54 protein-coding genes (1 of these 54 only partly in view) are annotated in these 55,756 nt (G+C 73.2%); 26 read left to right on the top strand and 28 right to left on the bottom strand.

Annotated features, from left to right (window positions below; all coding sequences use genetic code 11):
• Positions 1–1,355: the 5' portion of a restriction endonuclease gene (locus F7Q99_RS01000; RefSeq protein WP_326846120.1), read on the bottom strand. 784 nt of this gene lie to the left of the window's left edge; only the first 1,355 of its 2,139 coding nucleotides appear in the window; the start codon lies at positions 1,353–1,355; its stop codon lies off the left edge, out of view.
• Positions 1,356–1,640: 285 nt separating this feature from the next.
• Between F7Q99_RS01000 and F7Q99_RS00995 the strand changes: the two genes are divergently transcribed.
• Complete coding sequence (locus tag F7Q99_RS00995) at positions 1,641–3,029, top strand: MBL fold metallo-hydrolase (RefSeq protein ID WP_326846119.1); 1,389 nt, start codon at positions 1,641–1,643, stop codon at positions 3,027–3,029.
• 149 nt (positions 3,030–3,178) lie between these two features.
• The gene (locus F7Q99_RS00990) at positions 3,179–4,114 is read left to right on the top strand and encodes a DUF2797 domain-containing protein (RefSeq protein WP_195910966.1); all 936 of its coding nucleotides are present in this window, start codon (positions 3,179–3,181) and stop codon (positions 4,112–4,114) included.
• An 8-nt stretch (positions 4,115–4,122) separates the two neighbouring features.
• Here the strand turns inward: F7Q99_RS00990 and F7Q99_RS00985 are convergent, their stop codons facing one another.
• From F7Q99_RS00985 to F7Q99_RS00970, 4 genes are all read right to left on the bottom strand, one after another.
• Entirely contained in the window at positions 4,123–4,425 is a 303-nt protein-coding gene (locus F7Q99_RS00985) for a hypothetical protein (RefSeq protein ID WP_153459636.1), read from the bottom strand.
• 364 nt (positions 4,426–4,789) lie between these two features.
• On the bottom strand, positions 4,790–5,530 hold the full coding sequence (locus F7Q99_RS00980) for a succinate dehydrogenase/fumarate reductase iron-sulfur subunit (protein ID WP_153459635.1): 741 nt from the start codon (positions 5,528–5,530) through the stop codon (positions 4,790–4,792).
• Positions 5,527–7,473: a fumarate reductase/succinate dehydrogenase flavoprotein subunit gene (locus tag F7Q99_RS00975; RefSeq protein WP_326846118.1), complete on the bottom strand. Its 1,947-nt coding sequence runs from the start codon at positions 7,471–7,473 to the stop codon at positions 5,527–5,529. The genes F7Q99_RS00980 and F7Q99_RS00975 overlap by 4 nt, the downstream gene beginning before the upstream one ends.
• Complete coding sequence (locus F7Q99_RS00970; RefSeq protein WP_153459634.1) at positions 7,470–8,174, bottom strand: succinate dehydrogenase cytochrome b subunit; 705 nt, start codon at positions 8,172–8,174, stop codon at positions 7,470–7,472. The genes F7Q99_RS00975 and F7Q99_RS00970 overlap by 4 nt, the downstream gene beginning before the upstream one ends.
• Before the next feature lie 96 nt (positions 8,175–8,270).
• Here F7Q99_RS00970 and F7Q99_RS00965 point away from each other — a divergent pair, with 96 nt between their 5' ends.
• Entirely contained in the window at positions 8,271–9,191 is a 921-nt protein-coding gene (locus tag F7Q99_RS00965; RefSeq protein WP_153459633.1) for a LysR family transcriptional regulator, read from the top strand.
• Between the two features lie 46 nt (positions 9,192–9,237).
• Here F7Q99_RS00965 and F7Q99_RS00960 read toward each other — a convergent pair whose 3' ends face one another.
• Positions 9,238–9,726, bottom strand: coding sequence for a glutathione peroxidase (locus F7Q99_RS00960; RefSeq protein WP_326846117.1), 489 nt, complete (start codon positions 9,724–9,726; stop codon positions 9,238–9,240).
• Positions 9,727–9,868: 142 nt separating this feature from the next.
• Positions 9,869–11,650, bottom strand: coding sequence for a glyoxylate carboligase (gene gcl, locus F7Q99_RS00955; protein ID WP_153459631.1), 1,782 nt, complete (start codon positions 11,648–11,650; stop codon positions 9,869–9,871).
• A gap of 699 nt (positions 11,651–12,349) precedes the next feature.
• On the opposite strand from gcl, the gene F7Q99_RS00950 reads away from it, so the two are divergent.
• From F7Q99_RS00950 to F7Q99_RS00935, 4 genes are all read left to right on the top strand, one after another.
• On the top strand, positions 12,350–13,903 hold the full coding sequence (locus F7Q99_RS00950; RefSeq protein ID WP_326846116.1) for a SulP family inorganic anion transporter: 1,554 nt from the start codon (positions 12,350–12,352) through the stop codon (positions 13,901–13,903).
• Between the two features lie 216 nt (positions 13,904–14,119).
• A complete protein-coding gene (locus tag F7Q99_RS00945) occupies positions 14,120–15,040 on the top strand; it encodes a carbohydrate ABC transporter permease (RefSeq protein WP_153459629.1) in 921 nt (306 codons plus the stop codon).
• Positions 15,037–15,918: a carbohydrate ABC transporter permease gene (locus F7Q99_RS00940; RefSeq protein ID WP_230210125.1), complete on the top strand. Its 882-nt coding sequence runs from the start codon at positions 15,037–15,039 to the stop codon at positions 15,916–15,918. The genes F7Q99_RS00945 and F7Q99_RS00940 overlap by 4 nt, the downstream gene beginning before the upstream one ends.
• A 45-nt stretch (positions 15,919–15,963) precedes the next feature.
• Complete coding sequence (locus tag F7Q99_RS00935) at positions 15,964–17,358, top strand: ABC transporter substrate-binding protein (RefSeq protein WP_326846115.1); 1,395 nt, start codon at positions 15,964–15,966, stop codon at positions 17,356–17,358.
• A gap of 53 nt (positions 17,359–17,411) precedes the next feature.
• Here F7Q99_RS00935 and F7Q99_RS00930 read toward each other — a convergent pair whose 3' ends face one another.
• Positions 17,412–17,681 (bottom strand): helix-turn-helix domain-containing protein, encoded by a 270-nt coding sequence (locus F7Q99_RS00930; protein WP_153459628.1) that lies wholly within the window; start codon positions 17,679–17,681, stop codon positions 17,412–17,414.
• 153 nt (positions 17,682–17,834) lie between these two features.
• The gene (locus tag F7Q99_RS00925) at positions 17,835–19,208 is read right to left on the bottom strand and encodes an FAD-dependent oxidoreductase (protein ID WP_326846114.1); all 1,374 of its coding nucleotides are present in this window, start codon (positions 19,206–19,208) and stop codon (positions 17,835–17,837) included.
• A gap of 242 nt (positions 19,209–19,450) precedes the next feature.
• Here F7Q99_RS00925 and map point away from each other — a divergent pair, with 242 nt between their 5' ends.
• The 3 genes from map to F7Q99_RS00910 all read left to right on the top strand — a co-directional run bounded on the left by map (position 19,451) and on the right by F7Q99_RS00910 (position 24,338).
• Positions 19,451–20,218 (top strand): type I methionyl aminopeptidase, encoded by a 768-nt coding sequence (gene map, locus F7Q99_RS00920; RefSeq protein WP_153459626.1) that lies wholly within the window; start codon positions 19,451–19,453, stop codon positions 20,216–20,218.
• Between the two features lie 174 nt (positions 20,219–20,392).
• Positions 20,393–21,877, top strand: coding sequence for an alpha/beta hydrolase (locus tag F7Q99_RS00915; protein ID WP_153459625.1), 1,485 nt, complete (start codon positions 20,393–20,395; stop codon positions 21,875–21,877).
• A 166-nt stretch (positions 21,878–22,043) separates the two neighbouring features.
• Positions 22,044–24,338, top strand: a complete 2,295-nt coding sequence (locus tag F7Q99_RS00910; protein ID WP_230210123.1) for a transglycosylase domain-containing protein — start codon at positions 22,044–22,046, stop codon at positions 24,336–24,338.
• 75 nt (positions 24,339–24,413) lie between these two features.
• On the opposite strand, the gene F7Q99_RS00905 is transcribed toward F7Q99_RS00910, so the two are convergent.
• Positions 24,414–24,998, bottom strand: a complete 585-nt coding sequence (locus F7Q99_RS00905) for a hypothetical protein (protein ID WP_153459624.1) — start codon at positions 24,996–24,998, stop codon at positions 24,414–24,416.
• A gap of 90 nt (positions 24,999–25,088) precedes the next feature.
• On the bottom strand, positions 25,089–25,637 hold the full coding sequence (locus F7Q99_RS00900) for an RBBP9/YdeN family alpha/beta hydrolase (RefSeq protein ID WP_153459623.1): 549 nt from the start codon (positions 25,635–25,637) through the stop codon (positions 25,089–25,091).
• 243 nt (positions 25,638–25,880) lie between these two features.
• On the opposite strand from F7Q99_RS00900, the gene F7Q99_RS00895 reads away from it, so the two are divergent.
• The 6 genes from F7Q99_RS00895 to F7Q99_RS00870 all read left to right on the top strand — a co-directional run bounded on the left by F7Q99_RS00895 (position 25,881) and on the right by F7Q99_RS00870 (position 29,172).
• Positions 25,881–26,447: a DJ-1/PfpI family protein gene (locus F7Q99_RS00895; protein WP_153459622.1), complete on the top strand. Its 567-nt coding sequence runs from the start codon at positions 25,881–25,883 to the stop codon at positions 26,445–26,447.
• An 87-nt stretch (positions 26,448–26,534) separates the two neighbouring features.
• Positions 26,535–27,065, top strand: coding sequence for a gamma carbonic anhydrase family protein (locus F7Q99_RS00890; RefSeq protein WP_153459621.1), 531 nt, complete (start codon positions 26,535–26,537; stop codon positions 27,063–27,065).
• Between the two features lie 209 nt (positions 27,066–27,274).
• Positions 27,275–27,511, top strand: a complete 237-nt coding sequence (locus tag F7Q99_RS00885) for a DUF2277 domain-containing protein (protein ID WP_153459620.1) — start codon at positions 27,275–27,277, stop codon at positions 27,509–27,511.
• Positions 27,512–27,559: 48 nt separating this feature from the next.
• Positions 27,560–27,796 carry a DUF6296 family protein gene (locus F7Q99_RS00880; protein WP_153459619.1) on the top strand — a complete coding sequence of 79 codons (237 nt, stop codon included), beginning with the start codon at positions 27,560–27,562 and terminating at the stop codon, positions 27,794–27,796.
• Between the two features lie 58 nt (positions 27,797–27,854).
• Complete coding sequence (locus F7Q99_RS00875) at positions 27,855–28,154, top strand: DUF427 domain-containing protein (protein WP_153459618.1); 300 nt, start codon at positions 27,855–27,857, stop codon at positions 28,152–28,154.
• A 40-nt stretch (positions 28,155–28,194) separates the two neighbouring features.
• Positions 28,195–29,172 carry a hypothetical protein gene (locus F7Q99_RS00870; RefSeq protein ID WP_195910965.1) on the top strand — a complete coding sequence of 326 codons (978 nt, stop codon included), beginning with the start codon at positions 28,195–28,197 and terminating at the stop codon, positions 29,170–29,172.
• Here the strand turns inward: F7Q99_RS00870 and F7Q99_RS00865 are convergent.
• The 5 genes from F7Q99_RS00865 to F7Q99_RS00845 all read right to left on the bottom strand — a co-directional run bounded on the left by F7Q99_RS00865 (position 29,129) and on the right by F7Q99_RS00845 (position 33,085).
• Positions 29,129–29,464 (bottom strand): hypothetical protein, encoded by a 336-nt coding sequence (locus tag F7Q99_RS00865; RefSeq protein ID WP_153459617.1) that lies wholly within the window; start codon positions 29,462–29,464, stop codon positions 29,129–29,131. The two genes, F7Q99_RS00870 and F7Q99_RS00865, sit on opposite strands and share 44 nt — an antisense overlap.
• A gap of 101 nt (positions 29,465–29,565) precedes the next feature.
• Positions 29,566–29,730, bottom strand: coding sequence for a hypothetical protein (locus tag F7Q99_RS00860; protein ID WP_153459616.1), 165 nt, complete (start codon positions 29,728–29,730; stop codon positions 29,566–29,568).
• 134 nt (positions 29,731–29,864) lie between these two features.
• Positions 29,865–31,079 (bottom strand): cytochrome P450, encoded by a 1,215-nt coding sequence (locus F7Q99_RS00855; protein WP_407697725.1) that lies wholly within the window; start codon positions 31,077–31,079, stop codon positions 29,865–29,867.
• 21 nt (positions 31,080–31,100) lie between these two features.
• Positions 31,101–31,337 carry a ferredoxin gene (locus F7Q99_RS00850; RefSeq protein WP_153459615.1) on the bottom strand — a complete coding sequence of 79 codons (237 nt, stop codon included), beginning with the start codon at positions 31,335–31,337 and terminating at the stop codon, positions 31,101–31,103.
• A gap of 197 nt (positions 31,338–31,534) precedes the next feature.
• On the bottom strand, positions 31,535–33,085 hold the full coding sequence (locus F7Q99_RS00845; RefSeq protein WP_153459614.1) for an ATP-dependent DNA ligase: 1,551 nt from the start codon (positions 33,083–33,085) through the stop codon (positions 31,535–31,537).
• Positions 33,086–33,295: 210 nt separating this feature from the next.
• On the opposite strand from F7Q99_RS00845, the gene F7Q99_RS00840 reads away from it, so the two are divergent.
• From F7Q99_RS00840 to F7Q99_RS00830, 3 genes are all read left to right on the top strand, one after another.
• Complete coding sequence (locus tag F7Q99_RS00840) at positions 33,296–33,763, top strand: GNAT family N-acetyltransferase (RefSeq protein WP_230210122.1); 468 nt, start codon at positions 33,296–33,298, stop codon at positions 33,761–33,763.
• Positions 33,764–34,075: 312 nt separating this feature from the next.
• Entirely contained in the window at positions 34,076–34,891 is an 816-nt protein-coding gene (locus F7Q99_RS42415; protein ID WP_153459613.1) for a CAP domain-containing protein, read from the top strand.
• 123 nt (positions 34,892–35,014) lie between these two features.
• Positions 35,015–36,724 carry a sigma-70 family RNA polymerase sigma factor gene (locus tag F7Q99_RS00830; RefSeq protein ID WP_153459612.1) on the top strand — a complete coding sequence of 570 codons (1,710 nt, stop codon included), beginning with the start codon at positions 35,015–35,017 and terminating at the stop codon, positions 36,722–36,724.
• Between the two features lie 20 nt (positions 36,725–36,744).
• Here the strand turns inward: F7Q99_RS00830 and F7Q99_RS00825 are convergent, their stop codons facing one another.
• Positions 36,745–36,981: a hypothetical protein gene (locus tag F7Q99_RS00825; RefSeq protein WP_153459611.1), complete on the bottom strand. Its 237-nt coding sequence runs from the start codon at positions 36,979–36,981 to the stop codon at positions 36,745–36,747.
• A 204-nt stretch (positions 36,982–37,185) separates the two neighbouring features.
• On the opposite strand from F7Q99_RS00825, the gene F7Q99_RS00820 reads away from it, so the two are divergent.
• Positions 37,186–38,286 carry a baeRF3 domain-containing protein gene (locus F7Q99_RS00820; protein WP_153459610.1) on the top strand — a complete coding sequence of 367 codons (1,101 nt, stop codon included), beginning with the start codon at positions 37,186–37,188 and terminating at the stop codon, positions 38,284–38,286.
• 42 nt (positions 38,287–38,328) lie between these two features.
• Here F7Q99_RS00820 and F7Q99_RS00815 read toward each other — a convergent pair whose 3' ends face one another.
• The gene (locus F7Q99_RS00815) at positions 38,329–38,766 is read right to left on the bottom strand and encodes a nuclear transport factor 2 family protein (protein WP_230210121.1); all 438 of its coding nucleotides are present in this window, start codon (positions 38,764–38,766) and stop codon (positions 38,329–38,331) included.
• Positions 38,767–39,055: 289 nt separating this feature from the next.
• Positions 39,056–40,576 carry a M1 family metallopeptidase gene (locus F7Q99_RS00810; protein WP_326846113.1) on the bottom strand — a complete coding sequence of 507 codons (1,521 nt, stop codon included), beginning with the start codon at positions 40,574–40,576 and terminating at the stop codon, positions 39,056–39,058.
• A 292-nt stretch (positions 40,577–40,868) separates the two neighbouring features.
• Here F7Q99_RS00810 and F7Q99_RS00805 point away from each other — a divergent pair, with 292 nt between their 5' ends.
• Positions 40,869–41,753 carry a carbohydrate kinase family protein gene (locus tag F7Q99_RS00805; protein ID WP_326846112.1) on the top strand — a complete coding sequence of 295 codons (885 nt, stop codon included), beginning with the start codon at positions 40,869–40,871 and terminating at the stop codon, positions 41,751–41,753.
• A gap of 40 nt (positions 41,754–41,793) precedes the next feature.
• Here the strand turns inward: F7Q99_RS00805 and F7Q99_RS00800 are convergent, their stop codons facing one another.
• Complete coding sequence (locus F7Q99_RS00800) at positions 41,794–42,324, bottom strand: GNAT family N-acetyltransferase (protein ID WP_153459606.1); 531 nt, start codon at positions 42,322–42,324, stop codon at positions 41,794–41,796.
• Positions 42,325–42,532: 208 nt separating this feature from the next.
• On the opposite strand from F7Q99_RS00800, the gene F7Q99_RS00795 reads away from it, so the two are divergent.
• Entirely contained in the window at positions 42,533–43,501 is a 969-nt protein-coding gene (locus tag F7Q99_RS00795) for a polysaccharide deacetylase family protein (RefSeq protein ID WP_230210120.1), read from the top strand.
• A gap of 34 nt (positions 43,502–43,535) precedes the next feature.
• On the opposite strand, the gene F7Q99_RS00790 is transcribed toward F7Q99_RS00795, so the two are convergent.
• From F7Q99_RS00790 to F7Q99_RS00760, 7 genes are all read right to left on the bottom strand, one after another.
• Positions 43,536–43,973 (bottom strand): YchJ family protein, encoded by a 438-nt coding sequence (locus F7Q99_RS00790; RefSeq protein WP_153459604.1) that lies wholly within the window; start codon positions 43,971–43,973, stop codon positions 43,536–43,538.
• Positions 43,974–44,048: 75 nt separating this feature from the next.
• The gene (locus F7Q99_RS00785; protein ID WP_326846111.1) at positions 44,049–44,705 is read right to left on the bottom strand and encodes an NADPH-dependent F420 reductase; all 657 of its coding nucleotides are present in this window, start codon (positions 44,703–44,705) and stop codon (positions 44,049–44,051) included.
• Positions 44,706–44,799: 94 nt separating this feature from the next.
• Complete coding sequence (locus F7Q99_RS00780; protein WP_153459603.1) at positions 44,800–45,150, bottom strand: hypothetical protein; 351 nt, start codon at positions 45,148–45,150, stop codon at positions 44,800–44,802.
• Positions 45,151–45,199: 49 nt separating this feature from the next.
• Positions 45,200–46,768 carry an FAD-dependent monooxygenase gene (locus F7Q99_RS00775; protein WP_153459602.1) on the bottom strand — a complete coding sequence of 523 codons (1,569 nt, stop codon included), beginning with the start codon at positions 46,766–46,768 and terminating at the stop codon, positions 45,200–45,202.
• A gap of 27 nt (positions 46,769–46,795) precedes the next feature.
• The gene (locus tag F7Q99_RS00770) at positions 46,796–47,413 is read right to left on the bottom strand and encodes an acyl-CoA-like ligand-binding transcription factor (protein ID WP_153459601.1); all 618 of its coding nucleotides are present in this window, start codon (positions 47,411–47,413) and stop codon (positions 46,796–46,798) included.
• Positions 47,414–47,613: 200 nt separating this feature from the next.
• On the bottom strand, positions 47,614–48,687 hold the full coding sequence (locus F7Q99_RS00765; RefSeq protein ID WP_326846110.1) for a polyprenyl synthetase family protein: 1,074 nt from the start codon (positions 48,685–48,687) through the stop codon (positions 47,614–47,616).
• Positions 48,684–49,097, bottom strand: a complete 414-nt coding sequence (locus F7Q99_RS00760; RefSeq protein WP_153459600.1) for a hypothetical protein — start codon at positions 49,095–49,097, stop codon at positions 48,684–48,686. Before F7Q99_RS00760 ends, F7Q99_RS00765 begins: the two co-directional genes overlap by 4 nt.
• 214 nt (positions 49,098–49,311) lie before the next feature.
• Here F7Q99_RS00760 and F7Q99_RS40280 point away from each other — a divergent pair, with 214 nt between their 5' ends.
• Entirely contained in the window at positions 49,312–49,713 is a 402-nt protein-coding gene (locus F7Q99_RS40280; RefSeq protein WP_195910964.1) for a hypothetical protein, read from the top strand.
• A gap of 56 nt (positions 49,714–49,769) precedes the next feature.
• Here F7Q99_RS40280 and qcrB read toward each other — a convergent pair whose 3' ends face one another.
• Positions 49,770–51,395 (bottom strand): cytochrome bc1 complex cytochrome b subunit, encoded by a 1,626-nt coding sequence (gene qcrB / locus F7Q99_RS00750; RefSeq protein ID WP_326847168.1) that lies wholly within the window; start codon positions 51,393–51,395, stop codon positions 49,770–49,772.
• Positions 51,396–51,789: 394 nt separating this feature from the next.
• Between qcrB and F7Q99_RS00745 the strand changes: the two genes are divergently transcribed.
• The 3 genes from F7Q99_RS00745 to efeB all read left to right on the top strand — a co-directional run bounded on the left by F7Q99_RS00745 (position 51,790) and on the right by efeB (position 55,721).
• Entirely contained in the window at positions 51,790–52,110 is a 321-nt protein-coding gene (locus F7Q99_RS00745; protein WP_153459599.1) for a hypothetical protein, read from the top strand.
• 192 nt (positions 52,111–52,302) lie between these two features.
• The gene (gene efeU, locus F7Q99_RS00740; RefSeq protein WP_326846109.1) at positions 52,303–54,351 is read left to right on the top strand and encodes an iron uptake transporter permease EfeU; all 2,049 of its coding nucleotides are present in this window, start codon (positions 52,303–52,305) and stop codon (positions 54,349–54,351) included.
• Positions 54,351–55,721: an iron uptake transporter deferrochelatase/peroxidase subunit gene (gene efeB / locus F7Q99_RS00735; protein WP_153459598.1), complete on the top strand. Its 1,371-nt coding sequence runs from the start codon at positions 54,351–54,353 to the stop codon at positions 55,719–55,721. The genes efeU and efeB overlap by 1 nt, the downstream gene beginning before the upstream one ends.
• Positions 55,722–55,756: the final 35 nt, after the last annotated feature.

Genomic DNA, 55,756 nt, shown 5'->3' with positions numbered 1-55,756 from the left:
ATCACGATCTTCCCGCCGGTCACCGGATCCAGGTCCTCGGCGATCACGTCCACCCCGACGTCGCCGCTGCGGGCCGTCGTCATCACCCGGAAGCCGCGCAGCCGGAACAGCTCCGCGATCAGGTTCTCGAAGTCGATCGGGTCCATCTCGAACAGGTCCGGGTCGTCCTCGCCGCCGTGCCCGGCCACGCTCCCGCCCACCGTCTCCGGCAGTCGTCCCGGCTTCACCTCGTCCAGCCGCTCCGGCCGCGCCGACAGCGTGCCGCCGAGGCCCTGGAAGCACTCCACCGGCGCGACCCGGTCCAGCGCCAGCCCGGCGAAGTCCGCGCGCGAGGCGGTCAGCGTGGACAGGAAGCGCTCCGACTCGCGGCCGGTGGCCGGGTCGATGCCGCGGACGAAGCCGTTCAGCACCACCGAGTCCAGCATGCCGTCCCGGTCCGCCCGGAACAGCTCGGCCGCCACCCGCAGCGCCGTCTGCGCCAGCACCTCCCGGTAGAGCGCCTTGCGCTCCGTCGCCGGGCGGGCCACCTCGGCCTCGCGGTCGTCCGACTTCACGTACCGCACCCGGGCCGCGGCCGGCACCACGTCCGGGCCGGGCAGCTCCCAGTTCACCACCAGCTGGCGGGTCGGCGCCTCCCAGGCCGCCACCAGCCGGTGCGGGAAGCCCTCCGGCCAGGCCGCGGAGGCGTACAGGCCGGCGGTGAAGTACTCCTGCACCGCCTCCGGCTCGCCCGCGCGCAGCCGGCGCAGCAACTCCTCGGTACGGGCGGAGCGTTCCTCGTCCTCCCGGCGGTGCCGGGCCACCCGCTCCAGGTACTCCTGGTGGCAGGCGGCCAGCCGGCGCTGCCGGTCCGCCTCCTGTGCCTGTGCGGCGTACCAGTCCTGCTCGAACCGGGCCCGGGCCTCGGCCACGTACTGCTCGTACCGCTGCCGGACCCCCGGATTGCGGGCCTGGGCAGGGTCCGGCGCGGGCACGAGGTAGTTCGTCTGATCGGGCATCGCGACGGGCTCGCCGAGTGGGCCAGGGTCGAACGGCGGCACCGGCAGCGGGGCCAACAGCGCCTGCGGACCGAATGCCGGCTCGCGCAGGCCGGCGGCCAGCAGGCCGCGCAACTCCTCGACCCGGCCGTCCAGTTCGGCCGTCCGCCGGGCCGCCTCCGCCTCCCGGGACTGCTGGTAGGCGCGCTGCGCCTCACGCTCGCCCCGGGCCGCCGCCCGCTGAGCCTCCCGCAGCTCGCGCTCCCGCCGGCGCTCCTCCGCCGCCTGCGCGCGCCAGCGGGCCTCCTCCCGGCGCTGCTGCTGCCGCTGCGTCTCCGCCCAGACCGACAGCACCCCGTCGTTCCGCCGCCCCGCCACCGTCCACCCCTTTGCTCCGCCGCCCGCCTCCCGGCCGGCACGCCACCGCGCCCGCCACAATAGAACGTGAACAGCCCACCCGGCCAAGCGCCCGCGACCTGCGACGCTTTCCGGGTGCTGCGCGGGGCCCGGGTGGCGGACGTGATCGAGCGCCACCCGCGATCCGGCGCCCGTCCCGAACGGACTTCCGCCGTCGCACCGCGCGCCTCGGATACCCCTGGGGGTAAGCCTGCTAGGCTCCCCCAGTAATACCCCCGGGGGTAGGACCGCGAGAAGGAGTGGCCGGTGTACTTCGTCGACACCCTGGAGACCGAGGGCCTTGGCAACCGCAGCTACCTGGCCGGCGGCCCCGGCGGGGCGGTGGCCGTCGACCCGCCCCGCGACATCGACCGGGTCATCGCCGCGGCCGCCCGCCGGGGCGTCCCGATCGCGTACGTGGCCGAGACCCACGTGCACAACGACTACGTCACCGGCGGCCTGGAGCTCGCCCGCCTCACCGGTGCTCACTACCTCGTGCCCGCCGACGCGGCCGTCTCCTACCGGCGGGTGCTGGTGCACGACGGCGACGAGTTCGACGTCGACCCCGTGAACGGCCTCGGCCTGCACGCCGTCGCGACGCCCGGGCACACCCCGCACCACACCTCGTACGTGCTGACCGAGCGCGGCCGACCGCTCGCCGCGTTCACCGGCGGCTCGCTGCTGATCGGCACCGTCGGCCGCCCCGACCTGGTCGAGCCCCGGCTCACCGAGGAGCTGGCCCGCGCCCAGCACCGGTCCGCCCGCCGGCTCGTCGAGCAACTCCCGGACGAGACCGCGGTGCTGCCCACCCACGGCTTCGGCAGCTTCTGCTCGGTCGGCCGGGTCGGCACCGACGCCACCACCACCATCGGCGCCGAACGCCACCGCAACGACGCCCTGGTCAAGGACGTCGACCGCTTCGTCGCCGACCTGCTCGCCGCCCTCAGTGACATCCCCGCCTACTACGCCCACATGGGGCCGGTGAACTCCGCCGGACCGCGCCCGCTCGACCTCACCCCGCCGGAGCCCGCGGACGCCGAGGAGCTGGCGCGCCGCCTGGCCGCGGGGGAGTGGGTGGTCGACCTGCGGGCCCGCACCGCCTTCGCCGCCGGGCACCTGGCCGGCTCGTTCAACTTCGAGGGCAAGGGCAGGCTCGCGACCTACCTGGCCTGGCTGATCCCCTGGGGCAAGCCGGTGACCCTGCTCGCCGCGAGCCCCGAGCAAGTCGCCGCCGCCCAGCGCGAACTCGCCCGGGTCGGCATCGACCGCCCCGCCGCGGCCGCGACCGGCCGGCCGGAGGACTGGCTGCGCCCCGGCGACCACCTGCGCGCCTTCCCCCGGGCGACCTTCGCCGACCTGGCCGCGGTGTGGCGCACCGGCGCCCGCCCGGTGGTCCTGGACGTCCGGCGAAGCGCCGAGCGCGCCGCCGGCCGGATCGAGGGCAGCCTGCACGTCCCCGTGCACCAACTCCACGGCCGCACCGCCGAGTTGCCCGAGGGAAGCGAGGTGTGGGTGCATTGCGCCACCGGCATGCGCGCGGCGATCGCGGCGTCACTGCTGGACGCGGCCGGGCACCGGGTGGTGGCCGTCGACGACGACTTCGCGGTGGCAGCCGCGGCGGGCCTGCCGGTCGACACCTCCGACGAGGCGGGCTGACGGAGGGCCGGACGCCGGGCGCGGGCAGCGAACTGTGGGTGCACTGCTCCGGCGGCATGCGCGCGGCGATCCCACGACTCTTCCCGGGCGGCCGTGCCCGCTGTCAGTGCCGGCAGGTAGCCTCTCTGTTCCGACGGGGAGGGACAGACGTGACGACCGCACCACAGCACCCGGACCGGCCCGGTGGCTGGATCTCCACCGGCCTGAGCTGGCACGAGGGCCGACCGCGGCTCGGCGCCGTGCACGGCACCCGGACGCACGAGCGCGTCGTCGCCGCGGGCACCGAGGTCGGCTGGCTGCTCGGCGGGCCGCGCCGCTGCACCGGGGCCTGGCTGGCCGGTGCCACCGAGCGCACCCCGTGCCCGCACCACGCCGCGATCGACCCGCACGGCGGCGCCGTGCAGTGCCCGGCCTGCCAGAGCGTCGACCGCGGCCTCGCCCTCGCCCGGGACCAGATCCTCGACGACGGCCGCACCTACCTGCTCTACCTCGCCTGGTTCGGCGACGGCCTGCTCAAGGTCGGCCTCACCGCCGAGCAGCGCGGCGACAGCCGGCTGCTCGAACAGGGCGCGCTCGCCTACGTGTTCACCGCCCGTGGCGGCCTGCCGGCGATCCGACGCGCCGAACTCACCGTCGCCGCCTCGGGCCTGGCCCGCGAGCGCTTCAAGAGCCGCGCCAAGACGGACCGCTGGTGGACGCACGGCGACGCCCCGCACCGCCGCGAGGTCCTCGCCGACGCCCGCGCCCGGGCGCACCAGCTGCTGGACGGCCACGCCCTGGAGCTGCTCGCCGACCGTCCGGTCACCGACCACGTCGACCGCTTCGGCCTCGCCGGCGGCGCCCCGGAGAGCTACCGGTACGTCGGCGGGCTCGCCCACGGCGCCGTCCTCACGGGCACCCTGCGGCCGCCGGTCGGCCGTCACCTCTTCCTGGACCAGGCCGACGGAAGCGGCCCGCTGCTCCTCGACACCCGGCTGCTCACCGGCTGGACGCTCACCGCGGTCGCCGGCCGGGCCACCACCGGGGTGGCGCTGGAGGAGCGCGTCCGCCCGCCGGAGCCGGACACCCAGGAGGCGCTCTTCTGACCGGCGTGCTACCCCAGCCGGCTGCGCAGCCCGCCCGGACCGGAGCGCGCCCGCAGGGACAGCGGCGGCCGTGACGGCCGGACGTCGGAGCGTGCGGGCGGCTCGCCTTCCGTCGCCCGCCGGGCGGCCGCGGCGCAGGCGGCGGCCAGCGCCAGCCGGGCGAGCAGCGGGTCCTCGCCGACCCCGGCGGCCAGCTTCGCCGCCTGGCAGCGCGAGCACCAGACCGGCGAGGCCGGCCCGTCCGGATACCTCATGCTCTCCGGCGGCAGGTAGTGCCCACCGCACTCGACGCACTCGAAGACCAACCTCATCCGACGATCACCGTCCCGGATCCGTGGCACCGACCGCATGGGGACCAGAAGGTGTGGATCCTCGGCACCATGCTTCCTTCCTCGTCCAGTTCGACCGTGGCCTCGGTCTTCTGGGTCCCCCCGGACCCGCCGCAGCCGGCACAGGACTGAACCTCGGGCATATGCCGTCCTTCCGTAGCGGAGGACCACCGTAGCGCGAATTCTCTCGTGGCAGCGCGGCTCCTGACGATCCACCACCCCTCCGGGGAGCGCATGTTCAGCCGCGCACGCCCCGTACGACAGCGGCCCCTCGTGCACGCACGAGGGGCCGGACGAGGGGCAGGAAAGGGGCCGGAAAGGACCCGAAAGGGTCGGCGGACGGGCGTCAGCCGCGGGCGGCGGCCCGCAGGTACTCCCGGTTCATCGCGGCGATGCTGGGGAGCGGGATGCCCTTCGGGCAGGCGGTGGCGCACTCGCCGGTGTTGGTGCAGCCGCCGAAGCCCTCCGCGTCCATGGCCGCGACCATGTTCCGCACCCGGGAGGCGCGTTCGGGCGCGCCCTGCGGGAGCACGTTGAGGTGGACCACCTTGGCGGAGGTGAACAGCATCGCCGAGCCGTTCGGGCAGGCGGCCACGCAGGCGCCGCAGCCGATGCACTCGGCGTGCTCGAAGGCGGTGTCGGCGGTCTCCTTGGGGACGGGCGTGGCGTGCGCGTCGGGGGCGCTGCCGGTGGGGGCGGTGATGTAGCCGCCGGAGCCGATGATCCGGTCGAAGGCGGAGCGGTCCACGACCAGGTCCTTGACCACCGGGAAGGCGGCGGCCCGCCACGGCTCGACGTCGATGGTGTCGCCGTCCTCGAAGTGCCGCATGTGCAACTGGCAGGTGGTGGTCCGCTCGGGGCCGTGGGCCTGGCCGTTGATGACCATGCCGCAGGCGCCGCAGATGCCCTCGCGGCAGTCGTGGTCGAAGGCGACGGGCTGGTCGCCGCGGGTGATCAGTTCCTCGTTGAGGGTGTCGAGCATCTCCAGGAAGGACATGTCCGGGCTGATCCCGGTGACCTGGTAGGTGGTCATCGAGCCGGGTGCGTCCGGGCCCGCCTGGCGCCAGATGCGCAGGGTGAGGTTCATGCGTAGCTCCGCTGGGTGGGGTGGACGTACTCGAAGTCGAGCGCCTCGCGGTGGAGGACGGGGGCGGTGCCGGTGCCGGTGAACTCCCAGGCGGCGGCGTAGCCGTACTCCTCGTCGCGCCGGGCGGCCTCGCCGTCCGGGGTCTGGCTCTCGGTGCGGAAGTGGCCGCCGCAGGACTCGGCGCGGTGCAGGGCGTCCAGGCACATGAGTTCGGCGAGCTCGAAGTAGTCGACGAGCCGGTTGGCCTTCTCCAGGGACTGGTTGAGCTCCTGCCCGGTGCCGGGGACCTTGATGCGGTGCCAGAACTCGTCGCGCAGCTGCGGGATCCGGGCGAGGGCGCGGCGCAGGCCGGCCTCGTCGCGGGCCATCCCGCACTCGTTCCAGAGGAGTTCGCCGAGTTCGCGGTGGAAGGAGTCCGGGGTGCGGTCGCCGTTGACCGCGAGGATGAGGTTGAGCCGGTCCTCGACCTCGGCCTCCGTCGAGGCGACGGCCGGGTGGTCGGCGGGGACGGCGGGCAGCGGGTTGCGCGCCAGGTAGTCGTTGAGGGTGGGCGGGAGGACGAAGTAGCCGTCCGCGAGGCCCTGCATGAGGGCGCTGGCGCCGAGCCGGTTGGCGCCGTGGTCGGAGAAGTTGGCCTCCCCGATGGCGAACAGACCGGGGACGGTGGTCTGGAGGTCGTAGTCGACCCAGAGCCCGCCCATCGTGTAGTGGATCGCCGGGTAGATCCGCATCGGCACCCGGTACGGGTCCTCGGCGGTGATCCGCTCGTACATGTCGAAGAGGTTGCCGTACCTGGCCGCGACGGCGTCGCGGCCCATCCGGCGGATGGCGTCGGCGAAGTCCAGGTACACGCCCTGCCCGCCGGGGCCGACGCCGCGGCCCTCGTCGCAGACGTTCTTGGCGGCCCGGGAGGCGATGTCGCGCGGTACCAGGTTGCCGAAGGACGGGTAGATCCGCTCCAGGTAGTAGTCCCGCTCGTCCTCGGGGATCTGCGCCGGCGGCCGGTTGTCGCCCTTGGCCCTGGGCACCCAGATCCGGCCGTCGTTGCGCAGCGACTCGCTCATCAGGGTGAGCTTGGACTGGTGGTCGCCGGAGCGCGGGATGCAGGTGGGGTGGATCTGGGTGAAGCACGGGTTGGCGAAGTGGGCGCCGCGCCGGTGGGCCCGCCAGATCGCCGTGGCGTTGGAGTTCTTGGCGTTGGTGGAGAGGTAGAAGACGTTGCCGTAGCCGCCGCTGGCGAGGACCACGGCGTCGGCGGTGTAGGTGCGGATCTCGCCGGTGACGAGGTCGCGGGCGACGATGCCGCGGGCCCGGCCGTCGACGACCAGCAGGTCCAGCATCTCGGTGCGCGCGTGCATCTCCACGTTCCCGGCGGCGATCTGCCGGGAGAGTGCCTGGTAGGCGCCGAGCAGCAGCTGCTGGCCGGTCTGGCCGCGGGCGTAGAAGGTGCGGGAGACCTGGACGCCGCCGAAGGAGCGGGTGTCCAGCAGGCCGCCGTACTCGCGGGCGAACGGGACGCCCTGGGCCACGCACTGGTCGATGATCTCCACCGAGACCTGGGCGAGCCGGTGCACGTTGGACTCGCGGGCGCGGAAGTCGCCGCCCTTGACGGTGTCGTAGAACAGCCGGCGGATCGAGTCGCCGTCGTTGCGGTAGTTCTTGGCCGCGTTGATGCCGCCCTGGGCGGCGATGGAGTGCGCGCGCCGCGGTGAGTCCTGGAAGCAGAACTGGACGACGTGGTAGCCCTGTTCGGCGAGGGTGGCACCGGCCGCGCCGCCGGCGAGGCCGGTGCCGACGACGATCACGGTGTGCTTGCGCCGGTTGGCCGGGTTGACCAGCCTGGCCTCGAACCGCCGCTGGTCCCAGCGCTGTTCGATCGGCCCGGCGGGGGCCTTGGTGTCGGCGATCGGCTCGCCGACGGTGTACGAGGCGTAGCTGCTCACTTCACCACTCCGGTCATCACGGCCACGGGGACGGACAGGAAGCCCACGGTCAGCACCAGGGCCAGGCCGTTGGCGGTCAGCTTCAGCACCCGGTCCGTACGGGCGTTGTTGGCGCCGAGGGTCTGCGCGGCGCTCCAGAAGCCGTGCCGGACGTGCAGGCCGACGGCCAGCATCGCGACGATGTAGATCACGCAGCTGTACCACTGCCCGAACGAGGCCACGATGTTCTGGTACGGGTGGCCGTGCTGGGCGGCCGGGTTCACGGTGAGCGTGGTCAGGTCGAGGATGTGCCAGACGATGAACAGCGCGAGGATCACCCCGCCCCAGCGCATGGTCCGGGTCGCGTAGCTCGCGCGGCGGCGCTGGTGCACGTACTTGGTCGGCCGGGCGGCGAGGTCGCGCCGGCTGAGCTGGTAGGCGGAGACGCCGTGCGCGACCACGGCGGCCAGCAGGCCGGCGCGGGCGATCCAGAGGAACCACTCGTACCGCAGGAAGGGCTCGCCGAGGGTGCGCAGCCAGTGCGCGTAGCCGTTGATCTCGTCCGGGCCGAAGAACACCTTGAGGTTCCCCAGCATGTGCGCGACCAGGTACAGCAGCATGACCAGTCCGCTGACGGCCATGACCGCCTTCTTGCCGACGGTCGACCGCCAGAGGGTCAGCAGGGTGGACGGGTGCCGGGCCGTCCGAGTCGCGGTTGTCATGGCAGCAACGGTAGGAGCGGCCGCAAGGGTGCGTCCAAGACATGCTGCGGCTCGTGACGATAGCCTGTGCCTATCAGGGCGCCGTACGCTGGGTGAATGCAGCTCCAGCAACTCCGCTACTTCCTGGCCGTGGCAGACACCTGCCACTTCACCCGGGCCGCCGAGGCGGTGCACGTCGCGCAGCCGTCGCTGTCGCAGCAGATCCGGGCGCTGGAGAGGGAGTTGGGTGCCGAGCTGTTCCACCGCACCCGGGGCAACATCGCCCTCACCGATGCCGGGGACGCGCTGCTGCCGCTGGCCCGGCGCATCCTGGCGGACACCGAGAGCGCCCGTCTGGCCGTCCAGGAGACCCTCCAGCTGCGCCGCGGCCGCGTCCGGCTCGGGGCGCCGCCGAGCCTGTGCACCAGCCTGGTGCCGGACGTGCTGCGGGTGTTCCGGGACCGCTACCCGGGGGTGGCGCTGGTGGTGCGCGAGGGCGGCTCACGTGACCTGGTCCGCTCGCTGGCGGCGGGGGAGCTGGACCTCGCGCTGATCATCACCCCGCCGAGCGGCGAGGCGGCGCCGGCCCTGGACGTCACCGAACTGCTGCACGAGGAGCTGGTGTTGGTCTCCGCCGAGGAGCGGGACCGGCGGTGGGCCCGGGTGGCGGAGCTGCGCGGGCGGCCGCTGGTGATGTTCCGCGAGGGCTACGACGTCCGGGAGGCGGCCCTGGCGGCCTGCCGGGCGGCCGGGTTCGAGCCGGAGTTCGCGGTGGAGGGCGGTGAGATGGACGCGGTGCTCGGCTTCGTCCGGGCCGGGCTCGGGCCGGCCGTGCTGCCCGGCATGGTGGCGGCCCGTTCGGGGCTCGCCGTCACCCCGTTCGAGGGGCCGGGCCTGGGGCGCACGATCGCCGTCGCGCACGGCCGCGAGGTGCCGCTCACCCGCGCCGCCGGCGCGTTGCGCTCGACGCTGCTCGCGCACCTGCACGACGCCGCCCGGTGCGGCGAACTCCCGCCGGGCACGCGGCTGTTGATCTGACGAAGGCCCGGAGCATCAAAGCCCCGGGCCTTCGTCACGAACCGGATCAGGCCGGCAGCACGGCCTCGATCGCGGCGATCACCTCGTCCGACTCCGGGTCGACGCCCGGCCGGATCCGGGCGGTGACCACGCCGTCCGGCGAGACGACGAACTTCTCGAAGTTCCAGGTGACGTCACCGGCCTGACCCTCGGCATCAGCCTTCCGGGTGAGCTGCTCGTACAGCGGGTGCCGGTCGTCACCGTTCACGTCGGTCTTCTCGAACAGCGGGAACGTCACGCCGTAGGTGGTGGAGCAGAACGTCTGGATCTCCTCCGCGGTGCCCGGCTCCTGCGCGGCGAACTGGTTCGACGGGAAGCCCAGCACGCTGAACCCGCGTGCGGCGTAGCGCTCGTGGAGCCGCTCCAGGCCCGAGTACTGCGGGGTGAGGCCGCACTTGGAGGCGACGTTGACGATCAGCAGCGCCTTGCCCTTGTAGTCGGCGAGCGAGGCGGCCTCGCCGGACAGCGTGCGCAGCGGAATGTCGTACAGGCTCACGGTGGTCCCTTTCGGCAGGTCGGTCAGGGCGTCTTCCGGGGTTTACGGTAGCGGCCCCGGAGGGGTCAACCACGCCGACGGCTCCGGTGTTCCGAGAGTGTGGGGGCGCACGGAGCGGCTCGTCCGCCCCCACACGGCGGGATCAGAGCGACAGCGGCCGGACGGCGGTCGGCGCGTGCTCGGGCAGGGTGGCGAGCTCCTCGAACTCGTTGACCTTGTCGATGTCGTTGCCGCTCATCGAGATGTTGGTGACCCGCTCCAGGATCGCCTCGACGACGACCGGGACGCGGAACTCGGCGGCCAGCTTCTTGGCCTCCTCGAACGCGGGCAGCAGGCCCTCCGGCTCGGTGACCCGGATCGCCTTGCAGCCCAGGCCCTCGGCGACCCTGACGTGGTCGACGCCGTAGACGCCCAGCTCCGGCGCGTTGATGTTCTCGAACTCCAGCTTGACCTGGAAGTCGATGTCGAGGTTCCGCTGCGCCTGGCGGATCAGGCCGAGGTAGGAGTTGTTCACCAGCACGTGGATGTAGGGGATCCGGTGCTGGGCGCCGACGGCCAGTTCCTCGATCATGAACTGGAAGTCGTAGTCGCCGGAGAGCGCGACGACCTGGCCCTCGGGGTCGGCGGTGGCGACGCCGAGCGCGGCCGGGATGGTCCAGCCGAGCGGGCCGGCCTGGCCGCAGTTGATCCAGTGCCGCGGCTTGTAGACGTGCAGCATCTGCGCGCCGGCGATCTGGGAGAGGCCGATGGTCGTGACGTAGCGGGTCTCCGGGCCGAAGGCCCTGTTCATCTCCTCGTAGACGCGCTGCGGCTTGAGCGGCACGTTGTCGAAGTGGGTGCGGCGCTGCAATCGGGCCCTGCGGGCCTGGGTGGAGCCGGCCCACTCGCTGCGGTCCCTCAGCTGCCCGGCGGCCTTGAGCTCCTTGGCCACCTCGACGAAGAGCTCCAGCGCGGCCTTGGCGTCGGAGGCGATGCCGAGGTCGGGGGCGAAGATCCTGCCGATCTGGGTGGGCTCGACGTCGACGTGGACGAACGCGCGGCCCGCCGTGTAGACGTCCAGGCCGCCGGTGTGGCGGTTGGCCCAGCGGTTGCCGATGCCGAGGACGAAGTCGGAGGCGAGGAAGTTCTCGTTGCCGTAGCGGTGCGAGGTCTGCAGGCCGACCATGCCGGCGTTCAGCTCGTGGTCGTCCGGGACGATGCCCCAGCCCATCAGGGTCGGGACCACCGGCACGCCGGTCAGCTCGGCGAACTCCAGCAGCAGCGCGGAGGCGTCGGCGTTGATGACGCCGCCGCCGGCGACGATCAGCGGGCGCTGCGACTCCTGGAGCAGCGCGACGGCCTTCTCGATCTGGATCCGGTTGGCGGACGGCTTGTAGACCGGCAGCGGCTGGTAGGCCTCCGGGTCGAAGTCGATCTCGGTCAGCTGGACGTCGATGGGCAGGTCGATCAGGACCGGGCCCGGACGGCCGGAGCGCATCAGGTGGAAGGCCTGCTGGAACACGCCGGGGACCTGCGCGGCCTCCAGCACGGTGGTGGCGGCCTTGGTGACGGGCCTGGCGATCGAGGCGATGTCGACGGCCTGGAAGTCCTCCTTGTGCAGGCGGGCGACGGGCGCCTGGCCGGTGATGGCGAGGATCGGGATCGAGTCGGCGATCGCCGAGTACAGGCCGGTGATCATGTCGGTGCCGGCCGGGCCCGAGGTGCCGATGCAGACGCCGATGTTGCCGGCCTTGGCGCGGGTGTAGCCCTCGGCCATGTGGGAGGCGCCCTCGACGTGCCGGGCCAGGGTGTGCCTGATCCCGCCGGAGGCCTGGAGCGCGGCGTAGAAGGGGTTGATGGCCGCGCCCGGCACGCCGAACGCGACCTCAACGCCTTCGAGCTTGAGGATCTCCACGGCCGCGCGGGCGGCTGTCATACGAGGCATCGGGTTTCTCCTGCGTCGGCCCGCAGTGGGTCGGAGGGCTCATCTCCAGAATTCCACCATACGGAAGAGCGGTTTCTGTATGTGGAAACAACGTACGATGGGCCTGCCGGGGCGTCAAGGGTCGGTTCAACAGAATGTGGAAGATGGCCCTGTCGGCCGAACATGCAGGTCGGAGCGACTCTGGTTCGTACGCGTGACCGTTGATCGTGCTGGTGTGCCCGGGAGAGCGCCCGTTCCGGGCCGGAATGCGTGCCCGGTGTGCGGTGGGTGTGAAGGGGTGGTGTGCAAGGTTGGCCGCTCTCGCGCCCGTGGGTACCGTCGGTGGCACGCCGGGCCCGTGACGTCCAACTGAGGCCGCGGCAGGGGGATTTGGGACCGACCGCGGAGCGGGGAGCTCCGGCGGCGGGTCCCGTCCAGGACCAGCGCGCCCGGTCCGCCGCACCCGAGCGAGAGACGCACCCCTGCCGCACCGACCCGACACCCATCGCCCCCGCCCGGTGCCGCCGCCAGGCCCGCCCCGGGCGGCCGACGCACCGATGTCGCCTCCGCCGCGCGGCCCGTCCCGTCGCCCGCCCCGACGCTCCCTGCCCGTCGCCCGCCCCGATGCACCCTGCCCAGCAACAGCGTGCCCGTTGCCGCGGGCGCGCGGAAGGACGTACCCATGTGCTGCAACCCCCTCCGGCACCCGGCGGTGACCGGGTGAGCCGTCCGCCCCACCGTCCCAAGAGCCCGCCGGGCCGCCCCCGACGACCGCTCGGCGCACTCCGCGCACTCCAGGCCGTTCCCTGGCGCTACGACGCCCCCGCCTCGCTGGTGGTCTTCCTGGTGGCCCTGCCGCTCTGCGTCGGGGTGGCGGTGGCCTCCGGCGTCCCGGCCGAACTCGGGCTGGTGACCGGCATCGTCGGCGGCCTCGTGGTCGGCCTGTTGCCCGGCAGCAGCCTCCAGGTCAGCGGGCCGGCCGCCGGGCTGACCGTCCTCGTCTACGAGGCCGTCCAGCACTTCGGCCCCGGCGCGCTCGGACTGCTCGTCCTCGGCACCGGCCTGCTCCAGCTGGCGATGGGCGCCTTACGCCTGGGCCGCTGGTTCCGCGCCATGTCCGCCTCCGTGGTGCACGGCATGCTGGCCGGCATCGGGCTGACCCTGCTCTTCGGCCAGCTGTACGCGCTCGCCGACCGCCGGGCCCCGGCCACCGGCCCGGCGAAGATCGCCGGACTGCCCGCCCTGCTGCGCGACGCCCTCACCGGCGCCGCCACCCCGAGCGCGGTCGCCCTCGGCGTGGCCACCGTGCTGGTGCTGGTGTTCTGGAAGCACCTGCCGGCCGGGCTCGCCCGCAACGTCCCCGCTCCGCTGGCCGCCGTCGGACTCGCCGCCGCCGTCACCGCCGCCGCCGACCTGCCGGTGGCCCGGGTCCGGGTCTCCGGCCTGCTCGACGTCGTCCACCTGCCCGACCGCGCCGGCCTCGGCGCCCTGGCCGGCACCGCGGGCCTCGGCACCGTCGTCGCGTTCACCCTGATCGCCTCCGCCGAGACGCTGTTCAGCGCCGCCGCCGTCGACCGGATGCACCACGGCCCGCGCACCGACTACGACCGCGAGTTGACCGCCCAGGGCATCGGCAACACCGTCTGCGGTCTGCTCGGCGCGCTGCCGATGACGGCGGTGATCGTGCGCAGCGCGGCCAACGTCCAGGCCGGCGCACGCAGCCGGGCCTCGCGCACCCTGCACGGGCTCTGGCTGCTGCTGTTCACCGCGCTGCTCCCCGGCGCGCTCGGCCTCGTCCCGCTCGCCGCGCTGGCCGCCGTGCTGGTGCACGCGGGCGCGAAGCTCGTCCCGGTCCGGCGGATCGTGGCGCTCTGCCGGGAGCACCGCGGCGAGGCGCTGGTGCTCGGGGCGACGGCGGTCTCGATCATCGCCACCGACCTGTTCGAGGGCGTGCTGATCGGCGTCGGCCTGGCGGTGGTGAAGTCGGCCTGGCAGACCTCGCACCTGCAGATCGGTGTCGAGGAACTGCGCCTGCCCTCGGGCGAGGCCCTGCAGCGCGTCCGGCTGAGCGGCAACGCGACCTTCCTGCGGCTGCCCCGGCTGCTGGACACCCTGGAGCGGCTGCCGGCCGACCGGCCGGTGGAGCTGGACTGGTCCGGGCTGCGCCACCTGGACCACGCCTGCACGGTGGCGCTCGCCTCCTGGGCCGCCCAGCACCGGGCCCGCAGCTCGGCGCCGCTCGCGGTCGAGCCGCCGCTGCCCACGGTGGCGTGACGGCCGGTCATCCCGACCGGACCCCACGGCGGCTCAACGGCTGGACCGGGTCCAGCCGTTGAGCCGTTTCCGGCTGCCGGGAGCCGGAGGGCCGGATCTGACGAGAACGCGTAATTCCGCGGACACCCGTTGCTCATCACCAGGTTTCCAACGCGTCGCACGGGCAAGACACGGTTTCGGCCGGAACCGACGTCACGAAAGGCGGACGCGCAACCCATGCCGACCGCACCGCCCACCGCGCCCCACCCACGGCGCCGACACCGCTGGGGCGAACACGGGCTCGCCTGGGCCTTCCTGCTGCCCTCACTCGTCGTCTTCGCCCTCTTCATCGGCTACCCGCTGGGGCGGACCCTCTACCTGAGCTCCCACGCCAACGACCTGTTCGGCGCGCCCTCGCGCTACGTCGGGTGGCAGCACTACACCGACCTCCTGACCTCGGCGGACTTCCGGCGCACGCTGGTCACCACCGCCCTGTTCACGCTGCTCACCGTCGTGCCCGGGGTGCTCGGCGCGCTCGTCCTGGTGCTGCTCCTGGAGACCGGGATCCGGGGCGTCCGGCTGCTGCGCTCCGCCTTCGCACTGCCGTTCGCCTTCTCGGTGGCCAGCGCGTCGGTCGTGTTCGCGGTCTTCTTCAACCCCGCCAGCGGGGTGGTCAACGGCCTGCTCTCGCACCTCGGCCTCGGCCCGGTCGGCTGGCTCACCGACGACCGGTACGCGCTGGTGTCGGTGGCCGCCACCACGGTGTGGATGAGCCTCGGCTACAACGTGCTGGTGCTCTCGGCGGGCATCGGCTCGATCCCCGGCGAGATCACGGAGGCGGCACGGCTGGACGGCGCCGCCGGGCTGCGGCTGGCCCGCTCGATCACCGTGCCGATGCTCGGCCCGCACCTGTTCTTCCTCACCGTGGTCTCCACCGTCCACTCGCTGCAGAGTTTCGGCCAGATCCACATCCTCACCAAGGGCGGCCCGGACGGTGCCACGCGCACCCTCGTCTACTCGGTGTACGAGAAGGCCTTCGCCTACGGCTCCAGCGACTTCGGCACCGCGAGCGCGCAGGCCGTGGTGCTGCTCGTGGTCGTCCTCGCCTGCACGGCCGTGCAGTTCGGTGTCCTGGAACGGAAGGTGCACTACGCATGACCACGATGGCCACCGAGGCCGGTGAAGCGCCCCGGGCGCGCGTCCTGGCCGGCCGCTCCCCGCGCGAGCTGCTCGCCCGCGCCACCGTCTACCTGGTGCTCGCCGCGGCCGTCGTCACCGTCGCCTTCCCGGTGTACTACGCGATCGTCGGCGCGTTCATGAGCCCGTCCGAACTCTCCTCCTACCCGCCGGCGCTGGTGCCCCACTCGGTCACCGGGCGCAACCTGACCGGCGCCGTCGACACCATCCCGCTGGCCCGGCAGTACGCCAACTCGGCGATCACGGCGACCGCCATCACCGTCGCCCAGCTGTTCACCTCGATCCTGGCCGCGTACGCCTTCGTCTTCCTGCCGGTGAAGGCGCGGGCCGCGGTGTTCGGGGTGTTCCTGGCGACCCTGATGGTCCCGTGGGAGGCCATCATCATCCCCAACTACCTGACGCTGTCGGGCTGGGGGTTCGGCAACACCTACTTCGGCCTGGTGCTGCCCTTCCTCGCCTCCGGCTTCGGCACCTTCATGCTGCGGCAGTCTTTCCGGCAGCTCCCCGCCGAACTGCGCGACGCCGCCCGGATCGACGGCGCCGGCCACTGGCGCTTCCTGTGGCGGATCGTCGTCCCGCTCAACAAGCCCGCCCTCGCGGCGCTGTCGATCTACGTGTTCCTGTCCGCCTGGAACCAGTACTTCTGGCCGCTCATCATCACGCGCACGGCGAACATGCAGACCCTGCAGATCGGCCTCACCTCGCTGCGCGACTCCGAGATGGCCGACCCCGGCCTGATCCTCGCCGGCGTCGTGCTCTCGCTGCTGCCCACCCTCGCCCTGGTGGTCTTCGGCCAGCGCTACATCGTCCGCGGCCTGACCGCGGGCGCCGTCCGCTGACCCGCTCGTCCGTCCTGTCCCTCCCCCGACAGAGAGAGAATCCCCGTGAAGAAGAGTGCACGCGCGCTCGCGGCCCTGCTGGTGGCCGGCCTGTCCCTGACCGCCTGCAGCTCCGGTGACTCCACCTCGGGCTCCGGCGGCTCCAACGACGCGGCCGCGCCCGGCGCCCAGGCCCTCGACCAGGCCTCCGGCGTCACCACCGTCGAGTTCTGGCACTCGATGACCGGCAAGAACGCGGATGTGCTGAACGGCCTGGTGGGCCAGTTCAACGCCGCTCACCAGGGCAAGATCGAGGTCAAGGCCGAGTTCCAGGGCAAGTACGACGAGCTGGTCGCCAAGTACAAGGCGTCGGTGCAGCAGAAGGGCACCCCCGCCCTGGTGCAGGTCTACGACATCGGCACCCGCTTCATGATCGACTCCAGGCAGACGATCCCCGCCCAGGCGTTCGCCGACAAGGACGGCTACTCGCTCGCCGACCTCGACCCGAACATCCGCAACTACTACTCGGTCGGCGGCAAGCTCGCGAGCATGCCGTTCAACTCCTCGATGCCGCTGCTCTACCTCAACGCCGACGCCTTCAAGGAGGCCGGCCTCGACGCGGCCAAGCCGCCGACGAACCTCGCCGAACTCGGCGACCTCGCGCAGAAGCTGACCAAGAAGGACGCCAACGGCCAGACCGTGCGCTACGGCTTCGGCGCCGCCATCTACGGCTGGTTCGTCGAGCAGCTGCTCGCCGAGTCCGGCACGATGTACTGCGACCAGGACAACGGGCGCGGCAACAAGGCGGGCAAGGTCGTCTTCGACTCGGCCCAGGGCGCCCAGATCGTCCAGTGGTGGGCCGACCTGGTCAGGAACGGCTACGCGGCCAACACCGGCCGCGTCACCGACGACGCCCAGGCGGCGTTCAAGTCCGGCACCGTCGCCATGCACCTGGAGTCGACCGGCGTCCTGCGCGGCTACACCGAGGCCGCCAAGTTCACCGTCGGCACCGCGCCCTTCCCGAAGGTCGACGCGAACTCCCAGGGCGGCCCGGTGATCGGCGGCGCCTCGCTGTGGATCAGCGGGCCCGGCCACTCCGACGCGGAGAAGCGCGCCGCGTGGGAGTTCGAGAAGTTCCTCACCTCCGCCGAGCAGCAGGCCGCCTGGCACACCGGCACCGGCTACTTCCCGGTCAACACCAAGTCCCTGGACGACCCCAAGGACAAGGAGTGGGTGGCCAAGTACCCGCAGTTCCAGACCGCCATCGACCAGCTCAAGGCCACCAAGCCCACCCCGGCCACCGCCGGCTGCCTGCTCGGCGTGATGCCGCAGGCCCGCAAGGCCGTGGAGACCGCCATCGAGCAGACCATCAAGGGCTCCAAGAGCGCCCAGCAGGCCCTCGCCGACGCGGCCAAGGAGCTCCAGCCCGCGATCGACGGCTACAACAGCTCGGTGGGCTGACCTTCCGCCGCAGTCCGCCCGCCCGGCGCACCCGTGCCGGGCGGGCGTTCGCGTCACGCGGACAGCGCGTCGCCGCCGTCCTGGACGGCGCAGGCCGCGGCCAGCTCGTCCAACGACAGATCGAGCGCGAACGCCAGCGCTGCGATGGTGAAGAACGACGGCGTCGGCGCCCGACCCGTCTCGATCTTGCGCAACGTCTCCGCCGAGACACCGGCCACCGCCGCCACCTCGACCATGCTGCGCTCACCACGCGCCTCCCGCAGCAGCGCCCCGAAGCGCTCACCACGCTCGCGCTCCCACGGCGTCAGCGGAGTCCTCACCATGCCGTCGATCCTAGAGCCTGTTCCCCGGGTGCCGCCTGCGCGACGAGCTGGCTGCGCAGCTCGGCCGAGCCGTCGTACGTCCGGCGCGGCTCCCACCCCGGCCAGGCGCGGCCGAGCAGCTCCCAGCTTCTGTGCCAGGTGCCGGGCAAGCGCTCAGCCCGGGATGAGCGCATCCCACTGGTCCCGGGTCGGGCCGTCGTGCTGTGGCGTGAAGTCCGGGCGGGCAGCCAGCCAGGCGGTGACGTGTCGGTCCACCTCGTCGGTGCCGTAGGCGTCGTCGGCCGGTCGCAGGAGATGGCGCACCTGGGCACGGGCCCGCATGACGACGGGATCGTCGAAGGCGCAGGCGGCCAGGGCGGCAGCCCGCCGGTCCGAGGACGGTGAGCTCTCGGTGAGGCATTGCTCGTTGGCGCGGTCGGCCGTCACCTGCGCGTCGAACCACGGGCGGAGTACCCGTGCCGTCCAGGTGTGGTAGCCCATGGGGTCCGCGGCGATCCGGTCGACGTGGGTGGCGAGGTGCTGGGCGGCAAGCAGGCCGAGGGCCACGCCATGGCCCAGGGTGGGGTTGGTGTGGACGAGGCTGTCCCCGGCGTTGACCAGGCCCGTGACGACGGGGCCGTCATCGTCGACGAGGGAAGTCCAGCGGTTGTCGAGGCCGGCCATCGCCAGAACGGCGGAGTGCGGTTCGGGGGCCAGGTCGAGCCAGGCGGCGGTGGCGGGGAAGCGGCGGGCGACGGCCTCGAACACGGCGGGGTCGGTGAGCGCGCCGCGGGTCGGATCGCCCGTGGAGAGCACCATGCTCAGCGCGAAGGTGTCGTTGTCGGAAGGGAAGACGCCCGCGAGCGCGAACGGTGCGGCCGAACCGGTCCTCACCCGCCCGGGGTCACGCGGGCCGTCGGCGCGCAGGCGGTACCAGCGGCACAGGTAGGCGATCCCGGTGCGGTGGCTTTCGACCACGGGCGGGCGGCAGCCGGCCGCGATCAGCCAGGCGGGAACCGGCGAGCGGCGACCGGACGCATCGACGACGAGGTCCGCCCGGTGCGTTTCCGCGCCCACCTGCACACCGGTGACCCGGACCGGGCGGCCCTCGCCGAAGGTGAGGGCGCGCACCCGGCAGCCTCGCCGCACCTCAACGGTGGGTTCCCGCCGCACCGCCGCGGTCAGGGCGGCCTCCAGCACGATACGGCGGGTGCGCAGGGTCACCAGGTCCTCGTCGCCGGCCCGATGCGGCGGATGCTCACCGAACCAGTCGAAGTCGTGGTACTCCCGGGCTCCGCGTGCCAGCAGGTCCGCGTAGACATCAGGGGCCTCGGTGCACAACACGGTGCGTACGGGCGCGAGGAACGAGTGGGGCTGGTCGGCCTGCGGGACTCGGGGCCTGTCCCAGTGGAAGAAGTCCCGGTTCAGGTCCTCGCCGGCCTGCCGGGCGTCCTGCTCAAACAACGTGACCGTGTGGCCCCGCCGACCGAGCATGAGCGCCGTCCCCAGCCCGCCCATACCCCCGCCTATCACCGCAACCCGCGCCACTGAGCTCCCCTTCGTTCGCGTCGTGTTGCGGAACGAGCCTACTGCTTGATGATCTTCGGTCGAGAACCGGGGTCGCCCGGCGCCAGGCGGGCGGGGCGCGGCATCGACCTGGGGATTCGGACCCGGTTCCGTCCCTCACCGTGGTGAGGCCCGGGTCGGTCATGCGGCCGTCATCCCGCGAGCGGCCGTGATACAAATACCGGTATAAGAATTGGAGCCCCCCGAGAGGACACCGGATCACCATGGTCGAACTCAAGTCGGACACCGCCCTCGCCGCGATGCGCGAGGCCGGCCGCGTGGTCGCGAACGCGCTGGCGGCCGTACGGGCGGAGGCGGCGGTCGGGGTCGGCCTGCTGGAGCTGGACGAGGTCGCGCACGGCGTGCTGCGGGCGGCCGGGGCGAGCTCGCCGTTCCTCGGCTACCGGCCCTCCTTCGCGCCAGTGCCCTTCCCGGCGGTCATCTGCGCCTCCGTCAACGACGCCGTGGTGCACGGCATCCCGGACGGGTACCGGCTGCGCGACGGCGACCTCGTCAGCATCGACTGCGGCGCCGTCCTCGACGGCTGGGCGGGCGACGCGGCCGTCAGCTTCACCGTCGGCACCGCCCGCCCGGAGGACGAGGCGCTGATCGACACCACCCGCCGCGCCTTGGAGGCCGGGATCGCCGCCGCCGTGGTCGGAAACCGGATCGGCGACATCGCGCACGCGGTGGGTTCCGTCGCCCGGGCCGGGCGCTACGGCCTGCTGGAGGGCTTCGGCGGGCACGGCATCGGGCGGCGCATGCACGAGGATCCGCACCTGCCCAACGAGGGCCGGCCGGGCCGGGGTTACCCGCTGCGCCCGGGCCTGGTGCTCGCGATCGAGCCGATGCTCATCGCGGGCGGCCGCGACGATCACCGCACCGACGCCGACGGCTGGACCCTGCGCACCTCCGACGGCACCCGCGCCGCCCACATCGAGCACACCGTCGCCATCACCGAGGACGGCCCGCGGATCCTGACCCTTCCGTAGGTCGACCGCCCACTTCGTAAACTGGCCGGCCAGACAGAGTAGTTGACGTGATATCGGCGTGATCAGGGGGCGTGGAGGAGGAACACCACCCCGGGCATGCGGGGGATTGCCCCACCGGCGATCGGCCAGTTGCCCGGATGGGGCCGAACGGCGTTCCGGCGAAGAATTCTGGCCATGCCGAACTTCAACCGCACCGCCGCAGCCGCCACCGCCGCCGCGCTCGCCCTCACCGTCCTCACCGCCCTGCCCGCCGCGGCAGCGAGCAAGGGCCCCACCTGGACGGCCTGCCAGGGCAAGACCGACCCCCGCCAGCAGTGCGCCACCGTCACCGTCCCGCTCGACTACGACGATCCGGACGGCGAGCAGATCACCCTCGTGATCTCCCGGATCCCCGCCGCAAACCCCGGCCTGCGCCACGGCGTCCTGCTCACCATCCCCGGCGGCCCCGGCGGCACCGGCCTGGACATCCCGACCAGCGCGGCCAAGCGCCTCCCGCAGTCCGTCCTCGACCGCTACGACCTGGTCGGCTTCGACCCGCGCGGCGTCGGTCGCTCCACCCCGGTCAGCTGCGGCCTGGACACGGCCGACCTCGCGATGGTCAAGCTGCGCCCCTGGCCGGCCGCCGACGGCTCGATCGACGGCAACGTCGCGACCGCCCGCCGGCTCGCCGAGACCTGCGCCCGCAACGGCGGCCCGGTGCTGCGCAGCATCTCCACCCCCAACGAGGCCCGCGACATCGACCGCATCCGCCAGGCCCTCGGCGAGCGCCGCCTCTCCGCCTGGGGCACCTCGTACGGCACCTACGCGGGCGCCGTCTACGCCACCATGTTCCCCCGGCAGACCGACCGGATCGTGCTCGACAGCAACGACGACCCGGACCCGTCGAAGGTCGAGCGCGGCTGGCTCGCCAACTACGGCCCCGGCGCGGAGGACCGCTTCCCCGACTTCGCCAGGTGGGCCGCCGCGCCCGGCAATCCGGACCGGGTCGCAGACACGCCCGAGGAGGTCCGCCCGCTCTTCCTCGACCTCGCCGCCCGCCTGGACCGCGCCCCGCTGCCCTGGCCCGGCGCCAACCCGGCCGAGCTGAACGGCAACGTGCTGCGCGAGACCATGCTGGAAAGCCTGTACGCGGACGCGAAGTTCCCCGACCTCGCCCGGCTGATGCTGGCCGGCCTCGGCCGCCGCCCGCTGCCCGCCGCCGCCCCGCTGCCCGAACCGGTGGCGCAGGCGGTGCAGAACACCGTCGCCGTCTCCGTCGGCACCCTCTGTAACGACGTCACCTGGCCCGCCGACCCGGCCGCCTACGCCAAGGACGTCGCCGCCGAGCGCGCCGCCCGTCCGCTCACCGCCGGCATGCCGGTCAACGTGATGCCCTGCGCCTTCTGGCCGTTCGCCCCCGCCGAGCCGCCCGTCCGGGTCACCGACCGGGGCCCGGCGAACATCCTCCTCGCCCAGAACCTGCGCGACCCCGCCACCCCCTACCGGGGCGCCCTGAAGCTGCGCGAGGCCCTCAGCGACCGCGCCCGCATGGTGACGGTCGACTCCGGCGGCCACGACGTCTACGTGGCCAACGGAAACCCGTGCGGCGACGCCGTGGTGACGGACTTCCTGGTCACCGGCCGCCGCCCGGCCGACGACACCTACTGCCCGGCCGGCTGAGCCGCTTCACAGCAGGCGGGGACAACGGGCCGTGGGCGAACGGTCCTTGTCTCCGTCGCGGCACCGGAAAGACCGGCTGGAATGAGTCGAATCTGTCGCGGATTTGTGACAAAGGTTGGCCAACACCCGCCCCTTGCGGGCTTTTCGCGGACGTAGTGTTCCAGCTATGTCACCGAAGAGCCGCATACCTGCCCAGGATCCGGGCGACACCTGGGTGCCGCGCCCCCGGCGCCGTGAGAGCCCGCTCGGCATGGTCGGCCATGCGGTCACGTTCCTCGGCTCCAGCGTGCTCGGCGGCGTGCTACTGGCGGGGATCGTGCTCCCCGCGGCCGGGGCGGTCGGCCTCGGCGCGAAGAACGGCGCCGAGAGCTTCGAGAACATCCCCGACGACTTCAAGACCCCGCCGCTCACCCAGGCGACGCAGATCTTCGACGCCAAGGGCGGCCTGATCGCCAAGGTCTACGAACGCGACCGCACCGTCATACCCGCCGACCAGATGTCGCCGTTCATGCGCCACGCGCAGGTGGACATCGAGGACGCCCGTTTCTACGAGCACGGCGCTGTTGACCTCAAGGGCATCCTGCGGGCCATCACCAAGAACGCGGAGAGCGGCGCGACCGTCCAGGGCGCGTCCACCCTGACCCAGCAGTACGTGAAGAACGTCAACGTGGAGAAGGCCGGCGACGACCCGGTGGCGGTGGCGGAGGCGCAGCGCAAGACCCTGGGCCGCAAGATCCAGGAACTCAAGTACGCCATCAAGCTGGAAGAGGACCTGCCGAAGGACCAGATCCTCACCAACTACCTCAACATCACCTTCTACGGCCACCAGGCGTACGGCATCGAGGCGGCCGCCCAGCGGTACTTCAGCAAGGACGCCAAGGACCTGACCCTCCCCGAGGCGGCCATGCTCGCGGGCCTGGTGCAGAACCCGTCCCAGTACGACCCGAAGCTGCACCCGGTGGCCGCGCAGAAGCGCCGGGACACCGTCATCGACAAGATGGTGGAGAACCGGCACATCACCGCGGACCAGGCCAGGGAGGCCAAGGCCGCCCCGCTCGGGCTGCGCTACCGCGACCCGCAGAACGGCTGCATCACCGCCAGGGCCGGCATGGGCTTCTTCTGCGACTACGTGCGCCACGTCGTCAAGCAGGACCCGGTGTTCGGCAAGAACGCCGCCGACCGCAAGAAGCTCTGGGACCAGGGCGGCCTCAACATCTACACCACCATGGACCCGGAGAAGCAGGCCGCCGCCCAGAAGGCCGTCTCCGAGCGGGTGTTCGTCACGGACCCGGTGTCGGCGGCGATGACGATGGTCGAACCGGGCACCGGCAAGATCCTCGCGATGGCCCAGACCCGGCCCTACGGTCTCGACAAGGAGAAGAACGAGACCGTCGTCAACTACAACGTGGACGCGGCGATGGGCGGCGGCGTCGGCTTCCAGCCCGGCTCCAACTTCAAGCCCATCGTGGCCGCCGCCGCCCTGGAGGCCGGACTGCCGCCCACCCAGCGGTACGACTCGCCCAACCGCATGGACTGGCCGACGATGAAGACCTGCGACGGCACCTGGAAGAACCTGAGCAAGGGCAAGAAGGAAGGCACCATCCCGAACGAGAGCCCGAGGGAGGTCGGCCCCTACGAGCTCAAGGAGGCGATGGCCCTCTCGGTGAACACCTACTTCGTGCAGATGGAGCAGGAGATCGGCCTCTGCGCCGTCAAGCAGATGGCCAACAAGCTCGGCGTGGCGGGCAAGGCGAGCGGCGAGCCGCTCCAGGAGCTGCCCGCGCTCGGCCTCGGCACCCAGGAGGTCAGCCCGCTGGTGATGGCCGACGTGTACGCGAGCTTCGCCGCCCGCGGCACCTACTGCGCGCCGGTGGCGATCAACCGGATCAGCACGGTGGACGGCAAGGACGTCCCGGTGGCCCCGGCCAAGTGCGACCGGGTGATGTCCGAGAGCACCGCCGACGTCGTCAACAGCGTGCTCCTCGGCGTGACCGAGAAGGGCACCGCCAAGGACCTCAACCTCGACGACAACCGCCAGATCGCCGGCAAGACCGGCACCACGGACGAGAAGAAGTCGGCCTGGTTCAGCGGCTACACGGGCAACCTGGCCGCCTCGGTCTGGCTGGGCAGTCCGGGCACCAAGGTGCCGATGAAGAACATCCGGATCGGCGGCCACTACCAGGACGAGGTCTTCGGCGCGACCGGCCCCGGGCCGATCTGGCAGCAGGCCATGAGCGACGCGGTCCGCACCATGCCCGACAAGGAGTTCCCGACCGTCTACATCCCGGACCCGCCCAAGCGCGACCCCGAGAACCCGAGCGGCACCCCGTCCGGCTCCGGCAGCGGCACCGCCCAGCCGGGCAGCCCGCAGTCCGGCAGCCCGCAGCCCGGTCGCCCGCAGCCGGGCCGCCCCGGCGGAAAGCCGCACAACACCACCCCGCCCGACCCGTCCGACGAATGACCCGGAGCAACGCCGCGGCCCCGCATGAGTGCCCGTACTCATGCGGGGCCGCGGCGGGCCGGATTGGGGGAGGGTCTACCGCGCCTCCATCGGTTCGCCGGTGTCCGGGTCGAGGGTGAACACCCGTTGGTGGGCGTCCGTGACGATGGTGATCCGGTCCCGCCCCGTCCAACTCGCCTGCAGCAGCCGCCCGTCGTCCGGGCCGCGGCCGATGTCGGCCAGTGTCCAGCGGCGCGCGGACCAGCCCGTGCCGGTCTCCAGCAGCACCTGCCAGTGCTCGCCCGCCTGCGGCCCGGTCTCGTAGGAGCGGTGCACCACGACGAGGGCGAGCTCCGGCCGGGCCGGGGCGGTCTCGCGGCTGCGCGTCTCCGCCGCCGAGACCTTGTGCACGGCGAGCACGCCGAGCAGGAACACCACCCCGGCGGTGACCGTGACCGCCCGGGTGGCGGTCCGCACGGCGGTGCGGCGGTCGGCCAGCCAGGCGGCGGCGATCATCGCGGCCAGCGCCGCCCCGAGCAGTAACTCCGGCTGGTTGAGCAGGTCGGCGACCAGCATCAGCCCGCCGGAGCGGCTCTCCCACTGGCCCTCGGTGTACAGCAGCACGGCGGCCACCCCCGCGCCCGCGAGCAGCCGCACGAGCCAGCGCCGTGCCCTCGGCATGTACGTTCCCGGCATCCCCCGTCGTCCCCCCGGTCGAAGGCGTTGTCGAATGTGTCGTCGAACCCGTCGTCGAACGTGTCGTCGAACGTGTCAGAGCTCGGCGAGGAGCTTCCGGCCCTCCGGCCAGTCTCCCAGCCCCGAGCCGGAGTTGATGTGCCCGTACGCGCCGGGCTCGACGTACCGGGCACCCCAGGACTCGGCGAACAGCCGGGCCCGCTCGGGGGTCACCCACGGGTCGTCGGTGCTGGAGACGACCACCGTCGGGAACGGGAACTCCGCCAGGGCCACCGGGCGGAAGCCGACGAGCTCCGGAACGTCGGCGGTGTCGATGTCCGCGGGCGCGACCAGCAGCGCGCCCCGGACGGCGCCGGTCCGCTCGGCGGACGCGCCGGCCACCCATCGGGCCACCGCGATGCAGCCGAGGCTGTGCGCGACCAGCACCACCGGCCCCTCGGCGGCGGCCTCGGCCACCGCGGAGTCGACCCGGGCCACCCAGTCCGCGGGCTCCGGGTGGTCCCAGTCGGCCTGCTGCACCCGCCGGAAGGCCTCCGGCTCGGCCTCCTCCCACCGGGTCTGCCAGTGCTCGGGCCCCGAGTTCTGGTAACCGGGCAGAACGAGGTAGGTGGTGCGGTCCGGCATGGGACTCCTTCGGACGGCCGATCGCGGGCAGCAGGAGTCTAGGACGACGACGACCCGGCGTGCACGGCCCATTGCAGGCGCACGAGAGCGCTCACGCGCTGCGACTCACCCGGTGCGCCCTGTTGCGAACGGCCCGGCGGGTGCGGGAGGTTGGACCGGGCCCGCGACCGGACGCCGGCGAGATCGCCATCGATCCGCGTTCGCACCATGTCCGACGATCGATCACATGGAGGGATGTCGGCGATGACATCGAAGATCCTGCTCGTCACCGGGGACGCCGCCGAGTCGCTGGAGGTGTTCTACCCCTACCAGCGGCTGCGCGAGGAGGGCTACCAGGTCGACATCGCGGCGCCGACGAAGAAGCGCCTCCAGTTCGTCGTGCACGACTTCGCCGACGGCTACGACACCTACACCGAGAAGCCCGGCTACACCTGGCCCGCCGACCTCGCCTTCGCCGACGTCGACCCGGCCGACTACGTGGCACTCGTGATCCCCGGCGGCCGCGCCCCCGAGTACCTGCGCAACGACCCGGACGTGCAGCGCATCGTCCGGCACTTCTTCGCGGACGACAAGCCGGTCGCCCAGATCTGCCACGGCCCGCTGATCAGCGCCGCCGCGGGCGTCCTGTCCGGACGCCGAAGCTCCGCCTACCCGGCCCTGGCCCCGGACGTGAAGGCGGCGGGCGCCGAGTTCGTCGACGGGGAGGCGATCGTCGACGGAACGGTCGTCTCGGCCCGCGCCTGGCCCGACCACCCGGCATGGCTGCGCGCCTTCATCGAGATCCTGCGCACCAAGGCCCCGGCGGCCTGACCCGTCCGACCTGCCCGTCGCACCGCGCCCCCGACGTCCTACGCTGACCGGCGACATGACAGCCGACCGTCAGCAGGAGGACGAGACATGGCAGAGCCGCTGATCGCCGCAGTCGGGGGCAAGGTGCCCGCCGTCGACCCGGGCGCCTTCGTCGCGCCGGGCGCCGTCGTGGTGGGGGACGTGACGGTCGCCGCCGGGGCGAGCGTCTGGTACGGCGCGGTGCTGCGCGGCGACGCCGAGTCGATCACGGTCGGCGCGGCCAGCAACATACAGGACAACTGCACCCTGCACGCCGACCCCGGCTTCCCGTTGGTGGTCGGCGAGCGGATCTCGGTCGGGCACAACGCGGTGCTGCACGGCTGCACCGTCGAGGACGACGCCCTGGTCGGGATGAACGCCACGGTGCTCAACGGAGCCCGGATCGGCGCCGGTTCGCTGGTCGCGGCGGGCGCCGTCGTGCCGCAGGGCATGCAGGTCCCGCCCGGCTCGCTGGTCGCGGGCGTGCCGGCGAAGGTCCGCCGGGAGCTGTCCGAGGACGAGCGCGCCGGGATCAAGCTCAACGGCGCGGGCTACCAGCTGCTGGCGGACGCCCACCGCGACATCGAGCCCATCGGCTAGCGCGCTGCGGCCTCCCGGGGCGCTCGCCGACCGGCACCGGCACGGGCGCGCGCCCTCCGGCCGAAGCCGGTCGGCTGCCCATGCCAGCACCGCGAATGCGTTCGCCCGGCATTCCCGTCCGTCCGGATGACGCGCCCGTGGGGCGGTTCACGGCGGGGCGGCGAAGGCCGTGGCTCGCCAGTGGGCCGTCCGCGCGCGAAACTGGGGGCATGTGCCGCAACATCAAGACGCTGCGCCCGCCCGTGACCCTCGACGCCGACGAGGATGACTTCCGCGCAGCCGCGCTGCAGTACGTCCGGAAGGTGTCCGGCTTCCGCGCCCCGGCCGCGCACAACCGCGAGGCCTTCGACCGGGCCGTGGACGCCGTCGCCGAGGCGACCGCCCGGCTGCTCGCCGAACTGGAGGTCCGCGGTGCACCCGCCCGTGTCGCAGAGGCCACGGCGTAGGCCCGCCGCCATCCGGTCGGGCCGCAGGCAGGGACCAGGAGGTCGGTGATGAACCCGCCCAACCGTTACGCGCTCACCTTCCCCGGGACTCCCGGCGCCCACGCGCCGCAGGACGTCGTCGTGGTCACCCGCACCAGCACGACCGGTCCCGGCGGCCACCCGGTGTACGAGGACGACAGCGGTATCGTCCGGGCCGAGATCAGCGACGCCGGCGAGGTCCGGATGCTGGCCACCGGCGGCCACCAGACACCGAACTACCCGGTGCACGCCCAGCCGCTTCCCTGAGGCTGCCGCCCCTGCCGGGCACTTCCCCCGAGCCGGCCGCGCCCCCGAGAATCGGGGCATGACCACAGCGAGCTGGCAGGGCACGGTCATCGCCGAGAGCGATGACACCACCGTCGTCGAGGGCAACCACTACTTCCCGGCGGACTCGGTGCGCGGCGAGTACCTGCGCCCGTCCGACACCACGACCGTCTGCGGCTGGAAGGGCACGGCCTCCTACTACACGCTGCACGTGAACGGGCAGACCAACCCCGACGCGGCCTGGTACTACGACGACCCGAAGCCCGAGGCCGAGCACGTGCGCGGCCGAGTGGCGTTCTGGCGCGGAGTCGAGATCACCGACCGGCAGCTCACCGACTAGCACCCGTCTAGCGCCCGTCCGGACCGGGTACCGGACGTTTGTGGCAATCTTCCGCAAACCCAGACGCCACGGGCGCCCGGAGATCAACCCCAATCCCGAGCGCCTGGCCGAACAGCTCGCCGACCTGGTGGAGGAGGCCGAGCGGCCCACCGGCGAGCGCGAGGCCGCCGAGTACCGCGCCGAGCGCGGTCGCGGCCGGGCCCTGGTCGCGAGCACGGCGCGGCGGCTCGGCACCGGCGGCCGGGCCGCCGCGAAGGGCGCCGTGTACGGCGGCCGCGCGCTCACCGAGCAGCTGGTGCAGGCCGCCCCGCGGATCCCGGTCCGCGGCCTCGCCGCGCTGCGCGCCCAGCACCCCGGTGCCGCCGAGCCCGAGCAGCTGGCTGACCGGCTGGTCGCCGGCGCGACCCGGGCCTCCGCCGCGCTCGGCGCGGGCGTCGGTGCGGCGGCGATGCTGCCGGTGCCGCCCGCGATGCCGGTGGAGATCGCGGCCGAGACGCTCGCGGTGGCGGCCGTGGAGATCAAGCTGATCGCCGAGCTGCACGAGGTCTACGGCATCCCGGCCGCCGGGAGCGCCACCCAGCGGGCCACCGCCTACCTCGGCGCCTGGGCCGACCGCCGGGGCATCGACGGCATCGACAACGTCGACGCCACCCTGCTGGCCCGCCCCGCCGGCCTTGCCGCGCTGCTGCTCGGCGCGCGGGCGCGCCGGCAGGTCCGCCGCCGGCTCACCCGCAGTTCGCTGCGCCGCCTGCCCTCGGTCACCCCGCTGCTGGTGGGCGCGGGCGTCGGCGCCACGCTCAACCGGCGCGACACCGGCAGGCTGGCCCGCGCGGTCCGCAAGGACCTGCGCCGGCGCCGCCCGGCGGACCCCGCCTACTGGGCCGCGGCGGCGCCGGCGGTCGTGGGCGAGGTCCTCGAACCCTCAGGCGAGGAGCCCTCCACCGAGGAGCCGTTCACCGGGCCCTCCGGCGCCGTCAGCCTTCCACCGAAGGTGCGGAGGCGCCGCGGCCGGTCTTGACGCCGTTCACCATCGCCTGGTGGATCGCCCGTGCGGTGGTCTCGTCCGCCGCCGGGACGGGGCTGCCGGACACCGTGTACCAGTCCAGCGCGCCGGTGTACTGGACGGTCAGGCGGACCTCGCCGTCCACCCAGGTGGTGTGCACGGTGAGGTCGCCGGAGATGGGGCCGACCTCGGCGGTGGTGACGCCGCCCGGCCCGCTGATGATCGACTGCGTGGTCCAGGTCGCCCACGACGTGCGCGGGTCCCCGGGCGGTCGGGCCTGCCGTCCGCCCTGATTCTGCTCGGTCATGCGCCTATCCTTCCCCGCCGGTCCGCCGCCGGTCGGGCGGCGACGCCTGCGGTAGCGGAGGCCGCCCGGCTCCTCCGGGCGGCCTCATCGGGTACCGACGGTCACTTGCTCTTGCCGGGTTCGTCCTGCATGGGTTCGCCCTCTGCCCGGGACTCGTCCTGCGCGTGCAGGTTCTGCATCGAGGTGATGCCCTCCTCCGGGTCCGCGGCGCGGACGTCCTCGTCGCTCTCGGTGCTCACCTCGGACCGTGCGCTCATGTCGGTCATCGCGGGCTCCGTCTCCTCGGCCGGTCCGAGCGCGCCCGCGCGGGGCGCGGCAGGCCGGGTCTGTCCTTCGCCCTTCCAGCCTGCCCCCGGCCCGGCGCGGTGGCCAGCCGGGTCGCCGGCCCGCGTCCCGACCGTTACCAGGTGACGGGCAGTGACTTCAGTCCGTAGACGACGGTGTCGTCGCGGAACACCAGCTCGCTCCTGGGCGCGGCCAGCCGCAGTCCGGGCAGCCGGCGGAACAGGGTGGCGAGGGCGATCTGCAGCTCGGCCCGGGCCAGCGGCTGGCCGAGGCACTGGTGCACGCCGAAGCCGAAGGCGAGGTGGCGCCGGGCGTCCCGGTCGAGGTCGACCTCGTCGGCGGGCAGCCGGCCGTCGGCGCCGAACATCCGCTCGTCCCGGTTGGCGGTGGAAAGCATTGCGAAGACCCCCTCCCCGGCCCTGATCAGGGTGCCCTCCAGCTCGACGTCCTCGACCGCCACCCGGGGGAGGCCGGTCTGGACGATGGTGGTGTGGCGCAGCAGCTCCTCGACCGCGCCGGGCAGCGCGGCCGGGTCGGCGAGCTTCGCGACCTGGTCGGGCCGGTCGAGCAGCAGGACGGTGGAGAGCCCGATCATGTTGGCGGTGGTCTCGTGCCCGGCGATCAGCAGCAGGATGCCGGTCGAGGCGATCTCCTGCAGCGTGAGGTCGTCGCGGGCGGCGAGCCGGCTCAGGATGTCCTCGGCCGGGTGCTCCTTCTTGTGGGCGGCGAGCCCGCCGAGGTAGTCCTGGAGCTCCTGCTGGGCCTTGGCGACCTCGTCGACCCCGCTGGTGTTGTTGAGCAGTGTCCGGCTGAGGCGCTGGAACATCTCCCGGTCCTCGTACGGGACGCCGAGCAGCAGGCAGATCACCAGTGACGGGACGGGCAGCGCGAAGGCGGCGACCAGGTCGGCCTCGGTGGTGCCGTCGGTCATCCGGTCGAGGGCGTCGTCCACGATCTGCTGGATGCCGGGGCGCATCGCCTCGACCCGCTTGACCAGGAAGTCCCCGGTGACCATGCGGCGCAGCCGGGCGTGCTCGGGGTCGTCGAGCCGGATGAAGCTCGGGTTCCTGGCGAAGAGCTCGCGCCGGCCGGGCGTGAAGAGCGGGAAGGCGGGGTGGCGGGCGTCGGCGCTGAACCGGCGGTCGGACAGCACGGTGCGCACCTCGGGGTAGCCGGTCACCAGCCAGCAGGGCGAGCCGTCCGGCAGTTCGGCGCGGGTGACGGAGGACGTGCGCGCGGCCTCGGTGTAGGCGGGCGGCGGGCTGAACGGGCAGCGCATGTCGTGCGGGGCGGGCAGCGGGACGGCGGGGGCGGTGGGCGTGCTCGTCAAGGTGGGGTTCTCCTCGCGTCGTCAGCGGGCGGTGTCGGTCTCCTGGGTGGGGGTGGTCCCGATGTCCTCGGTGACGGTGATCGCGCCGCTCGGGCAGAGCTCGGCGGCGAGTCTCAGATCGGCGAACTGGCTTGGAAGGAACACGGTCTGACGGAGTCTCACCAGGCTGTCCCGGTCGTCCTGGTCGAAGATCTCCGGAGCGTTCGTGGCACACAGGCCGGAGCTGCAACAGCGGTCCCGGTCGACGCTCACCTGCATGGGCGGCACCTCTCACCAGTGGGGCGCCGGATCCTCCGGCGACACCTCTCGTTGTCAATGCCAACCTAACCGGCGTTTCGCCGCATACGGAGGGTGCGTTGACGGGATTGCGTAGATTGGCCGATTCGCTGCGTCGCGGCAACCACCTTCGGGTGTAAGAGGTTTGAGCTGACATCAGCTCGTCAAGAAGGCTCGGCTCACAGACCCTCGGCGGCGGCGATCTCCCGGACGGCGGCGACGGTGTCGGCCTCGGCGGCGTTCTTGTCCGGCCGGTAGCGCACCACCCGGGCGAAGCGCAGCGCCAGCCCGGCCGGGTAGCGGGGGCTGCGCTGGACGCCGTCGAAGGCGATCTCGACGACGAGTTCCGGCCGTACCCGCACGGTCCAGGAGTCCCGGCCGGTCTCCCGGGCGAGGAGTTCGGCGGTCTGCCAGGCGAGCGTCTCGTCGGTGAGGCCCTTGAAGGTCTTGCCGAGCATCACCCACGGGCCGAGCCCGGGCTCGCCGGCCGCCCGGGCGCCCAGGTGCAGGTTGCTGAGGTATCCGCGCCGCCGGCCGCTGCCCCACTCGGCGGCCAGCACCACCAGGTCCAGGGTGTGGCGGGGCTTCACCTTGATCCAGCCGGCGCCGCGCCGCCCGGCCCCGTACCCGGCCGCCGGGTCCTTGACGAGCACGCCCTCGTGGCCGAGCGCCAGCGTCTCGCGGAAGAAGGCCAGCGCCTCGTCGCGGTCCCCGGTCTCGGTGTGCGCCACCCGCAGGCCGGGTGGCACCGCGTCGGCCAGCGCTGCCCAGCGTTCCCGGCCGGGGCGGTCCACGAGGTCCTCGCCGTCCCGGTGCAGCAGGTCGAAGAAGTAGGCGTTGAGGGGGACTTCGGCGCGCAGCCGGGCCGGGTCCCGCCGGGAGGCGGTGCGGGCGGCGGTCTCCTGGAAGGGGCGCGGGCGGCCGTCGGCTCCGAATGCGATCGCCTCGCCGTCCAGCACCGCCGAGCGCAGCGGCAGCGCGAGTGCCGCCTCGGCGACCTCGGGGACGCGCGCGGTGATGTCGTCCAGGCTCCGGGTGAACACCGCGACGTCCTGGCCGTCCCGGTGCACCTGGACGCGGATGCCGTCGAGCTTCCACTCCAGCGCTGCCGGGCCGGTGCGCTCCAGTGCCGAGGCCACGTCGGGCGCGGCGGCGGCCAGCATCGGCCGGACGGCGCGGCCCACCTCCAGCCGGAACGCGGCCAGCGCCGGGACCCCGCCGGTGAGCGCCGCCTCGGCCACCGCGCGGGCCGAGCCGCGGAACATCAGCGCCCGGCGCACCGCCGCCGCCGGCACCCCGGCCGCGTGCGCGACGGCGTCGGCGACCACCGCGTCCAGTGCGCCCTGGCGCAGCTCGCCGACCAGCACGGCCCGCAGGAACGCCTGCTCGACGCCGGTCGCCCGGGCGAACAGCCCGGTGAGCAGCCGCCGCCGCTCGGCCTGTGCCCCGGCGCCGTGCACCTCGGCGATCCGTTCCAGCTCCCGCTCCGCCTCCCGGACTCCGAGCGGGCGTTCGACGGGCTCGGCGGCGGGCGGCGGCAGGTCGCGCAGGCTCGCCGGGCCGATCCCGGTGCGCAGCCGCTGCGACTCGCCCGACAGCAGGGCCACCGCCGCCGGGGCCTCGGTCGGGCCCAGCTCGCGCAGGCAGTCGGCGAGCAGCGCGATCTTGGCCCGCCGGCCGGGCTCGGCCGCGACGGCGCGGGAGGTCAGGGCCAGGTGCCGCAGCGCCATGGGGGCTCTCCTCGGGAAGCGGGTGCGCCCGTCCAGGATCCGTGACCGCGCCCGCTCCCGCACGGCGGCTGCGCTGCGGACAGCGCCGGTGTGGAGTGCGAGGGCCGGACTTCTTGGCCGTCGCGGAGATCGGCGCCGGGCCGACGGGCCCGTCATGCTGACGCCACATCGCGGCCCGGCACCGCCGGGCGCCCGAGGAAGGAGACCGAGTTGACCACCACGACCCACTGGAGCGTCGGCGCGCCGGAGCGGTCCGACTACCCGGCCTGGCGTGAACTCTTCGCCGGCTACTGCGAGTTCCAACGGGTGCCGATGCCGGAGGAGAAGGCCGAGCTGGTGTGGTCCTGGCTCACCCGCCCGGATCACGAACTGGAGGGCCTGCTGGTCCGCGACGGCGACGGCACGCCGGTCGGCCTGGCCCACTACCGCCCGTTCGTCCGCCCGCTGCACGGTGCGGTCGCAGGGTTCCTGGACGACCTGTTCGTGGCGCCGGACGCGCGCGGCGCCGGTGCCGTCGACGCGCTGCTGGCCCGGCTGCGGGCGATCGCCGCCCAGCGCGGCTGGAACACCGTCCGCTGGATCACCGCGGACGACAACCACCGGGCCCGCAGCAAGTACGACCAAGTCGCCACCCGGACGATGCTCGTCACCTACGACATGGCCCCGGACGCCACCTGACGCGGCATCAGTCAGGCCCCATTCGGGGACTGCGAACGGCTCGCGAACGGCCCGCCGGACATTCGTTCGGACTTTCTGTTATCGGCGCCGCGCCTGGAGGTCTCCCAGGTGTCGGCACCCGACCGCCGACCCGACAGAAAGCGTGGCCAGGTGAACAGCGAAGACAGGACGACCATTCTCCCGGCGGCCGGAGCGGCCGACCGCGCCGGTGGGCGTGCCGGTGGGCGTGCCGCCCGGCGCGCTGCCGAGCGGCACGCCGAAAGCCACGGCGGGCACGGTCGGCGGGCCCGAAGGCGCAGGCCTTTCGGCCCGATGTCGGCGGTGGTCGCCGCGGTGGCCGGAACGGGCATACTCGCCGCCCTGGCCGGCGCCGGGTACGCGGCCTACGGCGGCAAGCAGACCGACCGGGATTCCGGGCAGACGGCGGCCCTGGAGGCGATGATCGCCGCCGAGGTCGGGACGCACGAGGGCATCCAGGTCCCCGGGGCCGGCGGCGTCAACCCCACCGCCCTGCCGGCTGTCCCGGTGCCCGTCAACATGGCCGCGACCGACTCGGCGACCCCGTCGCCCACGCCCACCGCCAGTGCCTCCGCCTCCGCCTCCGCGACCGCCACCCCGACCTCGACCGCCACGACGAAGCCGAGCCCGACCGCCAAGCCCTCCGCCACCCCCACCGCCTCGCAGCGCACCTCCGGTGCCGCCGCCACCGCCCCCGCGCCCGTCCCGCCGGGCGGCGGCGCGGCCCCCTCGTCCGCGCAGCAGGTCGTCGACCTGGTCAACGCCGAACGGGCCAAGGCCGGCTGCGGTCCGGTCGCCGCCGAGCCCCGGCTGGCCTCCGCCGCCCAGGAGCACAGCGACGACATGGCCAACCGCAACTACTTCGACCACGCCAGCCCCGAGGGCTACCACGCCGACCACCGGATCGAGGCCGCCGGCTACAGCTGGAGCACCTGGGGCGAGAACATCGCCCGCGGCCAGAAGGACCCGGCCGCCGTGATGGACGCCTGGATGAACAGCCCCGGCCACCGTGCCAACATCCTGAACTGCGCCTTCAAGCAGCTCGGCGTCGGCGTCCGGACCGGTTCCGGCGGCCCCTGGTGGACCCAGGTCTTCGCCGCTCCGGCCTGACCGGAGAGCGGTGCCCACCTGCCCGTTTTCCGATTCCGCAGAAATTGCTGTTATCTGATCACTCCCCAGAGGTCTCCCATGAGGCAGCGGTGGACGGAAACACGGCAAGACGGAGTGCGGACCATGAACGCTGACGTGCAGAACGCTGACGTGCAGAACAGGACCGGGACGACCCTGGTCCGGGCAGCCCAGGCGGGCGACCGGCAGGCCCAGGAGGCGCTGGTCGCCACCTGGATGCCGCTCGTCTACAACGTCGCCGGGCGCGCGCTGGGCGGCCACGCCGACGTCGACGACGTCGCCCAGGAGACCATGATCCGCGCCCTGGACGGCCTCGATGGGCTGCGCGAACCTGAGTCGTTCCGCTCCTGGCTGGTCGCGATCACCATGAACCAGGTCCGTCGCCGGCACACCATCGGCCAGCAGCAGCCGACCGTCGGCGGCCTCGACGAGACCTGGGAAGTCGCCGACCCCAGGGCCGACTTCACCGACCTGACGATCCTGCGCCTCGGCCTCTCCGGTCAGCGCCGCGAGGTCGCCGAGGCCACCCGGTGGCTCGACCCGGACGACCGCGAACTGCTCTCCCTCTGGTGGCTGGAGGCCAGCGGCGACCTCACCCGCGCCGAACTCGCCGAGAGCCTCGACCTGAGCCCGCAGCACACCGCCGTCCGGGTCCAGCGGATGAAGAAGCAGCTGGAGGCCGGCCGCATGGTCGTCCGGGCCCTCGGCGCCTACCCGCGCTGCCCGGGGCTGGCCGACGTCACCGTCGGCTTCGACGGCACACCGAACTCGGTCTGGCGCAAGCGAATAGCCCGGCACATCCGCACCTGCGCCAACTGCGACCGGCTCGGGCGCGACCTCTTCCCGGCCGAGGGGCTGCTGGCCGGGCTGGCGCTGGTGCCGATCCCGTTGGACTCGCCCGCGCTGCTCCACTTCAAGCTCGCCGCGGCCGCCGTCACCCCCGGAGCCGCCGCGTCTTCGGGCGCCGCCGGTGCCTCGGGTGCCTCCTCGGGAGCCACTGGTGCCTCGGGAGCAACCGGCTCGGGAGCCACTTCGGGAGCCGGATCCTCGGGCGCCGCTGGCTCAGGCGCCACCTCCCCGGGCGCCTCCGGTGCCGCCGGGGGCGGTTCGCACGGCGGCTGGTCCGGGTTCACCGCGAAGAAGGCCGTCCTGGTGAGCGGCGCGGCGGCGGTGGTAGCCGTGGCAACCCTCGCCCTGGTCTGGCCGCAACACGCCGAACCGTCGCGGGAGGCCGCGCCCGAGCCGACCACCCCGGCCGCCGCCCTCGACACCCCGATGGCCACCGCGCTCGCCGCACCGGCCCCGGTCACCCTCGCGCCGATGCCCGTGCCCACGCCCACCCCGACGGAGACGCCTACCCCGACGGAGACCCCCACCGAGACGCCGACGCCCACCCCGTCACCCACCGCGACCCGGCCGAGCGCCGCGCCCAGCCTGGAGCGTCAGCTCGTCGACCTCGTCAACGCCGAACGCGCCAAGGCCGGCTGCGCCCCGCTGCGGATCGACCCGAAGCTGCACACCGCCGCCCAGAAGCACTCCGACGACATGGTGGCCCGCAGCTTCTTCGACCACGTCAACCCCGACGGCGTCCACCCCGACGCCCGGCTGACCGCCGCCGGCTACCGCTGGTCGCAGTGGGGCGAGAACCTCGACCGCGGCCCGAGCAACCCGGCCACCGTCGTCTCCCGCTGGATGGACGGCGGCATCCACCAGTCCAACATGCTGAACTGCGGCTTCAAGGACGTCGGTGTCGGCGTCGCCACCGGCCCGGCGGGCATCTACTGGACCCAGGACATCGGCGCGCCGCTCTCCTGAGCCGCGCCCGGGGCCCGGCCCTACGCCGGAGCGAGCCCGACCAGTCCGTCCGCCGGCCCGGTCACGTGCCCCGTCGCCTGCCCGACCACCCCGCCCGCGTCTCCGACCTGGCCCGGCGCCAGGTCGGCCGCCGTCCCGAGCGGGCCTGGCAGGCCGTCCTGCCCACCGACGGCACTGGCGTGCGCACTCGGCGCGGTGAGCGAGGCCACGACGCCCACGGCGAGCGAGGCGACGGCAAGCATGCTGCGCTTCTTCATGCCCGAGCTAACGACGCTCTGCCGCCCGGGTTACGGCCGCCGGCCGGACCCACGGGCGGCGAGCGCCCGGGCGTTCCGGTGGTGAGGGGCTTAGGAGAGCGGTGGGATGGGGAGGGTCGGGGAACGAATCCGGCGAAACGGGCGATCTTGTCGCGCCCGGCCGGGTTCGCCGACCACGAAGGATCCCGACCCGAAGGGCACCCGATGCACGCAGCCGACCTCACGCCAGCCGTCCTCGCCGAGCTGCGCCGCCCCCGGCGCTACCCGGCAGTCTCCGTCGTACTGCCCACCCACCGCAGCGAGCCCGACAACACCCAGGACCCGGTGCGCCTGCGCAACCTCGTCGCGGAGGCGAAGAACCGCCTGCAAGCCGACGACGCGGTCAGCCGGGCCGACCGGCTGGACGTGGCCGAGCAACTGGACCGTGCGCTCGCCGAGGTCGACCTCGTGCACGCCGAGGACGGCCTGGTGATCTACGCGGCCCCCGGTGAGCACCAGGTGTGGTCGCTGCCACGCCCGGTGCCCGCCCGGGTCGTCGTCGCCGAGACCTTTCTGACCCGCAATCTGGTCTCCGCCTTCACCGCCGGCGCCCCCTACTGGGTGCTCACCGTCGCCGCCGACCGGGTCGCGCTGTTCAGCGGCACCGGGACGCGGCTGGTGGAGCACAGCGGGAACGGCCTCCCGCTCGACCAGGTCGGGCCGGACTGGGACGTCGAGCGCCAGGAGCGGATCGGGAACGTGCCCAGCACCTTCACCGACGAGGAGACCCGCCGCTTCCTGCGTTCGGCCGACACCGCCCTGGCCGCCGTCCTGGAGGCCGACAACCGCCCGCTCTACGTGCTCGGCGAGGCCGCCGCGATCGCGCTGCTCGACGACGTCGGCACCACGGCCAAGCGCGCCGCGGCCCAGGTCCCGCGCGGCGGGCTCGGCCACGCCTCCGCCGCCGCGGTCGCCGAGGCCGTCCGGCCGACCGTGGCCGAGCAGGGCCGCAAGGCCGTCACCGAACTCCACGAGCGCCTCGACCAGGCCCAGGGCATCAAGGGGCTGGCGGCCGGCATCGACGAGGTCTGGCAGACCGTCGTCGAGGGCCGGGCCACCCTGGTCGTGGTGGAGGAGGACTACTGGCAGCTCGTCCGTGTGGCGGACAACCACCTCGTCCCCGCCGAGGCCGACGAGCCCGACGTCCGTGAGGACATGGTCGACGAGATCGTCGAGCGTGCCCTCGACACCGGCGCCCGGGTGCAGTTCGTCCCCGAGGGCGAACTCGCCGTCCGCGGCCGCATCGCGGCGGTCCTGCGGTACTGACCGCAGGCCGCCCGACACGGCCCCCACGCCCCGGGGGCCGTGTCACGAGCGGTAGAACGACCGCCCGTGGGCGCCGGAGGAGACCGACCACACCTCGGTTATCAGCCCGTCGACGATCCGCAGGGTGTCCGTCCCGCTTCGGACCACCGGAGCCCCTTCGGCGTCCGCGAAGGTCGCCCGGTACGGCCGGGCCACCAGGCCCGACCACGACCCGCCGACCGGCTCCAGGTCCACCACCGGCACGCCCTCGGCCTCGAACCGCAGTTCCGTCCGCCCGGCGTGCCACTGCGCGATGACCTCCGCCAGCCGGCCCGGCGTGCGCACCTCGTCGAACGCCTCCGTGCCCGCCTGCGCATAGCGCAGCGTGAAGTCCGGCGCCATGATCTCCTCGGCGAGCGCGAGCTCGCCGTTCCACATCGCCGTCCACCGGTCGTACACCTCGGTCCCGGCCTGCCGCAGCTCCTCACGCGTGACACCCATGGTCATCCCCCTTTGTCCGTACGCGAATTCGGTAGGTGATCAGGACGTTAGCAGGGGGGACTGACAACGCCGCCCGGTCCGGCGCGGCCGGCCGGCTCACCACGGGTTGCCTCCGGAGCGACGCGGCGTCTTCCGGAGCAGTTGGACGGCCCGCGAGCCGGCCGGGACTCGGCCGGGCGGCAGGCGGGCCGTGGCCACCACGATGCTCCTGCGGGCCGCTCGGCACAGGGGCGCGGCCGGGGCGCCCGGACGCACGGCACAGGCGCGCCCGGGGCGGACGGGCCGGCGGTCAGAGCGTCCCGGAGCCGTGGTCGGGCGGTCCGCCGAGGCCGCGGGCGGCGGGCGGCACGGGTGGGGTGAGCGGCCCGACCGTCCAGTCCGGGTGGCCGGGCATCGGCGGGGTGCGCAGCCCGTACAGCCAGTCGCTGAGGAAGCCGGTCAGGTCCTGCCCGGAGACCTCGGAGGCGGTGCGGATGTAGTCGGCCGTGGTCGCGTTGCCGTACCGGTGCTGTCGCAGGAAGGTGCGTTCGATCGCGTCGAAGGTGCCCGCGCCGACCCGCTCGCGCAGCGCGAACAGCACCAGCGCGCCGCCGGTGTAGCGCTGGCTGTCGAACAGGTTCGCCGCGGTGGGTGCGGCGACCGGCCCGACGGTGTGCCGCCACTGGTCGCCCAGGCCGTACACGTAGCGCATGCGGTCGACGAGGGTCGTGTAGCCGAACGCGTCGGGCCAGCCGCGCTCGTAGCGGTACATCAGGCCGTAGAAGTCGGCGTGGCCTTCGTTGAGCCACAGGTCCGCCCAGGTGGCGGGGGAGACGCTGTCGCCGAACCAGGAGTGGACCAGCTCGTGCATCATGTGCGAGCCGATCGCCGGTTCCGGCTGGCGCAGGAAGTTCGGCTTGTAGAGCGTCAGGGTCTGGGTCTCCAGGCCGGTGAAGCCGAACGCGTCCGGATCGTCGGTGTCGGCCGGCAGGATCCCGTACGCCTCGAAGGGGAACCGCCCGAGGTGCTGCTCGGCCCAGGCCAGCTGGTCGGCGGTCAGAGCCAGTGCCGGTTCCAGGTCGGCGGCGCGCGCGGTCGGCACGACGTCGCGCAGCGGCAGGCCATGTGGGCCGGGGCGCTCGCGCACGGTGTAGTCGCCGACGGAGACCTGCACGAGCTCGGTGGCCATCGGCTCGCGGGACTCGTAGCGCCGGGTCGTGCGGCCGTCGCCGAGCGGCTCGGTGGCCGTCAGCTCCCCGTTGGCGACGCCCAGCAGGCCGTCGGGTGCGGTGACGCTGATGGTGAACCGGGCCTTGTCGCTCGGGTGGTCGTTGCACGGGAAGACAGTGTGCGCGCTGCCAGGTTGGCCGGCGACGGCGAAGCCGTTCGAGGTGGGGACCCAGCCGGTGTGCGGGAGCCTGGCGCGCGGGTCCGCCGTGTAGGCGACCGTCACCTGCGCGGTGATGCCCCGGCGCAGCGGCCGGTCGGGGGTGACGGTCAGCTTCTCGTCGTGCGTGGTGAACGCGGCGGGGCGGCCGTTCACCCGGACGGTGTGCACGTCCAGGCCGAGCGCGTCCAGCTCCAGGCTCGCCAGGGCGCGGGACGGGCGTGCGGTGATCACCGTAGTGGCGTAGACGGTGCGGCTGTCGGGCCGGTAGGTGAACGCGAGGTCGTAGGCGAGGGCGTCGTAGCCGGAGTTGCCGAGCGACGGGAAGACCGGATCGCCCAGGCCGTCCGAGGCGGTGGCCTCGGGGGTGCTGGCGGACAGCAGCGCCGAGCTGAACGCGAGCGCGACGGCGAGGCCGGCACGGGTCCGGGTCAGGGGGATCACCGTTCTTGGGATCTTTGGATCTTCGGGGCAGATGGCGTGGTGATGTTCCGGGTACGGATCGTAGCGGACGGCGCTGACGGCCCGCAGGGAGTTTCCGCGACACGACGGCATCCCCCGGACGGAGGACAGCGGTGGCGAAGCGGCGCTCGCCGTCATAACGTCGAAGGGCTTCGTCCCCTGACGGACGAGGCCACGGCCGTCGGAGAACCTGGCCAGGTCCGGCGGCCGTCCTTCATGCCCGCGTGCACCCCGTAGGCTGGCGGTCCGCCCCGACCGGACGCCAGGAGCCGCCGTGACCAGCCCCGCCCCGCGCTTTCTGGTGATCGGCGAGTGCGTCGCCGACGTCGTCCGCACCGACGGCGCCCCCGACCGGGTGCACCCCGGCGGCAGCCCGGCGAACGTCGCGTTCGGGCTGGCCCGGCTCGGGCGGTCGGCGACCCTGCTCACCCAGCTCGGGGACGACGCGCACGGGCGGTTGATCCGGGCCCACCTGGAGTCGGCGGGGGTGACGGTGCGGGCGGACGAGGTGGCGCGGACGCCGTCGGCCGTCGTCGAGCTGGACTGCGACGGGCGGGCGCAGTACGCCTTCGACATCGGGTGGACCCTGCCGCCGGCCGAACTCCCGTGTCCGCCGGGGCATCTGCACCTCGGCTCGATCGCCGCCGTCACCGAGCCGGGCGCGGCGGCGGTGCTGGACCTCGTGGAGCGGTGGCGCGGGCGGGCGAGCGTCAGCTACGACCCGAACGTGCGCCCCGCGCTGATGGGCGAGCGGACCGGGGCCGTCCGCCGGGTCGAGCGGTGCGTGGCGCTGAGCGAGGTCGTCAAGGCGAGCGACGAGGACCTGGACTGGCTGTACCCCGGCGAGGATCCGGAGTCCGTGGCCCGGCACTGGCTCACCCTCGGGCCGGCCGTCGTCGCCGTCACCCGGGGTGCGGCGGGCGCCTTCGCGCTCACCGCGGACGGCACCCGCGAGGAGGCTGCCGCCGTCGTGGTGCCGGTCGCGGACACCGTCGGCGCCGGGGACTCCTTCATGGCCGCCTTCCTGCACGCCCGCGCCGCCGGCTCTCCGCTGCCCGCCTGCCTCACCCACGCCGTGACGGCCGCCGCCCTCACCGTCTCCCGACCGGGCGCCAACCCGCCCACGGTGGCCGAACTGGACGCCGCACTGGCCCGGTAGGCCGAAGCCGCCCACGTCGGCCGCGTGACCGGCTGACGGGTCATCGCCCGGGGGTGGGGAGGTCCTTGCCGTACCAGATCTGGCCGTAGGGGCCGGTGCTGTAGGCCGGGATCTCGTGGTAGCCGTGCCGGGTGTAGAGGGCGCGGGCCTCGACGAGGTCGAGGCGGGTGTCGAGGACGATGCGGTCGGCCCCGAGGGAGCGGGCGGCGGTGTCGACGGCGGCGAGCAGGTGGGCGCCGCCGCCGGTGCCGCGGACGGTAGGGCGGACGAAGACGCGGGTGAGCTCGACCGTGGTGGCCTCGAGGCGGCGCAGGCCCGCGCAGGACTGGGCGGCGCCGTCGTAGCGGCCTATGAGGAAGAGGCCGTCGGGCGGGGTGAGGTCGTCGCTGGGGGAGTCGGCCAGGCCGGACTCCAGCTCCTCGGGGGTGCCCTCCCGGTCGAGGTGCAGGCGGTAGTAGCGGTTGGCCACGTCGTAGTAGTAGTCGCGCAGCAGCGCCAGCGCCTCGCCGGTGGTCACGCCGTCGGGTGCCACGGTCCAGAGGCCCGAGGTGCGTGCGGTGCTGATCGTCATGCGCGCATGATCGGCGGCCGACGGACCCGGCGGCAAGGGGTTTTCGGGGGCCTGGCCGCACGGCCCGGGCAGGGGCTCCGGGCAAAGGTTGTGCAAGGCCTGCGGCGGGTCGTTGCGCCGCACGGGTGATGGGGGGATTGGCGGGGGTTCCGGGCGGGGGAGCAGTGCCGTTATGAACGGACCATCAGATAAGCACATTAATGAGGGTTTGAGGGGGAGTCACCGTCACCGCACGAGTGTCGCGCGGACCGGCCTGCTGGCCACCGTCTGCCTGGCCGCGGTCGTCGCCGGCTGCGCCGGGCCGACACACCCCGCCGGGGAGAAGGCGGCACCCGCCGCGAGCGCCGCGCCCCCCGCCGCCGACGGCGGGGTGGCCCGCCCGCGGGTCGCGCCGCCGGTGCTGCCCGGCCTCGCCCGCCAGGAGGAGGAGACCACCAGTGAGGCCGCCGCCCGCCAGGAGACCGCCGCCCGGGCCGTACTGGAGACCGTGCACCGCTGGGGGCTGGAGCAGTCGCCGCTCAAGGCGCCGCCGCGCCCGGCCACCAAGCCCGAGCTGAGGGCGGTGACCGGCGTGAAGCTCAGGGACGGCCTCCCGCCGGTGGTGTACCGCGTGCCCACCGACGAGAAGGTGGTCTTCCTGACCGTCGACGACGGCGCCGAGAAGGACCCCGAGTTCAACCGGATGGCGGAGGAGCTCGGGATCCCGCTCAGCGCCTTCGTCTCCGACTACCTCGCCCGCGACAACTACGGCTACTTCCGCGATCTGCACGCCCAGGGCGTGGAGATCAACAACCACACCATCAACCACCTGAACCTGAAGATCCACGACTACAACACCCAGCACGACGAGATCTGCCGCCAGCAGGACCAGCTGGAGCAGCAGATCGGCGTCCGCCCCCGGCTGTTCCGCCCGCCGTACGGCGAGTACAACGACGACACGCTGCGGGCCGCCGCGTCCTGCGGGATCGAGGGGGTGCCGATGTGGAACGAGGAGGCCTTCCCGGACCACATGGAGTACCGCTACGACGACCAGAAGCTGCACCCGGGCGACATCATCCTCACCCACTTCCGGGGCATCGACATCTGGAAGGCCTCGATGCCGGACCTGCTCCGCAAGGTCGTGAGCGAGGTCACCGCGCAGGGCTTCGCCCTCGCCCGCCTGGACGACTACCTGTGAGAACCGCGCACGAGGACCGGGCGCGCGACCGGGCTCAGCCGAGCGAGAGGGCGTCGAGGTACACCCAGGCGCCCTCGTGCCGGACGAACCGGCTGTGCTCGGTGAGCACCCCCTCCTCGCGGCCCTCGCTCCAGTAGGCGCGGAAGGCGACCGTCCCCTCGGCGTGGAAGGCGCCGCCCTCGGTGGTTCCTCCCACCTCCAGCCGGGTCCAGCGCAGCGCCGGGTCGAAGTCCACCGAGTCCGGCCGGGTGTCCGGGTGCCAGGTGCGCAGCAGGTACGCCTCGTCCCGGGCGACGAAGGCGCTGAACCGGGAGCGCATCAGCGCCTCGGCGGTGGTGGCCGACGCCGCGCCGCGGTGCATCCGCCCGCAGCAGTCGCCGTAGGCGGCGGACAGGCCGCACGGGCAGGGGGAGGAGGGCAGCAGCCGGGGCGCGGGGGCGGCGGCGCGGGGCGCGGAACGACGTCGGGACATGCGGACCATTGTCGCCCCTCGGCCAGGCCTCCCCGAACGACGGGTGGAAGGCGGGGCCGAGGGGGCCGGCTCCGGTTAGGCGCGACGCCTGAACGCGTAGTTGAACTCGCCGGAGCCGAAGTGCCGGTAGAGCCGCAGCCAGAACGGCATCATCATCTCGGTGGCCCGGGCGCCCGTGATGTCCCCGAGGTCGATGATCCACTCCGCCGGCCAGCCGAACTCGCCCAGCAGCGCGATCACCTCGGCCTTGGCGTCCTCGTCGTTCCCGGCGACGAACAGGTTGTGCTCACCGGACAGCCTGCCCGGCTCGACCATCACGGCGGCGTTCACCGTGTTGAGCGCCTTCACCACGCGGGCCTCGGGGAACTCGCGCTGGATCCGCTCGCCGACGCTGTCGGTGTTCACCGGGTCGAGGGTCAGCTCGCCCTCCGGCGAGAACACCAGCGGGTTGGACACGTCGATCAGGAGCTTGCCGGCCAGCCGCTCCGCCCCGGCCGCCTGCAGCGCCGCCACCGAGACCGTCCCGCCGGTGGCGTTGAACACCACCTCGCCGAAGGCCGCCGCGTCGGCGAAGGTGCCGCAGTGCCCGTTCGGGCCCGTCCGCCCGGCCCAGGCCAGCGCCTTCTCGTTGTCCTTGGTCCGCGAGCCCAGCGTCACCTCGTGGCCGAGCGACACCAGCTTGTCCGCCAGCGTCTGCCCGACCATCCCGGTACCGATGATTCCGAATCGCACAGCCACTCCGCATGTGTCGGGAAACGCGCCCCTCGTGGAGCGCGCCGGCGACGACCATAGTTGACGTCACGTCAGTCCAGAAGGACCGTGCGACCTACGCCCCCGGACGGAGGGTGAGCATCGAGAACACGGCCACCACCAGCGCCGCCGCCGGGGCGAGCGAGATCGCCACCCGCGCCTTGGGCAGCAGGTAGGCGGCGGGCCACTGGAGGGCGAGCAGCACCTTCACTGCGAGCAGTGCGCCGTCCGCGAAGTGCAGCTGCGCATACGTGGCGGGGCAGGAGCCCGCCCCGTTGCACGGATCGGTCGCCATCTCGGCGAACCCGCGCAGGACCATGGCCAGGGGCAGGAGAGCCATGCACACCAGGCTGGAGATCAGCGGTGCCTTCCACCAGCCCCTGCCGGCGGACCTGGTCGGGAAGCTCGGACGCATCGTTTCGCTCATGCGGACCATGGTTCCGGCCGGTCCGGGGCGCCGGGCAGCGGACGGGTACTCAGTTCCGCTGCGCGAAGGTACTCAGCGCGTCCGGCTCGCCGAACCAGGTACGCAGCGCCCGCACCAGCCCTTCCGGGTCGTCCTCGCCGGGCTCGGCCGCCCAGGCGACGTAGCCGTCCGGGCGCAGCAGCAGGGCGCCGGCCGGCGGTTCCGGGCAGGAGGCCGGGACCACGTCCACCCGGTCCTTCCAGCCCGCCGCGAGGTCGGTGAGCTCGGCGCCCCTGCCGTCGAGGTCGAGCAGGAGCGGGCGTGCGCCGCGCGCCGCCTCGGCGAGCCGGGTCGGCCCGGTGGCGGTGACCAGCGGGAGGTCCGGCACGAAGCGCCCGGCGAGCGGATGCGGGCAGTCGGTGTCGTAGCGGATGTCGCTGCCCGCCATGAGCGCGGCGATCCGCGCGAGGTTGTCCTCGTGTGACAGCAGTTCGCCGAACAGGGTGCGCAGGGCGGTGACGGCCGGGCCGGGGGACATCAGGGCCATCTGGGCCTGCGAGTGCATGAAGACCCGCTCGCCGATCGGGTGACGCTCGCGCTCGTAGCTGTCCAGCAGGCCGGGCGGGGCCCAGCCCTGGAGCTCGGCGGCCAGCTTCCAGCCGAGGTTGGCCGCGTCCTGCAGGCCGAGGTTGAGGCCCGGGCCGCCGGTGGCGGCGTGCACGTGCGCGGCGTCGCCGACCAGCAGGACGCGGCCCCGTCGGTAGTGCTCGGCGAGGCGGGTGTTCTGGCCGACCTGGCGGCGTACGACGTGCGTGCCGGGCGTGCGCGCCGGGGCTAGCGCCACGTCCGCGCCGGTCACCCGGCGGACGCTCGCCCGCAGCTCGTCCAGCGTCGCCGGCTGCGACTCGTCGACGGGGTCGCCGCCCCACTCCATCGTGGCGACCATCGTGGCGTCCGGGCCGAACGGTGAGACGACGAACACGCCGTGCTCGGTCCGGGTGTGGGTGAAGGGCCGGAACGGTGTCGGGCAGCCGGGCAGCACGACCGCGCCGGTCTCGTCGACCCGGACGTCGTCGGGCAGCAGCACGTGCGCGATGCGGGCGACCGGATCGGACGAGGTATGGCCCGGGAATCCGATCCCCGCCAGCTTTCGTACGGTGCTGCGTCCGCCGTCGGCGCCGACCAGGTAGCGGGCGCGCAGCCGCTCCATGCCGTCCGGGCCGTGCACCTCGACGGTGACCCCCGCGTCGTCCTGGGTGAACGTCCGCACCTCGCACCCGTGCCGCACCGTCACACCCAGCTCGCGCACCCACTCGCCCAGGACCTCCTCGATCCGATGCTGCGGCACCAGCAGGGCGTGCAGCGGATTGGCGTCGAGCTGCCGCAGGGGCAGCGGGAAGGCGCCGAACACGAAGGCGGGCACCGGCTCCGGCGCGCCCGGCCGGCCGCTCAGCGGCTCGTACAGGCCGCGGTGGTCCAGCAGCTGGATCACCTGGCCGACCAGCCCGTTGGCCTTCTGCTCCAGGGAGCGCTCGGGCAGCCGGTCCAGGACCACCGGCCGGACCCCGGCCAGGGCCAGTTCGCCGGCCAGCATCAGCCCGTTCGGGCCGGCGCCGGCGATGATGACGTCGTTCGTCATGACAATTCCCCCTCGTGGCAACTCAGTTCATATGGTTGACGACGGGTCGGGCAGGCCGGCCACCAGCTGGCGCAGCGCCTCCATCAGCAACGGCCGCAGCGGGACGGTCGGTTCGGCGTGCAGCCACTGGTCGGTGGCAGCCCTGAGCGCCGACAGCACGGCGGCGGCGACCAGCTTCGGGTAGAGGTCCCGGACCGGGTCGGTGCCGGTCCGGGCGGCCACCGCGGCAACGAGCCCGGCCTCCGTCTCCGCGGCGGCCCGGGTCAGCTCGGCCCAGACCGACGGTTCGCGCAGCAGCAGCCGCACCGCGCTGGTCCACCGCGGGTCGGGCTGGTCCACCGCGCCCTCGAAGGGCGCCAGGACGGCCTGCGTCATCGCCTCCCACAGCGGTTCGCCGGCCGGGCGTGTCCGCAGGGCCTCCGCGATCCGGTGGATGCGGTCGCGGTGCCGGAACAGGATCGCCTCGGACTTGCTGGAGAAGTAGTTGTTGTACGTCCGCGGCGACACCCCGGCCTCGGCCGCGATGTCCTCCACCCGGACGTTCTCCAGCCCCCGCTCCGCCGCCAGGCGCAATGCGGCCCAGCTCAGGGCGTCCCGCGTCGCGGCCTTCTTCCGCTCCCGCAAACCTGGCTGACCGTTCGTCATACAAGACACTCTGGTGGAAAATTGCGTGCCACGCAATACTGCGTGGCACGCAAGAGTTTTGGGGCCTGTCGGCCGACGGCCGGCTCGGACCGGGTGGCCGAGGAGTCGCCGGCGATCACGCTCTGCGTGGCGCTCGCCGGCGCTCGAACGTCCTGAGGAAGGCCGGCAGGCCGTGCAGGGGCTCGTATCGACGTCGGGTGTCAGCGCCCGCGCTCGACCACGAACCCCGGCAGCGCGAAGAGGAACTCCCGCGCCTCGTCCGCCTCCTGGCCCCCTTCGTCGTCGACCGCCCCGAGCACCCGGTCGATCTCCCGCTCGGCGGCTTCGACCAGCCCGGCCGCCGCCTGGCGCGCGCTCTCCACGCAGTCGTACGCCGCCAGCCGGTCGAGCAGCCACTGCACGTCCTCGGCGGCGTCCGGCCCCCGCTGTGCCCGGGTTCGGCTCAAGTAGCGGACGATGCGGACGCGTTCGGCCGTCGTGCAGCGCTCCAGGAGGTGGATCAGCATCAGGGTGCGCTTGCCCTCCCAGAGGTCGCCGGCGATCTCCTTGCCGTAGTCGGCCTCCGTGCCGGCCAGGTTGAGCACGTCGTCCTGGATCTGGAAGGCCGCGCCGAGGTACCAGCCGAACCGGTCCAGGCGGTTGGCCTCCGTCGCGGCGCCCTCGGCGACCAGCAGGCCGGTGCGGCACGGGTAGAGGAAGGTGTACCAGGACGTCTTCTTGAGGCACATCCGGTAGTAGTCGCCGGGGACGAGCCCGCACGCGTTGTCGCGGATCCAGGCGATCTCCAGCGCCTGCCCCTCCAGCGACTGGCGGCACATCAGCTCGGTCTCCTCGAACAGCCGCCAGGCCAGTTCGCCGCCCAGCTCCCGCCGGTTGGCCATCAGCCGCTGGAGGCCGAGCAGGTTGGTGGCGTTGCCGACGTTGAGCGCCACCTCGACCCCGTACGCGGCCGGGAGGGTCGGCTCGCCGCGGCGCAGCTCGCTGCCGTCCTGGATGTCGTCGTGGATCAGGAAGGCGTTGTGGAACAGCTCGACCGTGACGGCGGGGTTGAGCGCGCGGGCCGGGTCGCCGCCGAAGGCGACGCAGGTGGCGAGGCAGAGTGCCGCGCGCAGGCCCTTGCACGGCCGGCCCGGGTAGTCCGCAGCCAGCTCGTACAGGTACGGCGGGCTCTGCTCCGGGATGTGCCGCAGCAGCGCTTCCACCGTGCGCTCCCGGTAGCGGTCCAGCACCCGTTCGACCAGCGGGGCGCCCCCGGTGAGCCGCGGCGGCGTCACCCCTCGTGCCGGCCGTCGGGCTCCTGGGCGTCGGCCGGCGGCGGCCCGAAGGCGGTGGCCAGCCCGTGGTTGGCCAGGCCGGGCGCGAGGCTGCTGAGCTTGAGCAGCAGGTCGACGATGTCGTGCGCGCTCGTGGTGAGCATCTGGGTCTGCTCGGCGGCGTCGCCGGTGGTGCTCCCGAGCACCCGGGCGCTGACGGCGTCGATCAGTTGGTGGGTGTTCTCCGACACCCGGCGCACCAGCTTGTCGAACTCCTCCTGGTCGACCCGGTGTTCGTCGGCCAGCCGGTCCCCGGCCGCCTTGGCGTCGACGAGGCCGGCGGCCAGCTCGCCCTCCAGCGCGGCGGCGGCCTCCATCACCGCGCGCGAGCCCTGCTCGCCCAAATCGCTCAACCGACCGGAATCGGGCATGGCCGACCTCCTGGCTCGTGCCCCGGGCGGCCCGGGGGTCACCGTCGCATCGAGAGCCGATAGTACACGGTCGTGCGCGGAGCGTGTTCGGGCCTGACCGTCCGGCACGTGCCGTCCAGGGGTTCGGCGAGTCGCTCCGCCCCCTTCGGGTCGTCACTGATAGTAGTTGCGTGCTTTCGCTGCGAAGGCGGGGGGCTGGACGAAGGAGCGGTCAATGGGTGGCAGACAGCGTCCGCCGAGAGCACGGACCCCCCGGCGGAACGGGTCCTCCGGCGGCGGCGCCCGGGTGAACGCCCGGGTGGAGATCGCCCGGCTGGAGGGCTTCCTCGCCTGGGAGGCGGAGGTCGCGGAGGCCGAACGGGACGCCCGGGCCTTCGCAGGGCAGTTCTCGTGGCTGCCGGCCGCGGAGCGGGAGAGCCTGGAGCGGGCCTACGCCGCCGACCGGCTGCGCTACGCCGAGGAGGTCGTCGACCGCGCCGTCGAGCGCTGCCGCCAGCTGGCCGCCCGCTACCGCAGCGAGTGCCGGCGGATCTGCGCGCGCTGGGCCGCCCTCTGCCTGTCCGTCACCCTGGCGGCGGCCCTGTTCGCGGCCGTGCCCGCGCTCCTGCGCGGCTGACTCCACGAACGAGGGCCCGCCGGGTTCGGCGGGCCCTCGTCGCGTCTGCGGGGCGATCAGTGGTGGCCGTGGCCGCTGGCGATCTCCTGGTGCTCCTCGGCGGTGGGCTTGGCGATCTGGCTGCCCTCGCCGTAGAAGCCGCGGGACAGCTTGGCCCGCGCACGGGTGAACAGCCCGGCCTTGCGGACCACCCCGTTCTCGTCCACCTCGGGCGCCAGCACGACCGGCTCCGGCTGCTCGTGCGCGGTGAGGGTGTAGAGCCGGCCCTGCGGCAGCGGCGCGTGCACCTCGATGTACTCGCCGTGGTGGAGCCGGTTGATGACGCCGGTCTCCCGGCCGTGGAGCACCTTCTCCTTGTCACGCCGCTGGAGGCCCAGGCACCACCGCTTGGTGACCACGAAGATGATGATCGGTACGGCGAAGAAGCCGGCCCGCACGAAGTAGGTGATCGCGTTGATCGACAGGTGGAAGTGGGTGGCGAGCAGGTCGTTTCCGCCACCGGCCAACAGGACCAGGTACAGGCCCATCCAGGCCGCGCCGTAGGCCGTGCGGACCGGGTGGTTGCGTGGACGGTCGGCCATGTGGTGCTCGCCGCGGTCCCCGGTGATCCAGGCTTCGATGAACGGGTAGCCCCAGAGGCCCACCAGCACGGTCGGGAAGATGATCAACGGGATGAACACCCCGAGGTTCAGGGTGTGGCCGCCCCACACGCTGATCTCCCAGCCGGGCATCACGCGGACCAGGCCCTCGGAGAAGCCCATGTACCAGTCCGGCTGGGCGTCCGTGGACACCTGGTCGGGCCGGTACGGGCCGTACGCCCAGATCGGGTTGACCGTGGCGATCGCCGCCATGGCCGAGATCACGCCGAAGACCAGGAAGAAGAAGCCGCCCGCCTTGGCCGTGTAGACCGGCAGCAGCGGCATGCCGACCACGTTCTCGTTGGTGCGGCCCGGCCCGGCGAACTGGGTGTGCTTGTGGTAGAAGACCAGGATCAGGTGCGCCGCGAGCAGGCCCACCATGATCCCGGGGATCAGCAGGATGTGCACGGTGAACAGCCGCGGCACGATGAGGACGCCCGGGAACTGCCCGCCGAAGAAGAAGAACTGCAGGTACGTGCCGACGATCGGCATCGCCAGGATCGCGCCCTCCATGAACCGGATACCGGTACCGGAGAGCAGGTCGTCCGGCAGCGAGTAGCCCATGAAGCCGTCGAACATGCCGAGGAACAGCAGCAGCGCGCCGAAGACCCAGTTGATCTCGCGCGGCTTGCGGAACGCGCCGGTGAAGAAGACGCGCATCATGTGCGTCAGCATCGCGGCGACGAACACGATCGCCGACCAGTGGTGGATCTGACGGATCAGCAGGCCGCCGCGGATGTCGAAGCTGATGTCGAGGGTCGACGCGTAGGCCTCGGACATCGGGATGCCCTTGAGCGGGACGTAGGAGCCGTCGTAGACCACCTCGCCCATGCTCGGCCGGAAGAACAGGGTCAGCCAGACGCCGGTCAGGATGATGATGACGAAGGTGTAGAGCGCGATCTCGCCCAACATGAAGGACCAGTGGTCGGGGAAGATCTTGCGCAGGTTGGCCTTGGCCAGGGAGTAGATGCCGAGGCGGCCGTCGGCCCAGTCGGCGAGGGCCTCGGCCTTGTTCGCGGGCTCGGCGCGCGTGCTGGTGGTCACCGGTCCCGGCTGCGACTGCTGGTCGGTTCTCACGACGGGCTCCCCGGCGTCCTCGGCGTGCCGTGCTGGAGGCCCGCCGGCGAGAACGCCGGCCGGCGGAGTGATGTGATCATGGGACCTCTCGATGCGGGACCGCCGGCGTGGCCGGCGCGCGGAGCGGATGACTCGCTGGCCCCGTTGCTCAGGGTGATGGGGCGCTTACTCTGTCATGCTGTCGGCAGGGGGCCGACTGTGCACGTCCATCGGGCCGTCCGGTCGCTCGTGTCGGGCCGGACGGGCCCCCGGGGCTCGGATCGGCCGTCCGGGAGGTGTCGGTGCTGCGGCCGGGTAGCGTCGAACGTTCCGGCGCGTGCCGCACCCGGGGGTTGTGCGCTGCTGGGCCTACGCTGCGCCAATGGTGGATCACCGTGAACTCTTCGAGGGCGTGACCATGGTCCTCGCCCGCGCCGGATTCGACACCGCTCCGGGCCCGTCCCGGCTGAGGATCGGTCATCGCCCGGAGGGAGTGGTGGTCGACTGGTCGCCGGACGGGCTGCCGCCCGAGGGGGTGCGCGCGGCCGTCCTCGGGGCGGTGGCCGCCGTGCTGCGCGAGTCCGGCCATCGGGTAGCCGAGGCGGACGGTGGCGGACTGCTCGTGACGGTCGCCGAGGTCGTCACCGTTCCGGCCGAGCCGCCTACTGAGGCGGAAGCTGCCCCGGAGCACTGGTGGGGCTGAGCGGCTGCCTCACACCAATCCTTTACCTTGACGGTGTGCCAGAAAGCCCCCGGCATGTCTAAGGTTTGCCTAAGCTAATCCGAAACGCCCTGGACCACCCGTCCGGGGCGTTCGGCTGTGCCGTCCCGCCGCCACCCCGCGGTGGGGCTCGTGAGGACCGGCGACCCGGAGGTGCCGGGGGAGGAGCCCGCTGTGTGGGATGAGGCGTTTCCCAGCCTTCTGATCGGGTTGCGCGAAGGCCTGGAGGCGGGGCTGATCGTGTCGATCCTGGTCGCCACCCTGGTCCGCTTCGACCAGAAGGGCCGGCTGTCCCAGGTGTGGACGGGCGTGGCGGCGGCCGTCGCCCTCAGCCTCAGCTTCGGCGCGGTGCTCACCTTCACCGCCGCCAACCTCTCCGGCCACGCCCAGGAGGCGTTCGGCGGGGTGCTGAGCCTGATCGCGGTCGGCTTCGTCACCGCGATGGTGTTCTGGATGCGCCGCGCGGCGCGCACCCTCTCCGCCGAGATCAGGGAGAAGGTCCAGGCCTCGCTCGCGCTGGGCGCCGGAGCCTTGGTGCTCACCAGCTTCCTCGCCGTCGCCCGGGAGGGCCTGGAGACGTCGCTCTTCCTGTGGACGAACGTCCGCGCCGCCGGCGAGTCCACCGGCCCGCTGATCGGCGCCGCCGTCGGCCTGGTACTGTCGGCCGGCCTGTGCTGGGGCCTGTACCGCCGGGCACTCAGGATGAACCTCACCCGGTTCTTCACCATCACCGGCGCCGGACTGATCGTGATCGCGGCGGGCGTGCTCGGCTACGGCCTGCGCGACCTCCAGGAGTCCGGGCTGGTCGGTGGCGGCACCTCGTACGCCTTCGACCTGAGCGGCCACCTGGACGCCTCCTCCTGGTACGCCACGCTGGTCCAGGGCACCCTCAACCTGACCGTCACCATGACGGTCCTGCAGGTCGTCGGCTACGTCGCCTACCTGTGCATCGTGATGACGCTGTTCGTCGAGGGCGTTCGCGACGGCAAGGCCACCTTGGCCGCCTCCGAGGCGAGGACCGAGAAGGCCGCCGGGACCACCGGGGCCGCCGGACCGGCCCGCTCCGGCCGTCCGCGCTGGGTGCTCCCGGCCGCGCTGGTCGCCGTCCCGGCCGTCGTCGCCGGCGCCGTCATCGCGGTTACTGACGGCAAGAAGGACGGCTCCTCCACCGTCGCCGTCTCCGAGGGCGAGTGCGGCAAGGGCTTCACCACGCCGCTGCCCGGCCAGCAGGTCTTCCAGATGCACAACACCGGCGACAAGGTCTCCGAGGTCTACCTCGTCAACCCGGCCAGCGGCGCCGTCTACGGCGAGATCGAGGGCCTGGCTCCCGGCACCACCCGCGCCCTGACCGCCACCATCGGCTCCGGCGACTACGCCTGGCGCTGCGTGCCGACCGGCGGCAGGTCCGTCACCTCGGCCGCCGTGCACGTCACCGGCGGCACCGAGGTCAAGGCCGTAAAGCCGGTCGCCGAGGACGACCTCAAGGGCCCGCTCGACAGCTACAAGGACTACGTCACCAAGGGCCTCGCGACCCTCCAGGAGCAGACGCGGAAGCTCCAGGCCGACGTCCACGCGGGCGACCTCGCCACCGCCCGGGCCGACTGGCTCGCCGCCCACCTCCGGTACGCCTCGCTCGGCGCCGCCTACGGCACCTTCGCCGACCTCGACGGCAAGATCAACGGCCGCGCCGACGGCCTCGCCGACAAGACCCGGGACAAGGACTTCACCGGCTTCCTGCGCCTGGAGTACGGCCTCTGGCATGACCAGCCGTCCGCCGACCTGACGCCCGTCGCCGACCAGCTCGCCGACGACGTCGCCAAGCTCGTCCACGACTTCCCGGGCCAGGAACTCGACCCGCGGGACCTGCCGCTGCGCGCCCACGAGATCCTGGAGAACACCCTCCAGTTCGAGCTGACCGGCGACACCGACATGGGCAGCGGCACCACCCTGGCCACCACCCAGGCCAACCTGGCCGGCACCCAGGAGCTGCTGACCGTCCTTCAACCACTGCTCGACGAGCGCGACCCGCAGGTGCTCACCCGGGTCAACGCCGGGATGAAGCGGGTCGGTGACCTCGTCGCCGCCGCTCGCGGGCCCGAGGGCTGGACCTCGCTGGACAAGCTGCCCGCCGACACCCGCCGCCGGCTCAACGGCGCCACCGGCCAGCTGCTCGAAGACCTCGCTCCCATCCCCGCCCTGCTCGAGATCCGGAAGGCCGCCTGATGACCGACCACATTGCAGCCAGCGGAGGCTCCTGCCCGTTCCCGCACGCCGCGTCGGCCGTCCAGGACGCCTCCGCCGCTCAGCTCGCCGAGGAGGCCGGGATCGCCGAGCAGGGCGGCTGCCCGGCCGGCCCGGCCCGCCGCAGCTTCGTCCGCGCCGCGCTCGGCGCAGGCGCCGGAGCCGCCGTCCTGGCCGGCGCCGGAGCGGCGGTCACCCTCGCCACCGGGCCGGCCGCCGCCGGCGACAGCCACCAGGACACGGGCGGGGCCGTCCCGTTCCACGGCGCCCACCAGGCCGGCGTCACCACCCCGGCCCCGGGCTACGCGGCCTTCGTCTCCTGCCAGGTGATCGTCCAGGACCGCAAGGGCCTGGAGGACCTGTTCAGGACCCTGACCGAGCGGATCCGCTTCCTCACCGCCGGCGGCACCCCGCCGGACCTCGGCGTCGGCGCGCCGCCGTCCGACAGCGGCATCCTCGGGCCGACTCTGCCCACCGACCGCCTCACCGTGACGGTCGGTGTCGGCGCCTCGCTGTTCGACGACCGTTACGGGCTGGCCAAGGCCAAGCCGGTCAAACTCGCCCCGATGAAGACCTTCCCGAACGACAACCTGCAGGCCGCCGAACTACACGGTGACCTCTCGCTGCAGATCTGCGCCGACCGCCAGGACACCGTGCTGCACGCCCTGCGCGACATCACCCGGCACACCCGCGGCGCGATGCAGATCCTCTGGCGGATCGACGGCTTCCAGAACCCGTCCCGCCCCGACGGCGCCCAGCGCAACCTGCTCGGCTTCAAGGACGGCATCGTCAACCCGGACACGAACTCGGCCCGCGAGATGGACCGGCTGGTCTGGGTCACCGACGGCACGGGCGAGCCCGCCTGGGCGACCGGCGGCAGCTACCAGGTGATCCGGATCATCCGCATGCTCATCGAGTTCTGGGACCGCGTCTCGCTCGCCGAGCAGGAGAAGATGTTCGGCCGCCGCCGCGACACCGGCGCCCCGCTGGACGGCCACCGGGAGGCCGACGCCCCCGAGTACGGCAAGGACCCCGAGGGCAAGGCGATCCCGCTCAAGGCGCACATCCGGCTCGCCAACCCGCGCACCGCCGACACCGACAACTCGCGCATCCTGCGCCGCGGTTTCAACTACGACCGCGGCGTCGACAAGGCCGGCAACCTGGACATGGGTCTGGTCTTCTGCTGCTACCAGCAGGACGTGGTGCGACAGTTCGAGGCCACCCAGACCCGGCTCGTCGACGAGCCGCTGGTGGACTACATCTCGCCGACCGGTGGCGGGTACTTCTTCGTCCTGCCGGGTGCGAAGGACGACGCCGACTGGCTCGGGCGGGGGCTGCTGGCCGCGGTGTGACGGTGCCTGGAAGCCGCGCGGCACATCGGGGCCCT

The organism is Streptomyces kaniharaensis, from assembly GCF_009569385.1.
Taxonomy (GTDB): Bacteria; Actinomycetota; Actinomycetes; order Streptomycetales; family Streptomycetaceae; genus Kitasatospora; species Kitasatospora kaniharaensis.
The sequence above is the reverse complement of the archived record's forward strand: the minus strand, read 5'-3'. Positions and strand labels throughout refer to the sequence as shown.

Bases quoted from the DNA above. Each gene is read 5' to 3' on its own strand.
- F7Q99_RS00985 (WP_153459636.1), bottom strand. From the start codon at position 4,425: ATGAGGTTGGTCTTCGAGTGCGTCGAGTGCGGTGGGCACTACCTGCCG.
- F7Q99_RS00980 (WP_153459635.1), bottom strand. From the start codon at position 5,530: ATGAACCTCACCCTGCGCATCTGGCGCCAGGCGGGCCCGGACGCACCC.
- F7Q99_RS00970 (WP_153459634.1), bottom strand. From the start codon at position 8,174: ATGACAACCGCGACTCGGACGGCCCGGCACCCGTCCACCCTGCTGACC.
- F7Q99_RS00965 (WP_153459633.1), top strand. From the start codon at position 8,271: ATGCAGCTCCAGCAACTCCGCTACTTCCTGGCCGTGGCAGACACCTGC.
- gcl (WP_153459631.1), bottom strand. From the start codon at position 11,650: ATGCCTCGTATGACAGCCGCCCGCGCGGCCGTGGAGATCCTCAAGCTC.
- F7Q99_RS00945 (WP_153459629.1), top strand. From the start codon at position 14,120: ATGCCGACCGCACCGCCCACCGCGCCCCACCCACGGCGCCGACACCGC.
- F7Q99_RS00940 (WP_230210125.1), top strand. From the start codon at position 15,037: ATGACCACGATGGCCACCGAGGCCGGTGAAGCGCCCCGGGCGCGCGTC.
- F7Q99_RS00930 (WP_153459628.1), bottom strand. From the start codon at position 17,681: ATGGTGAGGACTCCGCTGACGCCGTGGGAGCGCGAGCGTGGTGAGCGC.
- map (WP_153459626.1), top strand. From the start codon at position 19,451: ATGGTCGAACTCAAGTCGGACACCGCCCTCGCCGCGATGCGCGAGGCC.
- F7Q99_RS00915 (WP_153459625.1), top strand. From the start codon at position 20,393: ATGCCGAACTTCAACCGCACCGCCGCAGCCGCCACCGCCGCCGCGCTC.
- F7Q99_RS00910 (WP_230210123.1), top strand. From the start codon at position 22,044: ATGTCACCGAAGAGCCGCATACCTGCCCAGGATCCGGGCGACACCTGG.
- F7Q99_RS00905 (WP_153459624.1), bottom strand. From the start codon at position 24,998: ATGCCGAGGGCACGGCGCTGGCTCGTGCGGCTGCTCGCGGGCGCGGGG.
- F7Q99_RS00900 (WP_153459623.1), bottom strand. From the start codon at position 25,637: ATGCCGGACCGCACCACCTACCTCGTTCTGCCCGGTTACCAGAACTCG.
- F7Q99_RS00895 (WP_153459622.1), top strand. From the start codon at position 25,881: ATGACATCGAAGATCCTGCTCGTCACCGGGGACGCCGCCGAGTCGCTG.
- F7Q99_RS00890 (WP_153459621.1), top strand. From the start codon at position 26,535: ATGGCAGAGCCGCTGATCGCCGCAGTCGGGGGCAAGGTGCCCGCCGTC.
- F7Q99_RS00885 (WP_153459620.1), top strand. From the start codon at position 27,275: ATGTGCCGCAACATCAAGACGCTGCGCCCGCCCGTGACCCTCGACGCC.
- F7Q99_RS00880 (WP_153459619.1), top strand. From the start codon at position 27,560: ATGAACCCGCCCAACCGTTACGCGCTCACCTTCCCCGGGACTCCCGGC.
- F7Q99_RS00875 (WP_153459618.1), top strand. From the start codon at position 27,855: ATGACCACAGCGAGCTGGCAGGGCACGGTCATCGCCGAGAGCGATGAC.
- F7Q99_RS00865 (WP_153459617.1), bottom strand. From the start codon at position 29,464: ATGACCGAGCAGAATCAGGGCGGACGGCAGGCCCGACCGCCCGGGGAC.
- F7Q99_RS00860 (WP_153459616.1), bottom strand. From the start codon at position 29,730: ATGACCGACATGAGCGCACGGTCCGAGGTGAGCACCGAGAGCGACGAG.
- F7Q99_RS00850 (WP_153459615.1), bottom strand. From the start codon at position 31,337: ATGCAGGTGAGCGTCGACCGGGACCGCTGTTGCAGCTCCGGCCTGTGT.
- F7Q99_RS00845 (WP_153459614.1), bottom strand. From the start codon at position 33,085: ATGGCGCTGCGGCACCTGGCCCTGACCTCCCGCGCCGTCGCGGCCGAG.
- F7Q99_RS42415 (WP_153459613.1), top strand. From the start codon at position 34,076: ATGTCGGCGGTGGTCGCCGCGGTGGCCGGAACGGGCATACTCGCCGCC.
- F7Q99_RS00830 (WP_153459612.1), top strand. From the start codon at position 35,015: ATGAACGCTGACGTGCAGAACGCTGACGTGCAGAACAGGACCGGGACG.
- F7Q99_RS00825 (WP_153459611.1), bottom strand. From the start codon at position 36,981: ATGAAGAAGCGCAGCATGCTTGCCGTCGCCTCGCTCGCCGTGGGCGTC.
- F7Q99_RS00820 (WP_153459610.1), top strand. From the start codon at position 37,186: ATGCACGCAGCCGACCTCACGCCAGCCGTCCTCGCCGAGCTGCGCCGC.
- F7Q99_RS00815 (WP_230210121.1), bottom strand. From the start codon at position 38,766: ATGGGTGTCACGCGTGAGGAGCTGCGGCAGGCCGGGACCGAGGTGTAC.
- F7Q99_RS00800 (WP_153459606.1), bottom strand. From the start codon at position 42,324: ATGACGATCAGCACCGCACGCACCTCGGGCCTCTGGACCGTGGCACCC.
- F7Q99_RS00790 (WP_153459604.1), bottom strand. From the start codon at position 43,973: ATGTCCCGACGTCGTTCCGCGCCCCGCGCCGCCGCCCCCGCGCCCCGG.
- F7Q99_RS00780 (WP_153459603.1), bottom strand. From the start codon at position 45,150: ATGAGCGAAACGATGCGTCCGAGCTTCCCGACCAGGTCCGCCGGCAGG.
- F7Q99_RS00775 (WP_153459602.1), bottom strand. From the start codon at position 46,768: ATGACGAACGACGTCATCATCGCCGGCGCCGGCCCGAACGGGCTGATG.
- F7Q99_RS00770 (WP_153459601.1), bottom strand. From the start codon at position 47,413: ATGACGAACGGTCAGCCAGGTTTGCGGGAGCGGAAGAAGGCCGCGACG.
- F7Q99_RS00760 (WP_153459600.1), bottom strand. From the start codon at position 49,097: ATGCCCGATTCCGGTCGGTTGAGCGATTTGGGCGAGCAGGGCTCGCGC.
- F7Q99_RS40280 (WP_195910964.1), top strand. From the start codon at position 49,312: ATGGGTGGCAGACAGCGTCCGCCGAGAGCACGGACCCCCCGGCGGAAC.
- F7Q99_RS00745 (WP_153459599.1), top strand. From the start codon at position 51,790: ATGGTGGATCACCGTGAACTCTTCGAGGGCGTGACCATGGTCCTCGCC.
- efeB (WP_153459598.1), top strand. From the start codon at position 54,351: ATGACCGACCACATTGCAGCCAGCGGAGGCTCCTGCCCGTTCCCGCAC.